We start from the raw sequence: 57,671 nt of genomic DNA on the forward strand, positions 1-57,671 counted from the left end.
AATTTTTTCTTTTCCGTATGAGAATACCCAGATCCCTAGGCAGACAAAAAAAAGAAAAAAAATTAGCAAGGAAAGTATCGGGAATATCTCTACTCCCGCAATAGTCTCTAAGTTGTGTTTTACTTGTTCAAACATAATTTCTCTATTTTGAAGTCTCTTTTACTTTGATATCTGTTCCTAATCTTTGCATGTAAGCAATAAGCGCTACAATTTCTCTTTCATTCATCGGAATGAATTTCTCTCCTTTAGCTTCTGCTTTTTTCTTACTATCAGCATAACTAGCAACATAATCAGGGTCGTTCTCTAAGTTCTTTTCAATTTTAAGTGCTTGTGCTCTCAATAATTTTTGAGCATTAGCCACTTCTTCAGGTGAATATGGAACTCCTAATTGAACCATTACTTCCATTTTCTTTTGAGTCAATGAAATATCCATTGGTTTATTATCAAATAACCATTTGTATCCTGGCATGATTGAACCTGCTGATATACTTTGTGGATTCCAGAAGTGATTAAAGTGCCAGTTATCATTGTACTTACCTCCTACTCTTAATAAATCTGGTCCTGTACGTTTTGATCCCCATAAGAATGGATGATCGTATACGAACTCTCCTGCTTTTGATTGTGGTCCATAACGCTCAACCTCACTTCTAAATGGTCTTACTGATTGAGAGTGACATCCAACACAACCTTCACGAATATATAAATCACGTCCTTCAAGTTCTAATGGTGTATATGGCTTAACACTTGTTATTGTAGGTATATTTGATTTTACCATAATTGTAGGAACAATTTGAATGATTCCTCCAATTAAAATAGCAATTGTCGCCAAAATAGTTAACTGAATAGGTTTTCTTTCTAACCATGAGTGGAATTTTTCTCCACGAACTCTACTGCTACTAATTTTTTCTAATGCTGGAGCTTCTGCCAATTCATCTTCAATTGGGCTACCAACTCGTAATGTTTGAATTATATTGTAAACCAAAACTAACATTCCTACAAGGTAAAAAGTACCACCAATAGCTCTCATCCAATACAATGGCATAATTGCTGTAACTGTTTCTAGGAAGTTTCCATAAGTTAAAGTTCCATCTGGATTAAATTGCTTCCACATCGAAGCTTGTTGAAAACCAGCAACATACATTGGTATTGTATATAATATAATTCCTAAAGTACCAATCCAGAAATGGAAATTCGCTAATTTTTTAGAGAATAAAGTAGTTTTCGTCATTCTTGGTATTAACCAATAAATCATACCAAAAGTCATAAACCCATTCCATGCTAGTGCACCTACGTGTACGTGAGCAACGATCCAGTCTGTATAATGCGCAATAGCATTTACGTTTTTAAAAGAAAGCATTGGTCCTTCAAAAGTTGCCATACCATAACCTGTAATTGCAACAACGAAGAATTTTAAAACTGGTTCTTCACGAACTTTATCCCATGCACCTCTTAGTGTTAAAAGTCCGTTTATCATACCTCCCCACGATGGAGCAAGCAACATAACTGAGAAAGCTACTCCTAAATTTTGTGCCCAGTTTGGTAATGCTGAATACAATAAGTGGTGAGGACCAGCCCAGATGTATATAAAAATTAATGACCAGAAATGTATAATCGATAAACGATAAGAATATACTGGACGGTTTGCAACTTTAGGAACAAAATAATACATCATTCCTAAAAATGGAGTAGTCAAGAAAAAAGCAACTGCATTGTGTCCGTACCACCATTGTACTAAAGCATCCTGAACTCCTGCGTAAACAGAATAACTTTTCATTGCTGAAACAGGTATTTCTATATTATTAAAAATATGTAATACTGCAACAGTAACAAATGTGGCCAAGTAGAACCAAATAGCCACATACAAGTGACGTTCTCTACGTTTTAAAATTGTACCAATCATATTGATACCCATTACAACCCAAATTAAAGCAATAGCGATATCAATAGGCCATTCTAATTCAGCATATTCTTTTGATGAAGTATAACCCAAAGGTAATGTAATAGCCGCAGCAACGATAATTAATTGCCATCCCCAAAAATGTAGACCACTTAAAAAGTCACTAAACATTCTTGCTTTTAAGAGTCGTTGCAAAGAATAGTACATCCCTGCAAAGAATGCGTTTCCTACAAAGGCAAAAATAACTGCATTGGTATGTAAAGGTCTTAATCGTCCGTAGCTTAACCATGAGATCCCGTCGGTAATATTAGGAAAGAGGTACATAACGGCCAATGTAAGGCCGACCAGCATTCCTACTACACCAAAAAGAATGGTCGCATAGATGAATTTCTTTACAATTTTGTTGTCGTAATAAAATTGTTGCATTTCCATAATCTAGATTTGTTTTTCTGTGGTTATTTTTATTTTATTGTTGGGAGTTTTTATTCTACCGCTGGGATTTTTTTTGATTTCGTCATCAAAAAGCATTCTAACTGAGGGGGTATAATCATCGTCGTATTGCCCTTTTTTGACTGCTACCACAAATGCTATAAAAAAGCCAATTGCAATGAAAATACTAACGGAGATTAATAAGTAAATTACACTCATATCCTTAAAATTAAGTTATACAAAATTACTTTTAAGCATTCTTTTAAAATATGACATTTATCATGCTCAGTCAGTATATGTTAAAATTATGAAAAAATAACAGTTGAATTATTTATAATCATTTTAAACTACTCCTGCTGAAATAGTTAGATGCTAAAGTCACAAAACTCACTATCGTAATTGTACTCAAAGGCATTATAATAGCCGCAACTAAAGGAAGTAAATTTCCAGTAACCGCAAAAGACAATCCTACAACATTGTATAGTAACGATAAAACAAAGCTCATTTTAATAATCTTAATCGAATTTTTAGATAGTTTCAAAAAATAACTCAAACGTTTAAACTCAGTTGCATCCAAAATAGCATCACAAGCAGGTGAAAAAACATTGACATTCTCTGAAATAGAAACTCCAACATTACTTTGCGCCAAGGCACCTGCATCATTTAATCCATCGCCAATCATCATAACATTATGTCCCTGATCTTGTAGATTTTTAATAAACGCCAACTTTTGTTCTGGTTTTTGATTAAAAACAAGTTCTGTCTCTTTTGGCAAAAGTTTTTCTAAGGTCTCTCGTTCTCCATCGTTATCACCAGAGAGAACTTTAATCTTATAGTTCAAACTCAATTCTTGAAACAAATCCTCTAATCCTTCTCGATATTGATTATTAAATATATATTTTCCATAATAAACCCCATCGATTTTAATATGAAGTGACGTTTGCTTAATTAAATTCTCTTGTTGACCACCTACAAAAGAGAAAGACCCTATTTGAAACTGGTGATTTTGGATTACTGCCATAATTCCTTTCCCTGTTATTTCTTCAAAATCATCTAATTTTATTCGGTCAGACTCTGGTAATGATTCATATAACATACGGCTCAAAGGATGATTTGAAGCTCGAAGTACATTTTTTAACATGATTCGATTTTCATCAGAAAGCGGTTCTCCCTCATATGCAATGTTCGATTTTTTATTGGTTGTAATGGTTCCTGTTTTATCAAAAACCAACGTATCAACTTTGGCGAGTTGCTCAATAACCAGGGCATTTTTTAAATAAAACTTTTGTTTCCCTAAAATTCTTAAAATATTTCCAAATGTGAATGGCGCTGTTAGTGCTAAAGCACACGGACATGCTACAATAAGTACTGCTGTAAAAATATTAAAAGCGGTATTGGCATCAATAAATATCCAATAACCAAAGCCCGCAAAAGCAATTAATAATAAAATTGGTGTAAAATAACGACTAATAGCGTCAGTTATCGTTTTATGTTTTTGTTGAACATCTTTCTGAAAAATATCATTTCCCCACAACTGCGTTAAATAACTCTGAGATACAGTATGAAGCACTTCCATCTCAATTACTTTTCCAATTTGTTTCCCTCCTGCAAAAACTTTATCTCCTGATTTTTTAGTAATAGGAACTGCCTCACCAGTTACAAAGCTATAATCAATTTCAGCTTGTTCACTTATCAAAATTCCATCAACAGGTATTAACTCTTGATTTCTAATCAATAACCGGTCTCCTTTATCAATATCATAAATAGGAATACTTTCTTCTGGAGTATTGGGATTTATTCTAGTTACTGCTATTGGAAAATAAGACTTAAAATCTCTTTCAAAACTTAAAAAACTATAGGTTTTAATCTGAAACATCTTCCCTAATAACATAAAGAAAATTAATCCTGTCAAGCTGTCAAAAAAGCCTGGACCATAATCCATGACAATATCAAAAGTACTTCGTATAAACATAACGATAATTCCTAAAGCAATAGGAATATCTATATTTAGCATTTTGCTTTTTATACTTTTATAAGCTGAAACATAGTAAATACTTGCTGAATACAAGAAACTCGGCATAGCCAAAATTAATATCAGCCAGCGAAAAAAAGGTTTATAGTTATCTAACCAAAATTCTTTTACTTCAAAATATTCAGGAAAAGAAAGTAACATAATATTTCCAAAACAAAAGAAAGCTACTCCTAATCTATAGGTTAAACTTCTATCAACATTATTCTTACCTGCCTCATAATTCTCCAAACTTATATAAGGTTCATACCCTATCGAACTTAATAAATAAGCAATTTCTTTAAGAGTAATCTTTTCTGAATTGTAGGTAATCCTAACTTTTTTTTCTGGAAAATTAACCTGTGAAGCACTAATTCCTGGTTTAAGACGACTTAAGTTTTCCAAAATCCAAATACAAGAGCTACAATGAATATGCGGAATATTCAACGAAACTATTGCTGTGGTATCTTCCTGAAATTCTAATAATTTAAGCTGAATACTCTCATTATCCAGAAAATCGTATTTACCTTGAATATCTTGAGGCGTTGCCCCTGGAGACTTCTCGAAATCATAATAACAAGTTAGGTCATTTAGACTAAAAATCTCATAAACTGTTTTACATCCACTGCAACAAAACTCTTTTTCATCAAAAACAATTAATTCATTTTTTGGGATAATTAAACCACAATGAAAACAATTTTGGACACTCATAATTTAACCACTTTTAAGCTTGTACAAAGGTCTTGAACCAACTAACCAAAAAATATGACATTTATCATAGCTCTTAAAATACATTTTTAAATTTAATAAAATAAATTGGGAATAAACCTATAGAAATTACATTTCTATCATTATTATAAAAATTTAGGCGTATAAAATCATAATAATACCTAATTTTGCAGGCAAATAACCTTCCTATGAATAAATGTGATCAATGTATCGTAAGACAACTTACCTCGTTAAAAGCTTTAAACAAAGATGAAGTTATTAAACTAGCAAATAGTAAAACCACATACACCATTAAAAAAGGCGATCCTATCTTTGAAGAAGGTGAAGTTACTAATGGAGTTTTTTGTGTAAAAGATGGCGTTGGTAAACTTTCTAAACTAAGTGCCAATGGTAAAGATCAAATTGTAAAGCTTGTAAAGTCTGGAGAACTTTTAGGGCAACGATCAATGATTAGCAATGAACCTGCCAATTTAAGTGCAAAAGCTTTAGATGATATGGAGGTATGTTTCATTCCAAAATCAGAGATTATTACTTTCTTTAATCAAAACAATCAGTTTTCTATGAATGTCATGAAAACTATTTGTGAAGACTTAAAAGACTCTGATAACCACACAGTTTCTTTAGCTCAAAAGACTGTTAAATCACGTTTGGCTGAAACCTTATTATACTTATATGATACTTTTGGCGAAAACAAAGATAAAACACTTAAAATACAACTCTCTAGGGATGAGCTGGCAAGTATGATTGGTACTGCTACTGAAAGTTGTATCCGATTATTATCTGATTTTAAAAAACTAGAAGTTATCGATTTAATTGGTAAAAAAATTGTTTTGAAAAATTTTAGTGCATTAAAAAAAATGGCTGAATAATTATAATTTTTTTGCTTCGTTCCAAAAAACATCCATTTCGGCCAAAGTCATATCCATTAACGGCTTTCCTAATTCACTTGCTTTGCTCTCAAGATATTGAAAGCGTTTTATAAATTTTTTATTAGTGCGCTCCAAAGCATCTTCAGCATTTACATTTAAAAATCGAGCGTAATTAATCATCGAGAATAAAACATCTCCAAACTCTGCTTCTATTTTATCCTGATCACCAGCTTCTACTTCTACCTGTAGTTCTTGTAGTTCTTCTTGTACTTTATCCCAAACCTGATGTGGTTCTTCCCAATCAAAACCTACTCCTTTTACCTTATCTTGTATTCTACTTGCTTTAACCAATGCTGGTAAACTTCTTGGAACTCCCTCTAAAACAGACTTCTTTCCCTCTTTTAATTTCAGTTTTTCCCAGTTTTGTTTTACTTCTTCTTCATCTTTTACAACTGTATCGCTGTAAATATGTGGATGACGATGAATCAATTTATCACAAATTTCATTGCATACATCTGCAATATCAAAATCATTTGTTTCACTACCTATTTTTGCATAAAAAACAATATGTAACAACACATCTCCTAATTCTTTTTTTACTTCATTAAGATCATTATCCAAAATTGCATCACCCAATTCATAGGTTTCTTCAATTGTCAGATGGCGCAAACTTTGTATGGTTTGTTTCATGTCCCAAGGGCACTTTTCACGCAAATCATCCATTATATTTAATAATCTTTCGAAAGCCTGTAATTGCAATTCTTTACTCATTTTGAAGTCTTTTTAAGTTGGGCAAGCAGTTAATGTAAATGTAAAAAATCCTGTTAAGAAATCATCTCAACAGGATTAAATATCGTTCATTAAAATGGAACTATTTTTTTTCAGCAGTAGCTTTAGCTTTTTTTGCTGGTGCTTTTTTTGTCTCTTCCAAAACCGGAGTTTCTTCTTTAGATTCTGCAGTTGCAGGCGCTAAATCTGTAACTAATCCTTTTGCTTGAAGCATGTTGTACCAGTTTAATACTTTTTTAATATCAGAAGGATATACTCTTTCTTCATCATATTGCGGTAAAACTTCTTTAAAATAAGCTGTTAAAGTAGCATTATCTTCTTTGTGAGAAATTGCTGGCCCTTTGTCTTCTTTTATTGCAATTAATTGCATTACTTCTGATAAAGGTTTTTCTCCTTCGTAAGTATAAATTGAAATTTCTGATAGCAAACTTACATTACTCTTTAAGCTAACAGTGATCTTTTTTCCATCAATTAATGATTCAGCTACAAATCCTGTACGCGTTTGTACTTTTAATGCGTATAAACCTGGTTTCCCAGAAATAGCTAATATTTTTTCTAAATTCATGTTTATTATAATTAGTATTAAGAATTCGGTTATTTTATTTTTTCACAAAAAGACAATCAAAAACTATCTCCCTTTTTTGGCGGCTGCAAATTTCATTCTGTATTCTTGAAATGTTTTGCCTTCGGTAATATTTTTTAATTTCTTTTGAATTAAACGTTTCTTTAATGATGAGATTTTATCTGTAAACAAAATTCCTTCGATGTGATCATATTCATGCTGAATTACTCTCGCAATTAAACCATCAAATACTTCCGTTTTCACAACAAAATCTTCTTCACAATATTCAATTGTAATTCTTTCATGTCTGTAAACATCTTCACGAACATCAGGAATACTCAAGCAACCTTCATTAAAACTCCACTCTTCACCATCTTCTTTTAGAATTTTGGCATTAATAAAAGTTCTTTTAAATCCTTTTAATTCTTTTTGCTCATCAGCTGGCAAATCCTCGTCATCACTAAAAGGAGTTGTGTCAATTACAAATAAACGCAAAGCCAAACCAACTTGTGGCGCAGCAAGACCTACTCCATAAGCATTGTACATTGTTTCGTACATGTTAGCTATTGTTTCTTTCAAGTTTGGGTATTCTGGCGTAACTGTCTCTCCAACTTTTCTTAAAACAGGATCACCATATCCTATAATTGGTAAAATCATTCTTGTTGTATTATGTATTAACGACTATTAATCTAGAATTTCATTATTCTGAATTAGGTTGGCAAAAATAGTAAAAAATAGTCAATGAATAATTCTATAAACTAGATTATATGCTTTTTGGTTTCTATTTAAATCTAAGCTACTATTAATTGGCAACTAATTCATACAATTCTTATCTTTGCTAGTAAACCTAATTATATGTTCGATCGCATCGTTAAATTCACAAACAGTACTTCCTTCATCAACGCTTCAAAAGTTACACTTGCATCTGTTGTTCCTGTCCTGTTTTTTAACTTTTTAGGTTATTTCGAAATTGGCTTCACTATTGCTCTTGGTGCTTTTTATACTTATCCGAGTGATATCCCTAGTAATCTTAAACACAAGATAAAAGGGATTGTAGTTACGGCTCTAATTGTTTCATGCGTTAACCTATTGGTTAATCTCGTTTATCCATTTCCTTGGTTGTTTTATCCATTTTTAGGAATATTACTCTTCCTATCGTCTATGATTTCTGTGTATGGACAAAGAGCAACTATGGCATCATTCTCAGCTTTACTTTCTATTTCACTATCGTTTGCTCACTTACACGAAGGCTGGGAAGCTGTATTGCATTCTAGCTATATATTTGCAGGAGGGTTATTTTATTTAATTGTTTCACTTATTTTTCATTACGTTAAACCGCATCGTTATGTCGAATTGCAAATTGCCGATGGAATTCGATTAACTGCAAAATACTTAAAACTTAGAGGAGATTTATGGAATCCCGACGCCGACAGAAAAAAGATCATTGAAAAACAATTACATCTCCAGGTTGAATTAAACCAAATTCATGAAAATTTAAGACAAGTACTTATTGGCAATAGAGCCACATCTGGAGACTCAAGTCAAAATCGAAAGATGCTTATTGTATTTATAACACTAGTCGAAATTCAGGAGCTAGCACTATCTACATCATTTGACCATAATAAATTACACAAAAAATTCAATGACCATCCTGAAGCGCTACGTTCTTATCAGAATCTAGCTTACAAACTCGCTTCGACTTTAAAAAAACTATCCAAAAGTGTCCATAAGGCTTCTAAATATATCTCTGTAAACGATCTAAAGAAAGAACTCAATGGATTAGAATCTGCAATTGATGCATATAAAAACAATCTAGGCAAAATTGAAGCTTCTGAAGGAGTTTGGATGCTTACCAATATGCTGAAATATGCTCAGAAGCAGGTCGAAAAAATAAAAATCGTGGAATTAGCTTTTTCATCGGCTATTCATTCTTTTGATTTTAAAGAAAAAAACAAGGAACTTGAAAAATTCTTAACTCCACAATATTATCCGATACGTACATTAATTGAAAATTTTAGCTTCTCATCTACTTTTTTCAGACATTCGCTACGACTTACCATAACTATTATGGTAGGTTTTATAATTGGAAAATTACTTCCATTTCAAAACGTATACTGGATTTTATTAACCATTGTAGTAATTATGCGTCCTGGTTATGGATTAACCAAAGAGCGTTCTTATAACCGTGTTTTCGGCACCATCTTAGGAGGATTAATTGCTTTTGGAATTGTATCTTTAGTACACAATCACATTGCGATAAGCATATTTGCTATTGTATGTATGTTAATTGGTATTTCTTTTACACAAAGCAATTACAAAGTCAGCACTACACTTGTTACTATGTATGTAGTTTTTGTTTACGGAATTTTAACTCCTAATATCCTTGAAGTAATTCAGTTTAGAATATTAGATTCTCTCGTTGGTGCTACATTGGCCTTTTTAGCAAATTATTATTTATGGCCAGCTTGGGAGTTTTTGAATGCTGCCTCGTTTTTAGAAAAAGCTATTGAAGCCAATAAAAATTATTTACGAGAAATAGCGGAATATTACAATAAGAAAGGAACATTACCAACATCTTATCGTTTGGCTAGAAAAAATGCTTTTATTGAAATTGGAAATCTTATGACCTCTTTCCAGAGAATGATACAAGAACCAAAATCAAAGCAAAAACAACTTCCGCAAATAAACAAGCTTGCAGTTCTTAATCACTCCCTGCTTTCGTCTTCAGCTTCTTTAGGAACCTATATTCAGTCTCATAAAACGACTTCGGCATCCGAATCTTTTAATTTTGTAATTGACATTGTCATTTCTAATTTAAATCACTCAATTGCCATTTTAAGACATGGAAAAACATCTTTATACAAGAATAAAGACATTAATAAAGAAAAATTGACTTTCCATTTTGAAGAATTAAAAAGAAAAAATTTCAGTAGATTAGAAAATGACAATGAGCTTGACGAAAACGCTAGAGAATCCAAAATGCAAGAAGCGCAACTAGTAATCGAACAATTAATATGGATGACTGATCTATCTGATAAAATACTAACAATTACAAAAGAGTTTATAGCAAAAAATCCAGATTAAAATTAATCTGGATTTTTTATTTAAATCATATTTTCAGCGCTAGTTAATTATTTAACTTTAAAGCAGCAGCAGTATTTTTTCTTATTTCAGCCAATAATTCTGGTTTATCATTTAAAGTCTGACCATAAGACGGAATCATTGCCTTGAACTTTTCATTCCATTCTGGCGTTTTAACTTTATCTTTAAAACACTTATTAATCAACCCGACCATGATTGAAACTGCTGTTGAAGCTCCTGGAGAAGCTCCTAATAAAACTGCTAATGTTCCATCTTCGGTATTAATAACCTCTGTTCCAAATTCTAGAATCCCGCCTTCTTTTTCATCTTTTTTAATAACCTGAACACGCTGTCCTGCTCTTTCTAATTTCCAATCTTTAGATTTTGCATTTGGCAAATATTCACGTAAAGCATTCATTCTATCTTTAGGAGATTGTCTTACTTGCTCAATTAGATATTTCGTAAGCGGAATATTATGATAACCTGCAGCCAACATTGGCATTATATTATCTGTTTTTATCGACATAGGTAAATCCATATAAGATCCATTCTTTAAAAATCGAGTAGAAAAACCTGCAAATGGACCAAAAAGCAAAGCTCTTTCACCATCAATCATTCTTGTATCGATATGAGGAACCGACATAGGTGGCGCACCAACACTTGCTTTCCCGTAAACTTTAGCTTGATGCTGAAGAATAACTTCTGGATTAGTACATTTTAACCATTGCCCGCTCACAGGAAACCCTCCAAAACCTTTTCCTTCAACAACATTTGCTTTTTCTAACAAAGGCAAAGAACCTCCACCGGCACCAATAAATACAAATTTAGTATATACTTTTCTAGTTTGACCTGTTGCTAAATCTGTGATTTTAATTCTCCATGATTTATCTTCACGTTGCTTAAGTTTTTTCACTTCGTGATTGAAATGAATTGTTACACCATCTAATTTTCCTAGATAGTTAAACATGCTTCTTGTTAATTCTCCAAAATTCACATCGGTCCCGATTGCCATAGAAGTTGCTGCGAATTTATCAGAAGCATCTCTTCCCTCCATTACCAAAGGCATCCATTCTTTTAATTGAGAAAAATCAGTACTAAAAACCATCTCTTTAAAAATTGGATTTTTTTGTAATGCCTCAAATCTTTTTTTAAGATAATCCACATTTTTTTCTCCCCAAACAAAACTCATATGAGGAACACTTTTTATAAAATTATCTGGAGATGTAATTTTGTTTTGCTGTACTAAATATGACCAAAACTGACGAGAAACTTCAAAAGATTCAGCAATACTAATTGCTTTCTTAGGATCAATACTTCCATTTTTTTCTGGAGTATAGTTTAATTCACAAAATGCTGAATGTCCTGTTCCAGCATTATTCCAAGCATCAGAGCTTTCGGCTGCGGCAACATCTAATCTTTCGTAAATTTCAATTTTTAAATCTGGCTGTAATTCTTTTAAGATTAACCCAAGAGTTGCACTCATAATTCCAGCACCAATAAGTACTACTTCGGTATTTGAACGTATGGTTTTGTCGGACATAACAAGAAAATTTTAAAATGCAAAGGTACTTCATAAAATTGCAAAAAAAAACTATAAATTTCACCTGAAAAGTTATAGTTTTCTAAAACGTTTTCGGAATAAAAATCTCTAGAACATTAGAACATTTTTCGAGACAAATAATCCTGAAGCATTATCGTTGCTGAGATCTCGTCAATCAATCCTTTGTTTTGACGTTGCTTTTTACTCAGTCCACTATCAATCATTGTTTGAAATGCCATCTTAGAAGTAAATCTTTCATCTACTCGAACCACTTTCATATCAGGAAAAATATTTGAAAAATGAGTTACAAAACCTTTTATAATTGAAGCACTCCCTGATGGTGCTCCATTCATTTGTTTTGGCTCACCAATTAAAACTGCTTCGACCTTCTCTTTGGCAAAATAGTCTTTTAAAAAATCAATTGTTGTATGTGACGGAATTGTTGTTAAACCTGAGGCAATAATTTGCAATTCATCAGTAACAGCTATTCCTGTTCTTTTTTGTCCGTAATCTATAGCGAGAATTCTTGGCATCTTAATTTATTATTATAAGACAAAGATACATAAAGTAAAAAACTCATGTCTAAAAAAAATCCGTTCTATGAAGTAGAACGGATTAATTAAAATTTTTTCTCCAAAAAAAATTAAAACAATATTAAAAAATTTATAATAGGAGCTTACTATCAACTCTATTTATACTAATTCATAGATCTAAACCAATCTTAAAATGGAATTTTGCTCTTAAAAATTCTTATATATAATTTCACTTCAAAAGTACTCTTCATTATACTCTTAATTCATGATAATTATCATCGAACAAAAGAAAGAATCAACTTGTATTAAACAAAACATAGAAACAAACTTTTTTAACAACAAAAAAAAATACAACTAACTATAAACAAAACAATTAAAACAAAAAAATCATTCAATAGCTTTTAAAATAAAATACCGTTCTTACAAAATTAGATCAATAAGTAATCAATAATTTAAAAAAAAATAGTTCTTTTGCTCAAAATTTTATTTTATACAAATAAATTAAAGCAAAAGCAGATACATAAAAATTACTAAACGCCAAATGAATAACTATAAAAACAGTATTGTTTTATTTCTAAAAAGATTCTTTTTAATTGCTGTAATCTACCAATTCTCAAGAATTCTATTTTACCTCATAAATCTAAAATTATTTGAAACTATTACATTTCAAAACGTTACAGGAGGTCTTCTATTTGATTTAGCAGCCATTGCCTATATTAATATTATATTTTTGATTGCTCACTTGATTCCAGGCGATTTTAAATACAAACCTAGATATCAAAACATTTTAAAAATTACTTTTTACTCCGTAAACCTTTTATTTATTGCTACAAACTTTATAGATATTATCTACTATCGTTTTACAGGCAGGAGAAGTACTTTTTCAATGATTACTGCCAAAGGAATGGAACAAGAAGCTCTAGGTTTAATCCCTTCGTTTCTAAAAGAATTTTGGTACATCTTTGTTTTATTTCTTATCGTAAGTATTTTGTTATGGAAATTAATACCTAATTTAAGAACACATTTAATACACGAAAAAACAACTAGAAAAGATTACTACAAACAATTTGCTTATTTTATACTCTCTTTAGTTATAATTTTGCTTTTGGGACGTGGAGGTATTCGAAAAAAACCTATTAAGATTGTAGATGCTGCTGAATATGGTGCTCTAAATAACTCTGGTTTGGTTTTAAATACTCCTTTTTGCATCCTTAAAACTGTTTTTAAGAAAGAAGATATAGATAAAGCAAATTATTACAATGAAAAAGAATTAATTTCTATTTACAATCCTGTTATTTCTTTAAACCCAAGTCAGCCAGCTATCAAAAAAAATGTTGTAATTTTAATTTTAGAAAGCTTTGGAAATGAAAACGTTGGACGCGGACAAACTCCTTTCCTAGATTCTTTGATTACAAAATCTTATTACTTTAAAAATGGGTTTGCAAACGGAAAAGTTTCAATTGATGCTGTTCCATCTATACTCTCTAGTATTCCAAGTTTAATGAATAATTCCTTTATATCATCAAGCTATTCTTTGAATAAAATAAATGGTCTCCCGAAAATTTTAAAAAAAGAAGGCTATAATACTTCTTTCTTTCATGGTGCCTTTAATGGTAGCCAGAACTTTGATCAATATGCTGAAGTAGCAGGATTTGATCAATATTATGGAAAAGATCAATATACAGGTAAAGATGCATTTGATGGCAAATGGGGTGTTTTTGATGAAGAGTTTCTACAATTTTACGCCTCTAAATTAACTTCTTTTAAGCAACCGTTTTTTAGTTCTTTATTTACTATTTCATCTCATAACCCATATACTATTCCCGAAAGATACAAAGGAAAATTCCCTAAAGGAACTACTGAAATTCAAGAAAGCATTGCGTATACAGATTTTGCTCTACGTAAGTTTTTTAATACTGCTAAAAAAGAAGGATGGTACAAAAACACCTTATTTGTAATTTCTTCTGATCATACTTCTTCTGGCGGAGATAAAGATATTGATAAAACAAATATTGGAAAATTCAACATTCCTATTTTATTTTTTGATCCCTCAAATTCTGAATTAACAGGTGTTAGCGATAAAAACTTTCAGCAAATTGACATCATGCCTAGTATTTTAGACTACTTAAATATAAAAACTGACATGGTTAGTTTTGGTAAAAGTTATAAGTCTAAAGAAAATTTTGTAGTTTATTATCTTCAAGGTACATATCATTACATAAAAGATGATTATTATCTGGCTTTTGCGAATAATAAAACCATTGGTTTATACAAATGGAAAGAAGATGTGCTATTAAAGAATAATTTAATGCTACAAAATAAACCTAAAGTCCAAGAATCTGAAAAATTCTTAAAAGCATACATTCAATCTTTTAATGAAAGAGTCATCAATAACAAATTGGCTTTTTAATCACTGATTAAGAATACAAAAGAAACATGAATTAAAAAACAATAGAAATCACACAAGATTTTTATTGTTTTTTTTTGTTTAACTACATTAGTAATTATCAAATAAATGATTCAAACTATTACAGAAATTTTTAAGAAGTCGCTCTACTAAATAAAACTACTTTTATTTGAAACCAGAACAAATTTAATTAAATAAGTTTCTGAGAAAGAACTACCTCATAATCTAAGGTAACACTAGCTAAACTTAATAATATCAAAACAGGGTTTGACTTAAATTAAAAAGTCAAACCCTGTTTTTTTATAGGTATTTTTTTTGGGGGCAAAAATCTCTATCTATTTATCTATTAAAGAAACGACTAAAAAAGCCTCTTTCCTCCTCTTCCTCTTCATGTTGAGTTTGAGTTTCTGATTGATGATGAGTCGATTGATTTTTTTCATTCTCATACATTAAATCTTTAATATACTCTATATAACTTCTATTTTTCTCTTCTAAAAATCCAATTAGATATTTCTCACTAAACTCCATTCCGCTAGCCGATTCTATTTGCAACAATTTTTTATATAAAGGCTCAATATGCATCGAGATTACTTCTTGTGGCACAGAGCGTCTTCTGGCAAAATAGTTTACGATCACTCCATTTTCATCCTTTGCAATTTCAAAATCTGTAACAACCCAATAAAATCTTCCAGATTTAGCTAGATTTTTTACAACAGCATGAAAATTATTCCCTTTTTTAAGGTTTTCCCATAATACTTTAAATATTACTCGTGGCATATCAGGATGTCTTATGATGCTGTGTGGCTGCCCCATTAACTCATAATCTTCGTATCCGCAAACATCTACAAAAGTTTCATTTGCATATTCGATAATTCCAATTGGATTTGTTTTACTCATAATCACTTGGGTTTTATCCCAAGAAACTTCTTTATCAATTGGCGTAGGTCTTTTAAACAACTGGTTTTCTTGATTCATAGTTATAATACTAATTAAATTTTGGATTCAGACAAAATAAAATACAGACGTGCTGTTATTAGATTGTTCCGCAAAACTACTTTTATAACAATTATCAAAAATTGATATTTATCAGGAAATAAATTATAAAACATTCTATATAAGTAGGTTTGTTTGAAATAAAAAGGCTATCGTTTTACTCCACAAAATAAATTGTTGTTTTTTGTTTAAAATTGTTAGTATCTGGAAATGGGGGTTGTTTTAAAAAAAAATCGAATTATATTTGCCTAAAATATTACTATTATGAATTCATTACAAACTATTATAGAACAAGCTTGGGATAACAGAGCTTTATTACAAGAAACAACAACTACAAATGCTATCAGAGAAGTAATTGAACTTTTAGATACTGGAAAATTGCGTGTTGCTGAACCAACTGGAGAAACTTGGCAAGTTAACGAATGGGTAAAAAAAGCAGTGGTTATGTATTTCCCTATTCAAAAAATGGAAACTCTAGAATCTGGTATTTTCGAGTATCACGATAAAATGCTACTAAAAAGAGGATATGCTGAAAAGGGTATTCGCGTAGTACCTAATGCTGTAGCACGTTATGGAGCATATATTTCTAGTGGTGTAATCTTAATGCCTAGCTATGTAAATATTGGAGCATATGTTGATGAAGGAACTATGGTAGATACATGGGCAACCGTAGGAAGCTGTGCTCAAATAGGTAAAAATGTACATTTAAGTGGTGGTGTAGGAATTGGAGGCGTATTAGAGCCATTACAAGCTGCTCCAGTGATTATCGAAGACGGTGCATTTATAGGTTCACGTTGTATCGTTGTAGAAGGCGTTCATGTTGGTAAAGAAGCTGTTTTAGGAGCAAATGTATGTTTAACAGCCTCAACTAAAATAATTGATGTAACTGGTGAGACTCCTGTTGAAATGAAAGGATATGTACCTGCTCGATCAGTAGTTATTCCTGGAAGTTATACCAAAAAATTTGCTGCAGGCGAATTTCAAGTTCCATGTGCTTTAATTATTGGTACTCGTAAGCCATCTACAGATTTAAAAACTTCATTAAACAATGCACTTCGTGAGTACGATGTTGCTGTATAATAATATATCATTAAATTCTCTTTTTATAAGTAAGAATGCTAATTAAAGAAATGAAAAAACTATCTGTTATCATACTTACTTATAATGAAGAGTTTTATATTGCCGATGCAATAAAATCTGTTTCATTTGCTGATGAGATTATCGTTTTAGACTCTCATAGCACTGATGCTACACAAGAAATTGCTTCTAATCTTGGGGTTAAGCTCATTTTTAGAAAATTCGACAATTACTGTAACCAAAGGAATTATGCAATAAGCTTTGCAACTGGAGATTGGATATTATTTTTAGATGCCGATGAAAGAGTTACAGAAAAGCTTCAAAAAGAAATACTTGAAAGCATCGAATCGGATAAATTTGATGCTTACAAAATTTGGTTTCCACATTATTTCATGAATCGTTTTCTATTTCATTACACAGACAAAGTCGTTCGTTTAATGAAAAATGAAAATCTAGCTTTTGAAAATGAAGTACATGAAAAATTAATACTAAAGTCAAAACCTGGTGTATTAAAAAACTACATGATACATTACACCTACAAAGGACTATTCCATTTCATAAGTAAAAAGGATAAATATGCCTGGTTCCAAGCAAAAATGTCTGCAGATAAAGGAAAAAAAGTAACGCTATTTTTACTTTTCTTTAAACCCTTTTATCGTTTTTTTCATACTTATATTGTAAAAAGAGTCTATCTTGATGGAGTACCAGGTCTTGCGGCAGCGGCAATCGATGCTTATGGTGTTTTCTCTAGATATGCAAAAATGATGTTAATAGAAAAAGATTTAGAATAGCTTTAATTTCCCAAATTTGATTTTTAACCTGAATGTCATTAAACTATCATGCCCTTTAATATCTATTCGCTTAATTTCATAATTATCTTTAAAAGGAAAACGATTAGGGCGATTGCCAATTTTTAAACCAAATTTTATTTTATTCTTAGCTATTACCTGCTTAAAAAGTTCTTTACCGCTACCCTTCTTAGGGTAATTACCATATGGATAGGCCAAAGCAGAATATATTTTTAAATCATTAACTTTTATCACCTCCTCGCACTTCATAAAATCTTTTTCTATTTCTAAATCAGATAATAAGCTATATTTTTTATGCTCATAGGAATGGTATCCTAATTCTATTCTGTCTCTATTCAGTTTTTTCAACTGCTCGATTGTCATTATTTTATTCCCCAAAACCTCAGAACTTTCATTCCATAAATCTGTTTTTCCTATATATGAAAAAGGAATAAAGAAACTGGCCTTTAAATTGAATTTATCCAATAAAGGCACTGCATAAGTAAGCTGATTTTCAGTAACATCATCAAAAGTAAGAACAATACTCCTTTTGGGGATAGACTTCATTTTTGATAATTCTTCAAAATGATAGGTTTGATAATTATTATCTTTTAAATATTGAAATTGTTCTTCTAATTTTTGCACTGAAATAGTCAAATTATTAGTTTCATTTTCAGATTCGCAAATGTTATGATACATTAAAATAGGGAGTCGAGACATTTTGTTTAATTTTACACAAAGTTATAAATCTAAAATTATTAATATTGCACAAAATTGATTTTATGCCCCAAAATGTAATAGTTCCAAAAATTAGTGTTTTGACATTTTGTTTTAATGAAGAGAACAATATAAAAAAGCACATTGAAAATGTTTCATTTGCTGATGAAATTATCTTCATGGATAGTGAAAGTACTGATCAAACAGTAGCTATTGCAAAGGAACTTGGTGCAACTGTTATTAAACAAAATAACACTGACAAAATACAACAACAAAAGATAGCTATCAATCAGGCCAAAAATGATTGGATATTATTATTAAATTTAGACGAATATCTTTCTCCTGAGCTTAAAAATGAAATTTTAACTAAAGTTTCTGATCATAAAAATAATGAACTTTATTACATTAAACAGACATTATTTTTCTTCAAAAAGAAAATAAAACACGGGGAATTCAACAACAAAAAAAGAATTTTTCTTTTTGATAAAAAAAGATACTCTTATTCAGGCGATGAAAAAAGGAAATCTAATATATCGTTCTTTAAATCAAATGTATTAAAAAACAGAATAGACTCTTATTCATACAAAAGTTTCGACGAATACAACTATAAGCTAAGTTTATTAAGTAAAAAGGAAGCTTTAGAATTATATGATAAAAATATGAAACCAAATTTTTATCATTTTTTACTAAAACCTTTTTTCAACTTTATAAATCAATATTTCATTAAATTTGGCTTCCTTGACGGTAAAGAAGGCTATATTCTTGCTTATATAAATTCATTTGCGGTTTTAAAACGTTATTTAATACTTTGGTTAACACATAACAAAATGGAGTAACTTTACTTTTATACCCCTACAATAAGAAACAAAATATAGTTTTTATTAAACTTACCCCTAATAATGAAAATATTAATCATACAGCAAAAAAGAATTGGCGATGTCCTGATAAGTACAATTCTTTGTAATAATCTTAAAAAAAAATATCCCAATTCTACTATAGACTATATGTGTTATTCTAATTGCACAGATGTTTTAATAGGTAATCCGAATATTGACTCGGTAATTGTATTAGAAAATAAAACAAGAAAATCATATCTATCATTATTTAATTTTATTTTCAAAATGAGATCTAATAAGTATGATATATTAATTGATGTTTATGGTAAATTAGAAACTAATTTAATAACCATTTTTTCTGGTGCTGATTATAAAATATCATACTACAAATGGTATTCGTCTTTGTTTTACAATCATAACATGAAGCGTTTTGAGGACACTACCGAAACTAAATATGGACTAGCTATAGATAACAGACTTTTGCTATTAAATCCTTTAAATTTGGACGCTGATTCAATAGATCCTTTTCCAAAATTATATGTAAGTAATGACGAAAACGATGAGGCAATTGCTCTTTTAGACAAACATAAAGTAAAAAAAGACCAGAAAATCGTAATGATAAGTCTTTTGGGAAGTGAAAAATCTAAAACTTACCCTCTAGAATATATGGCTAAAGTAGTAGAATATGTTGCAGAGAACAAAAACCTAACTATTCTTTTTAATTATTTTCCAAATCAAATTGAAGATGCTCAAAAAGTATTCAATTTATGCTCAAAAAGTACCCAAGAAAAAATCCATTTTGATTTATTAGGCAGTAATTTACGATCCTTTATAGGCATAATGAATCAGTGTGATATAATCATAGGAAACGATGGCGGAGCAATTAATATGGCTAAAGCATTAAACAAACCCTCTTTTACAATCTTTTCACCATATGTTAAGAAAAACGACTGGGCAACCTTTGAAGATGGATTACGCAATATTTCGGTACATTTAAATGATTTCAAACCCGAATTAATTGATTTAAGTTTACCACACAAGGAGATTAAAAATAATTTCGCTCAACTTTACCAACAATTTAATCCTGAATTATTCAAAGATCAGATTGAGTTCTTTATAACTAAGAATCTTTAAAAGATAAGTAAAGCCTGGAAGGGTATCAACAAAAAAAAAACATTATTTAAAATAATGTTTTTTTTTTGTTTTTTAAGATTTCCAAAACTTTAATCTCTTTTTTAACCTTTGCTTTTTCGCAAATTCTTCTTGAAATTTAACGGTATCTTTCCACATTTTTTCAAAAATTTGAGCCTCAGTCTTAGCTGAATATAATTTTGCATACTCATTACTCATAATTGCAATCATCTCTTTACGAGGAGTAAGTCTTCTAAAATTATTCATACGTTGTTCAAAACTCATTTCAGTATGAAAATTCATTCTATTTAAATCAACTAAGAAAAAATCATATTCATTATTACCTCTTTTTTTAATTAATGTATTCCCAGGAGAATGGTCTAAAAACTCAATTCCCTTTTCATGTAGTTTAAAAGTAAAACGGGTAAATTGCCTTAATATATTTTCGAAATCAGGATAATTATCAACCTCAATAAGTTCTCTATAAGTTAACTCAGTTACTAAATGTTCACTAACGTAGTAACTATCTCTTAAACCAAGCCAATTATAGTTCTCTAAAAAAGCGATTGGTTGCGGAGTTCCAATTTCTCTTTCTAATAAAATTGTAGCGTATTCAAAAGAACGTCTTGCTTTTGATTTTCTAAAATATTTATAAGCTATTTTATTAAATAAATTTGGAATTTTAAAGGATTTAATATTAATCGTCTTAGCCTTTATATCAAATAATTTAATAACATTACGTTGACCATTTCCAAAAACAATACCATCGGAAGAATTGAAATTATATATATATAAAAGAATTTCTTTTGTATCTTCTTGTGTATTAAAAAATTTATATTTGATAGTCATTAATCTTATGAAATTTTATGTTTAGTATTTATTTAATATTGGTTTCCAAAAATTAATTACTTTCGGTTTATTAATTCCATGACAACCAAATGGTAGCTGATTATTAATTAACTTAAATGCTATTTTAGGTTTTCGATCTATTGCAAAATACAAAGCTTCTTTATAATTAGGTATCTTAAAATTCTCATCAAATTCAGGTGCCTTTATTGACCAAAAGACATCTTCGATTGCATAAATCTCTTTATCTGCAGAATTTAGAAAATCAAAAATAAAGTCTTGTTTTGTCTTGCTGATTAAGTAATGGGATGCTGTTTTTCGTAATGAAAAGCCTCCATTACCAACTTTAAAGAAAATTTGTTCTCGGTCTTTTTTCTTTTTTGATCTAAATTTTCTAACTATTTTATTATAATATTTTAACAATATAGTACTTTCTGGTGTGGCAATCCATGGAGCTCCTATATAATCATACCCTTTTTGACACCATTCTTCTAAAGCATCTTTATAGACAAAAGCATCCAATTGATAAATCAATATATATTCACTATCTAAAAAAGCTTCATAAAAAAGAGACGACAACAATAACTCATTATAACCATCAATATTTTCAAAATATCTTTTAGGAAAACTTATTGCTTTAATTTGATTAAATTCGTTCGTAATATAAGAATTATCCAGTCCTTCAGGCTGAACTAAAACAATATCATAGTTTTTAAGCACTTTGACACACTGTAAAAAAGATTTTTCCTCTAGCTCCCCAAAATGCTCTTTATAGATCGGAATAATTATTTTTACAGTATTTTTCATTTTATTAATTTAATCTTAAGTCTATTCTAATTATAAAATAAGTTTATTTTGTAATTACATCAAATATTTAATTTCTTACTCCTCTACATTAATCAAAACACAAAAATAACCTTATAATTAATAAAAACTTATATTCTCATCAAATAAATTATTTTTATTATAATTGATTTTACATTAGTACAAAAAACAAGTCCAATGTTAATTAAAAAACATAGCCTCTCACCAAATTTTTAATTTAAGGATTAATATATAAAAACTTTTAAGTCTTTACAAAATTACTTCTATTTTAAACTTTTTTAATACAGAAAAAAAAGTACAGTAAAATGCACCATTTGTTTTCTTTGTGATCAATTTTATTTTTCAAATTAGTTGCGCTTTATTTTTTTAAAAAATTAAAAATTATCATATTTTTACAAATCCTCCCCTTTTATTATAATATTTTTAAAAACCTGATATCCTATATTTTAAAACCACCTTCAATATTATATTATAATTCTATTAATTAAACACAGTAATTATATAAATTTAGTAAGTGAAATTTTAACTAAATTTGCAACAGCAAAACAAAAAAAAATCATGCGTATTACATTAATAAGCCTTGATAATTGGGGATTCAACGAACATATTGCAATTACATTAAAACAAGATGGGCACGACGTACATCACATTGATTTTAATAAAATTCAATATAAGTACCCTAATCCCTTTCATAAAATATATAATTTTATATTAAAATCATTTTTTAGAAAAAATCTAAAAACAATGCATTTTGGAAAAAAAATAATTAAAAATCTTGAGGAAATTGGAGAACTCCAAGATGTAATATTAGTTATAAAAGGTGACTTTATTGATGTAGAAAGTGTTAAAAAATTAAAAAAATATGGAAAAAAAACAATTGCATATTTTAATGATAATACAAAACGCTGTCCTAAAATAATACAAGTAATACCTCATTTTGATGAAGTTTTTTCCTTTGAAAAAGAAGATTGTAAAAAATATAATTTAAATTTTGCGACCAATTGGATTTACAACTCTTCATCTGATAATAATAATAATAATAATGTAGATATCACATATCAGGTTTTTAATATTATTTCAAAAGATGGAAGATTACCAATTCTTTCGAAAATAGCAAATAATTTAAAATTAAACAATATCAATTATAAAATATTTGTTTATCACAAAAAAAATAAGAAAAAGACGAAAACTATTGAATATATAAATGAGTATATTTCATTATCAGAAGTCGAACAATATATAAACAAATCACAAGTTTTACTTGATGTTAATAGAAAAGGACAAAACGGATTAACTTTTAGAGTGTTTGAAAGCATAGGGTTACGTAAAAAACTTATTACAACTAACTCCGATATAATAAATTATGATTTTTACAACCCTAATAACATTCTCGTAATTGATGAGAAAAAACCAAATATCCCACCTTCTTTTTTTGAAACAGAATACGAAAATATTCCAGATAAAATCTTCAGAAAATATACTTTAGAAGGCTGGATTGAGAATGTTGTTTATAATTCTAAAACAAAATTTAACTAAAAAAATGCAACAAAACATATATATAATCTGCCCTCCTAGCAAAGCTACTGGAGGTCCAGAAGCATTACATCAATTAGGTTATATCTTAAATTCTCTAGGCTATAATGCTAAAATGTTATATTCAAAATACAAAAAAGATCCTATTCATCCTTTTTACAAAAACTATAATGTTCCTTATGTAATGAAGGTAAAAGATAGTATTGAAAATGTGATGATAATCCCAGAATCAATGACTAACTTAATAGCTAAATATCCTTTGGCTGAGAAAAAAGTATGGTGGTTGAGTCTTGATTTTTATGAAGTCTTAATGAATAGTAGGGAAAAGAAAAAAAACTGGATAAGAAAACTACTTGTTCCTTATAAACATACTGAATATAGATTTGAACCCAATAAAACTGTCACTCACTGGTATCAATCTCAAAGAACAAAAGAGTTTTTATTGACCAAAGATCATAAAAATGATATTGCTTATTTGTGCGATTATGTTACAGAACTTTTCTTTGATAATTTACCCGATATTGGTAATTTCCCAAAAGAAAACATAATAACCTATAATCCAAAAAAAGGATTAGATAAGATTGAAAAATACATGGCACTTCTTCCTCAATACAAATGGATACCTTTATCTGGTATGACAAGGGAAGAAATGAGAGATACTTTACGAAAAACTAAACTCCATGTTGACTTTGGTTACTTCCCAGGAAGAGATAAAATCCCTAGAGAGTCACTTATTTCGGGGGTTTGTTTGTTAACTGGACGTGATGGTACATCAGCTTTTAAAGAAGATCTAGGAATACCCGAAAAATATAAACTACATGCAGATGAAATGCAACCTGAAAAAGTAACAGAACTAATTAATCATACAATGAATAATTATGATGAAGTTTTTGCTGAGTTTTTAGACTTCAGAACATTTGTAATGAATGAAAAAAATAGTATGATTGAGAACACAAACAAACTTTTTAATAAACTATAAGGATATTATTATGAAAATTTGTTTAATTAGTTATGATTCCACTTACTATGACCACAACATTATAGATGAATTAAAAAGAAGAAACATCGATGCTAATCACATCGATGCTTCTAAATTTAAATATAAATACACTTCCATTTTTGATAAAATTCAAAATTCTATCAATAAAACTTTTTTTAATAAAAATAAAAAAACCACTGCATTAGAAAATTATTTAGTTGAACAAGTCAAAGAATTTGGGCATCACGATGCTATTTTGTTTATACGTCCAGATAAAATAAGTAGAGAAACTCATTTAGAGCTTAAAAAACTTACCCATAAATATCTTGCATATATTTATGATAGTTGCAGACGATTTCCTATAGATAATATAGTAGATGGAGTTTTCGACGAAATATTTTCATTCGATTTAATCGATGTTAAAAAACATCAATTAACATTCATCTCCAATTACATTTACATGGAAAAGAGAGCAATTACACTTGAAAATGCAAACGAAAATATTTTTATTGTAATTTCTATTGATGAACGTTTTACATTTTTAAACAATCTGGCTAACTATCTTTCATCTCATTCTATTCCGTTTAAATTTATGCTTGTAGGTAAAAAACCGCCTGAAAACATAAATCAAAACATTATTTACTCTAAAGGACTTATTTTTCCAGAAGACCTAAAAGCTGACTTTGAAAACTCAAAAATATTCTTGGATCTAATACGAAAAGATCATAATGGACTAAGTTTCCGAATATTTGAAGCTTTGGCAATGCAAAAAAAGATTATCACTACAAATAAATCAATTAGTGAATATGATTTCTATAATCCAAATAACATTTTAATTCTCGACGAAAATGATTCGAATATAAATATACCCGAAGATTTTCTCACAACACCGTATCAACCTTTAAGCCCAGAAACATTTCATAAATATACTATTGAAAATTGGGTAAAAACAGTCTTTCAACTGTAAGAAAAAATAGCTTCATGATATAATTATTGAATTAAACTCAATACTCTTGCTCTAATTGTATTTACTGAGAATGGTTCTATAACCTTTTGTGAAGCTAAACTAATTTCATTCCAGATTTCTTCATTTTGGTACATTCTAATTATATTATCTACTATTTCCTGACTTGTATTACCAATAATTATATTCTCACTTTCACCAAAATTAAATCCCTCAGCTCCAATATTTGTTGTTACTAATGGCAAGCCATATTCTAAGCTCTGTCCAATCTTTCCTTTTATCCCAGCTCCATAACGCAATGGCGCTACAAAAATCCGTGAGTTTAAAAAATATGGAGATACATCTTTAACATAGCCTACAATTTTAAATTTTTCTGAATTTAACTCCATTATAGATGCTGGTGGATTACTGCCAATAATTGTTATTGAAATCTCTGGTAATACTTTCCATAATAAAGGCATAATCTCTTCATACAAATAATTAACTGCATCAACATTTGGTGTATGATCAAAGCCTCCTATAAAAAGTAGTTCTTTTCTGTTTTCAAAACATACAGGAGTAACATTATTTATGTACTGGTGGATATTTCCTATTGCTATTGCTTTATCATTATTTTGATAATACTCCTTTAAACTTTCCTTTTCAGATTCTGAAATAACAATAATCCTATCCGCCTTTTCACAATTATCTAATTCAAGTTCTAAGTATTTGTTCGCAATCTCCATCATTTTTGGATCGCCCTTTAATTCAAACTCTCTTTTAAATCTTAAATAATGGAAATCAACCATGTCAAAAAATATTTTTGCCTCTGTTTTGTATTTTTTAACGAGTGGGTAATATTTATTAAAAATTTCTGGTCTATGCAACCATACAAAATCTACTTTTGGTAAAACCTCTTTCAGAAATCCTTCTTTTGTTATTAATTTATTAAACCTATCGATAGTTGGTTCATAAACAACAACTCCCATTTCTTTAAATATTTCTATATATTCTGATTGATATTTATATTCTTTAAAATCGGCTAATAAAAAAACACCTACATTATTATGCAAAAGCATCTTAATTATCTCTGTTAGTCTTCTGGATCCTGAATCTTTATTAAATTCTGGTATTTTAGTATCAACAATTAAAACATAAGAGTTATATTTTAATTCACTTAAAAAGTCAATTCTAACTTTGTTTTTTTTTAGTTTTTGAGCTAATTTTTTTAATCTGAAATATAATTTGATCGATTTATACATTTAATTTGTAGTTAGTTTAAAAAAAAATGAATGTTTTAGTAATAATAATCTAGAGTGAATGACTCTTCTTATCAGCAAAAAAAATATCATCTAATACTTTGTGTGTGCTATTTATATCAAAATTTTCTATAAAAAATTTTGATGCCTCTAAACTTTTTGCCTCATAAAACTCTTCTTCTTGCAAGAGTTTATTAATATAATTTGCAAATTCTAATGGGCAATTAGTTACTAAACAACCATTATTTGTTTTATTTAGCAAACCATCTATTCCTCTTTCATTACAGACAACTGGTAATCCATACGATAATGACTCTACAACTTTTATTTTTAAACCAGTTCCTGACAACATTGGGCAAATAGCAATTTTGGCTTTTTTGTAGACTCCGTCTAAATCTTCAATAAATTTTATTTTCTCTACATTTTCAAACTCTGGTATATATTTGGCTATTTTTCCTATAACGGTAATTTTTATATCCCTTTTTATATTGGGGTACACATTTTCAAAAAACCATCTAGCAGATTTTACATTATGCTCATTTTCACTAGCAACATATACAACATCTATGTTTTTAGCATTAACATGCCTGTCTTGTGCATTATTTGGCAAACTATGAGTTATTAAATCTAGTTGATTATCTAAAAACTGTGAAAAAACATACTTTTCTTCATTAGAAATTACCCAAACTCTATCAAATTTTTTAAGCACAGAAATTTCTGTCTGAAAATAATCACTTAAACTAAATTTTTTATTAGTTTGAAATTGAGAAGTCAAAAAATCATGAGTGTCAATAATCCATTTTTCATTATCTCCTTTTTTTGTATTATCTAAAAGTGATGCCCAATAAGCATAGGAAATAATTTTATAGTCATAATTTCTTGATTCAATTATTTCAGCAAATTGTTCTTTATGTTCGAATTTAGTCCGATCAAAATCTTTAACAGATCTATTCATCTTTCTTGGCAAAGAATATGTCAAAAGATATTTAATCCTTTTACTTTTTCTATTTCCTCTTTTTAAAAGAAAACCTTCTGCAATTAAACCTATAGATTTCATTTCCAGAATAGAATCTTCTTTAAAATCATCGGATTCTTCTCCCACAAAATCTACTTTAATATTACGACTTTTAAAATATCGCAACAAAGACAAAGCTCTAGCATTATTTCCTTGAGTAAACATCAATGGGTTTTCAGGATAGAAATATAAAATACGCATAATTTAAAATTTAATTTTGGAGTGCTATTTATTATACTAAAAACTGATTTATTTGGCTAATCCATTCATCTAAAACATCTTTTTCGTTATGTTTTTTTGCCATTTCATGTGCATTTGCTCCCATTTTTTTTCTCAAGTCTGAATTCGTCATTAAAGTAACCAAGGCGTCTTTCATTTCTTCTTCATTTTTAACCAAAAAACCATTCGTATTATGTTCTATTAATTCATTTACACCCGAACAAGTTTCAAAACCTATGCAAGGAAGCCCTACAGTCATAGCTTCGACCAAAGCAAGTCCAAATCCTTCATACTTACTAGGAAAGATAAATAGATCCGATTCTTTCAGCTTATCAATAGGATTACTTGTAAACCCATTAAAAAACACTCTATCTTCAATATTTAACTGTCTCACCAGATTTTGTAACATTTCTAAATCACTACCTATTCCCCAAAAATGTAAATCCCAGTTTAAATATTTATTTGCCAAACGAGAAAATACCAAAATAGCAACATCTTGTTGCTTACAATTTGTAGCTAATGTGGCTATGTTTACTATTTTAAATCTTTCTTTAACATTACTATGATTTACTATTTCTGAATCATCAATTTGAAAAACTGGATTTGTTATAGTAAAAGCCTTCCCTTTGAATGTATCTGGCAAATATTCCTTATAACTTTCAAATAAAACCTGAATACCACTTAAGCTTTTATACGAATCTTTAAGTAACTGCATCTCATTCTCAGAACGATACCATAACAGATCTGAATAATCATAATCTGGTCGTCCGTTTACAGAATTAATAATTGGGATATCGTAATCGTTTTTATACGAAATTTCCAACAACGAACTAATGCTCATTGTAATAATTAAATCAGGTTTAGATGCTATCACATATTTTCCCCAAGCCTGTGATCGATTAGATAGGTTGAATTTATTTAATTCATCAATACCACCCCATTTTTTCAACAAAATTTTATTGTAGATCTTGCTGTACTTTTTTAGAATCTTATAATAAACCCACAAAAAAAGTTTTTTTCCTTTGTAGTTATGTAATTCTAATGTACTTTTTTGAATAACTTGATCATCAAAAATATTAGTTATTTTTATTTTTTCATCCAAAGAAAAAAATGGATTTCCATGACTATTTTGATTTGTAGCTATTTCTACTTCAAAATTATTATTTACTAAATTATTAGCTAAATAGCAACATATTTTTTCTGTTCCTCCAGATCCGTTTAAAAAACCATGGTGTTGAACTAATAATATTTTCATTTAATAAATTTTTGACCTTATCTCTTTTCGCATTCTTTTTCTAACTTTTGAAATCGGTATAACCTTAACAAAAAACAATTTTACTTTACATTTTAATTTTAATCTTTTATAATAATTCTCAAAATCAACATGACTAGGGGAATTTATAAAAAATAAAAAATAAGCATTTAATTTCCTCTTATCTTCCTCTTTCAAAAAAGGTAAAACATTTTTTTGTGTAAATTCCTTTATCAACTTATGCAAATATTTTTTTTGATCTGCATCCAATGGCATAGAAAGATATCTCAATTGAAATGGTTCATGTTCCATAAAAAGTGCTAAATGCAAAGAATGAGAATTATATAAATTATTTTTTTTATAAAAATCGTCTAGAATTTCAAACCATCTTGGAATTTGTGCCAGTACCTTACCTACAGCATTATTAATAGATTTATGATTTTGATTTTCATGATGTCTATAATGATATTGCCCACTAGGATTTCCCGCAACTCTTGTGGTTAAAGCAAGTAATTGATGCGAAAACAATCCATCTTCACAGGGTTGTATATTCTCTGGAAATCTTATATCAGAATGCTTTAATAAAAAATCATGCTTGAGTAATTGTGCCATTGTAGGCAGCGCATAAACGTTTGGCAAACGCTTACAGCAATCTTCTCCAATTACGACAATATCTAAATCTTGCTTTTTAGCTAATTCATAAGAAGTACTAAGAAATTCTGAATCAATTGTATCGTCAGAATCCATAAAAAAAATATACTCCCCATTAGCCAACTTCAAACCATTGTTTCTAGCATTTGAAACTCCCGAGTTTTTCTGCTCTAACAATCTTACTCTTTCGTTCATTTGTGAAAATTGCTCACAAATCATCAATGATTTATCGGTAGAACCGTCATCGACAAGGATTAGTTCAATTTCCTTTAAACTTTGATTTAAAACACTTTCGATAGCTTCAGAAATGAATCTCTCTGAATTATAAACTGGTATAACGACAGAAACTAAAATTTTTGAATTGGTTATTTTCATTTAAAATTTGAAATTAGAGTTCAAATATACACAAAGTAAAGTGATATTTATTCCAAAGAACAGACTCAATCTAACTGAATATTTTTAAACTAGATCTATTTAATTCTATTAATTAAATACATTTGTATTTCGAAAATATTATATACTAATTATTTTTCAAGAAGATTAAACAAATAAAAAATGAACGAAGAAATACACAACGCATACGAAGTCATTAAAGATGGCGGAATAATACTTTACCCAACTGATACTGTTTGGGGAATAGGTTGCGATGCAACAAACCCAGAAGCTGTTGCAAAAATATATAAACTGAAGCAAAGAGCCGAAACACAAAGTATGATTTGCCTAATGAATGGTGAAAAAATGATGTATAATGTATTCAAGGATATCCCTGAGGTAGCTTGGCAAATTTTAGATTTATCCGAAAAACCGACAACTATTATTTTAGATAAACCTCGAAATGTGGCACCAAATATCATTGCATCAGATAACTCTTTAGCAATTAGAATAGTAAAAGAGCCTTTTTGTTTTAAACTTTTAGAGCGAATGAAAAAGCCTTTAGTTTCTACTTCAGCTAATATTTCTGGACAACCAACTCCAATTGCTTTTAAGGATATTAATCCAGAAATTATTAAAGGAGTGGATTACGTAGTAAATTTACATCGCGATAGAATAGCAGGAAAACCATCTACAATTATTAAATTAACAAGTGACTCACAAGTAAAAATAATTCGCAAATAATTTTAGAACTAATTGATAATTAACAGTTGTTAATTATCAATTAGCTTCAAGCTTTCAATTAACCAATCAATATCCTCTTTGGTATTATAATGACTTAAAGAAATTCGCAAATTCGGAAGTTTCAAATCAGCTTCCGATAGCATTTCTTTTAATACATGTGATGGGCGTACACTTCCTGATTGACAAGCACTTCCTCTAGAAACTGCTATTCCCTTCATATCTAAGCTAAATAGTAACATTGCCGTTTTATCTGAGGAAAAGGGTAATATTACATTCAGAATTGTATAGAAATCATCTTTATTTCCATTAACTCTGAAGTCTGGAAATTCAATTTCTAGCTGATTAACCAAATACATTTTTAATCCTGTAATATATTCTCTTTCGCTATCTAAATTTTCATACGAAAGCGTCAAAGCTTTTGCCATACCTGCAATTTGATGTACCGCTTCAGTTCCTGCACGCAATCCTTTTTCTTGCTCACCGCCAAAAAGCAATGGTTGCAATCCTGAGTTTTTTCGAACAAAAGCAAAACCAATTCCTTTTGGGCCATGAAACTTATGCGCACTTGCAACAATAAAATCCAAAGGACAACTTTGTAAATCTATTTTTGTTTTACCCACAGATTGTACCGTATCCGAATGAAACAACACATCATATTGCTTACATATGACACTAACTCTGTTTAAATCTAAAACAACCCCTGTTTCATTATTAACATGCATCAAACTTACAATAGTCTTCTTCTCTTCTGATAACAAATTTGACAAATGAGTTAAGTCAATCGATCCATCAGGGTTAATATTTACATAATCAATTGTAATATTATATTCCGATTCTAATACCAAAGCGGTATGTAAAATAGCATGATGCTCAATTTTAGTAGTTATTATTCGCTCGATTTTCAAATCTTTTACAGCCGAACGAAGTATCCAATTATTAGCTTCGGTACCACCAGAAGTAAAAATAATTTCTTGTGCCGAGCAATTTAATTGCTTAGCTATACTTTTTCTTGAAAGTTCTAAAATTGTCTTGGCATTTCGTCCAAAACTATGTGGAGAGGATGCATTACCATAATCTTCAATCATTACTTTGGTCATCTCCTGAATGACTTCTGGTCGTATGGCAGTTGTGGAGGCGTTATCGAGATATACTTTTTTCATTGTGGCAAAGTTAAGAAATATCAATTGTCTATTCTTAAATATCAATTATCATTTTTTTCACTATTTTTGCTCCAAATAAAAACGTAATGAAAAAAATTGTAAGCATAGCATTATTTGCCTTTCTTCTAAACGGTTGTGACGATGGAAATATTTCTGTAGAAAAAATTGATTTTGAAAACATACAGCCATCAAACTGCCCTGATGAAAAATCCACAAGCAGTCTTATTTTTAAACTAAAAGACACGGAATCATTATTACTTTATGTACCTAAAACTGTTTTTGCAGGCGAGCCTACTACTGATGGTGACACCCTTAAATACAGTATCGACACTAAATTATACCGAGTTATTTATCGTGCCTATAACGGTAAAGTTAGTACAAACAATATTTGCGACGTTATCCCACCAGCAACCCCTAATGTAATTGAAGAATGGGTAGCAACATCCGGAATAATACAAGTAGCAACAATAGTAAAAAAAGATACAGACCTAGATAACAATAGTTCTAGAATAAAAGGATATACCTATAGTATCGTTTTTAAAGATATTACATTCAACAAACCTGGTGGTCCTCAAACAGAAAAAAAATTCCCATTTGGAGATTTTACAACCACAATAGATGCCTTGCCACTAACTTTTAATCCATCAAACGCAAATCAATGTTCTGTTACAAAACAGATATATAATTTCAATGATAAAGCATCACTTACTATTGACAACATAGACCCTTCTTTAATAGTAAACAAAGTCACACCACCAAATGAGCCAAGAACAGGTTTGATTAACGATATAACAAATAAATTATTTTATCGCGTATTTTCTGGTGCTCCTGTAGATGCTGATTATTTCTGTAAAACCATTCCTCCAGCTAACCCCTCGATTACTCAAATTTGGGCAGGTGTAAATGGAAAAATTGATGATGACAGTGGAATTATAGAAGTTACAACAACAACCAATGCAAATAACTTTTCACACACAATAACGCTTAGAAATACGACATTAAAAAAAGATAAAAATGATTTCAAATTAGGAAAGAGTTTTGTCCTAGGAACCATAATAACTAAGAAAGATTAAAACAAATATCAACACTCAAAAAGAATAATTAAACATTTCTTTTTGAGTTTTTTTTTGACACTCTCTCAAAAAAAAAAAACTTACAAAAAACGTCTATTTTTAAAATGAGTTTCTCAATGAAATTCTCTTTTAAAAATAGACGTTTTTTTTATGCTTAGCTCTAATTTATTTCACAGCATAAAACCTGTTTTATTTGGTATTTTGTTTAAAATAAACCTCGGTTGCGCCTAAACCATATTTTTGATAATTGGCATCTTGAAAATCAATTCCATCATAACGCCCCAATAAAAAATCAAGCTCAGCTTTCAAAATTCCTTCACCAACACCATGAATAAAAACAATTTTAGGAATGCGATTTCTAATCGCAAATTCGATATGTCGCTTTGCAGTTTCTGTCTGTAAAGTCAAAATATCATAATTAGACATCCCGCGTTTATTTGGTACTAATTTCTCGATATGCAAATCAAATTCTGGTGCTGGAATTTCACGTTTATCCTTGCGTTCTTTTACAAAACTCCTTGCTTTTGGCTCTTCTTTCTCTTTTGAAACCTCACTTAAATTAATTCTTTTAATAGAGTTCATTAAATTACTGGAATCATGTATTTTAATCAACTCATTGACAAAAAATGTCATCACAAATCCATCTTCTGTTTCTATAGTTACCTCGTTATTTTTAACCGATAACACTACTCCATTTATAGCTTCATCCAGAACCGAAACCTTATCTCCTTTATTCAACATCTTGCTCCTCTTTATCTTGATTTTTACTTGGCGTTTTTGCACTCAACTGCATCATCCCTATCATAAAAATTACAATCGCTACAATTGTAATGTATACATTTTTATCAGTAGATGACTGCTCATATAATGCAATCAAAATTGCAATTATCATTATCGGGATTCTTAACTTTTTCATTTTTATAAATTATCAGATTTCAAAAGTAATCAACTTTAAAATAGCATTTAATTATTCTTGAAACAGATTGAACTATTTTTCGTAAAATTGTAAAAAGACAAATCTCTTGAACCTAGAAAAATATATGCTGCCTTGCCTAAGTAAAACCCTCTTCGGAATAGAGTGTTTAGGATGTGGATTTCAACGTGCTTTATTCTTACTTTTTCAAGGTGATTTTAAAGCTGCTTTTGAAATGTATCCAGCGCTATATACTACCCTTTTATTTTTAGGAATTGTAGCTTTATTTTTTTTTGATAAAAGCCGGAATTACAAAAAACCACTTTGGTTTTTCGGTATCCTTAATAGTCTAATTATGGTATTGAGCTATGCATACAAACACTATTACTAATGCTCCATAAATCAAAAAATCTATTTCTTAATCCGACTCAAAATATCATTTATCATTTCGATTTGAACTTTCTGAATTTCGATTAATTCTTGTTGCTGATGCATAATTAAATGATCTAACTTTTCATGCATCATTCTTATTTCTAATTCTGATTTTAGATTAATCATATAATCTTTTTTTGCTCTATCTCTATCTTTTTCTTCCTGACGATTTTGACTCATCATAATTACTGGAGCTTGCAAAGCTGCAACACATGACAAAATCAAATTAAGCAAAATAAACGGATAGGGATCAAAACCTTTATTTACCAAAATGTAAATATTGATAGAAATCCAAAGTATTATAAAAACGATAAATAGTATTATAAAAGTCCAGCTTCCACCGAAATCAGCTACTTTATCAGCTACTTTTTGACCAAAGCTTCTAACCTCTACTTCATCTTCAACAGCACTTACTAATAATTTCTGATCCGCTAGAGATCCCATTACATTTTTTTCAAGATTAGAAAGCACTCCTAACTCTGCGGATAAATAATTTGAAATGTATTTTTCACGAAACACATTTAATTCCTTTACAGAAATATATCCTTCTCTTGTAAATGAAGGATGATCGGCAATAATTAATGCCAAAATAGGACTTTGAATAGCCTTTCCTGAAACTTTTTCACTTTCTGGATAATAAATATGAGAAAGAGCACTTTTAAACATTCCGTTTGTTTTCATTTTGATACATTTATACAAGCTAATTTACTCTTTTAAATCATTTTATACTAGATACTTTCAAGCTGATTAATTATTTTTAATTATTGCAAACAGAATGTTAATGATTAAATTTCTTTAACTAATTACTACTTCTATTTACAAAAAACACATTACTTTTAGCATTTCAAACTAACAATTCAATTTAATAATTGTGACAAAAAATATGATTATTCAGAACATAAATGCTCTAAAGAGCCACTCTTCTATTAACTATGGAATCAAAACCAAAACAGAAGATTTTACAGAAAAGCTCTTTTACACTTTATTCGATTCTAATGCTCCATTAGATAAAAGTATCAATGAACTCGAAAAATGTTTTAAAGAAATAGCTATAATCGCCTGTAAAAAGTCAGAAAAATCATGTGAATCAATTTGGGAGCAATTTCTAGAAAAATTACCAATTGTTTTAGAAAAGTTAATTCAAGATGCTACCTATATTTTAGAAAACGACCCTGCATCAAATAGCCTAGAAGAAGTATACCTAGCTTATCCTGGCTTTTACGCTATCTCCATATACCGATTAAGCCATGAATTATACAAATTGGACCTATTGCTCTTCTCAAGATTAATGAGTGAATATGCGCATCGTATTACAGGAACTGATATTCATGCAGGAGCAACTATTGCTTCTCCATTTTTTATAGATCACGCAACAGGAATTGTAATTGGAGAAACTACTGTTATAAAAAAACATGTAAAAATATATCAAGGAGTAACATTAGGCGCTTTAAGCATTACCAAAGAAATGAAAAATGCAAAAAGACATCCTACAGTTGAAGAGAATGTTTGCATCTATGCCAATGCTACAATTTTAGGAGGCGAAACTACAATTGGCAAAGACAGTATTATTGGAGGAAATGCATGGATTACTAAATCAATTCCAGAAAAATCGATTGTTACCAATACTACCACAACCGAAGTTAAAGTAAAAGAAAAGAAATAACATGAACACTCATACATTAGTAAACCTGATAGGAAACACTCCTTTGATGGAAACAGTGAACTTAGTAAAAAACAAAAACGTAAAACTTTTATTAAAACTTGAAGGAAACAATCCTGGTGGTAGCGTAAAAGATAGAGCTGCATACAATATGATTTTTTCAGCTCTAGAAAGAGGCGATATCAAAAAAGGCGATAAGCTTATTGAGCCTACAAGTGGTAATACAGGAATCGCTTTAGCTATGATTGCACAATTAATGGGCATCAACATCGAATTAATACTTCCTGAAGACTCTACAAAAGAACGTGTACAAACCATGCGTGCCTATGGCGCTACCGTTATTTTGACACCTGCTAGCGAAGGAATAATTGGCTCAAGAGATTATGCAGAAAGAAAAGTTGCCGAAGGTGGTTACATCATGCTTAATCAATTTGCAAACGAAGACAATTGGAAAGCACATTACAAAACTACCGGTCCTGAAATATGGAAAGATACTGATGGACAAATAACTCATTTTGTTTCTGCAATGGGAACCACAGGAACTATTATTGGTACATCGACTTATCTTAAAGAAAAAAACAATACTATTCAAATAATAGGAGCGCAACCTAGCGATGGTTCACAAATTCCTGGAATCAGAAAATGGCCTAAAGAATATTTACCAAAAATATTTGATGCAAAAAAAGTAGATACAGTTATTGATATAAGCGAACAAGAAGCACGCGAAATGACCAAACGATTAGCCTTAGAAGAAGGCATTTTTGCAGGAATGAGTAGCGGAGGCTCAGTAGCTGTAGCTTTAAAAATTGCGAATCAACTAGAATCTGGCGTAATTGTAGCTATAATTTGTGATCGAGGAGACCGATATTTATCTTCTGATTTATTTGATTAAAAAAACAAAGTTGCAAAGGCTTTTAAAAACGTAGCGTATTAAAATCCTTTGCAACTTTAAATTTTATTTCCTTTACCTCATACAAAAAGAAACATATCTATTAAAAAGAAGCTGCGTTAAAAATTGTCTCTTTTTCAAAAACGATAGTAAAAGTAGCTCCTCTATTTCTACCAAGACTTATTGCGCTCAATTTCCCTCCGTTTTTATCAATTATCTTTTTACACAAATACAATCCAATACCTGTAGAGGTTTCATTGGCAGTTCCTAATTTACCCATTTTAGTAAATTTTTTAAACATTTCTTCAATTTGAGTTTGATCAAATCCAATTCCATTATCGGAAACAATAAAAACGATCCTTTCCTCTTCTTTAAAAATACATAATGAGATTTCACTTCCTGCATAAGAAAATTTAATTGCATTACTAATCAAGTTAACTAAAACCTGAATTAACAATTCAGCGTCAATTTTAAGCACAGCTTCATCAACGGTAATATCAGAAACTAGTTTAATATTTTTATGAGCTAAAAGCTGAGATACTTGTTCCTTTACAGCAGGAAGAATTAGAGCTATCTGAATTAATTTATCTACCGAACTCGATTTAGCAATTTCATCTTGTTGTTTTAATAATTTAATGAAATTTTCTATATATCGAAACTGTAAATCTGTTGATTCACAAATTAATTCTGCCATGTTCTTAACCGAATCTGATGGATTTTCCTCTATAATTAACTTTGCTAATCCTTGAGGGTTTCCAGCAAAATTTCGTAAATCATGAGAAATCATATAAATCAAATCTTGTTTTTCGTTGATAAAACTCTCCGACTCTTCGATAGACTCCTGAATATTACGCATTAACAACCCCGCTTCATCCTCGTATTGAGAAGGCAAAATAGACACCTTGCGATTCATCCTATACTCATTCAAGGCTTTTGATGCTACAACAATCGGCCTTATTAATTGATTAATGATCAACAACGTAACTGCAGTAGCAAATAAAGTCATCACTAAAGAAAAAATCAAAATAGAATTAGCCGAAATTGAATGATTACTGTAAAGCACAAAAAATAAAATCCCGATTAATGGAATATGAATACCTATAAAAGCGACAAATAGAAATTTAAACGCATAGCTTTTCTTCAAAAAACTAACATTTGACAATACGTGATACAACTTCATAAAAATAGCATAAGTTCCTGATTAAGCCGTAGAATTTGGGATTCTAGATTAAAACAAAGTTAACTTTTAAACACAAAAGAAATGTTAAATAAAAGAATTTGATAAAATATTTTCAAATTTAAATTTATAAAAGTTTACAAACCCTTATTTTTGCGCTATGGGAAGAAAAAATACAGACAAAGTTGTCTTTCATCAAATACAAGTCCTTGATGCTGGAGCAAAAGGCGTATCGGTAGCAAAAGCTCCCGACGGAAAAGTAATATTTATCCCGAACGTAGTCCCGGGAGATGTGGTAGATGTGCAAACTTTCAAGAAACGCAAAGCGTATTATGAAGGAAAAGCAGTTAAATTTCATGAATTATCAGAACATCGCATAGAACCAATTTGTGATCATTTTGGTGTTTGTGGAGGATGCAAATGGCAAAACATGAAATACAGCCAACAGTTGTATTACAAACAAAATGAAGTTAAAAACCATTTACAACGTATTGGCAAAATAGAACTTCCTGAATTTGAGGCTATTTTAGGCTCAGAAAAACAATTTTTCTATAGAAACAAAATGGAATTTTCATTTTCAAATAGCCGTTGGTTAACTGAAAAAGAAATAGAAAGTACTGAAGATTTAGGAAATCGTAATGCATTAGGTTTTCACATTCCAAAAATGTGGGATAAAATTCTAGACATCACTAAATGTCATCTGCAAGAAGACCCTTCAAATGCAATTAGAAACGAAATCAGAGCTTTTGCTAACGAACATAACCTAGCCTTCTTTAATCCAAGAGAACATTCTGGTTTATTAAGAACATTTATGATTCGTACTGCTTCAACTGGAGAAATCATGGTATTGATTCAATTCTTTGAAGAAGACAAAGCCAACAGAGAATTACTTTTGGATCATCTATACGAGAAATTTCCACAAATAACATCACTACAATATGTTGTAAACGGAAAAGCAAACGATACAATCTACGATCAAGATGTAAAGCTATATAAAGGCAGAGATTACATTTTGGAAGAAATGGAAGGTTTAAAGTTTAGCATAAATGCAAAATCATTCTACCAAACCAATTCTGATCAAGCATATGAGCTATACAAAATAACTAGAGATTTTGCAGGACTTTCTGGTCATGAAACTGTTTATGATCTTTACACAGGAACTGGAACAATTGCACAATTTGTTTCTAAAAAAGCAAAAAAAGTAATTGGTGTAGAAAGTGTTCCTGAGGCAATTATAGATGCTAAAGCAAATGCCGAACGCAATAACATTACCAATTGTGAGTTTTTTGTTGGAGACATGAAAGTTGTATTCAACGAAAGTTTTATTGCTACCCATGGTAAACCAGATGTTATTATAACCGATCCACCTCGTGATGGGATGCACAAAGACGTAATTGAACAAATTATGAAAATTGCACCTCAAAAAGTAGTTTATGTAAGTTGTAACTCGGCTACACAGGCTCGTGATTTAGCTTTAATGGATGAAAAATACAAAGTAACACGTGTACGTCCGGTAGATATGTTCCCACAAACACATCACGTAGAAAATGTTGTACTTTTGGAACTACGCTAGTTTTATTGAATAAAAAAGTGTGACAAATAAATCACAAATAATAAATGAAAAAAATACTTTTTACAATAATCGTAATTGCCTTCACTTTTTCAAGCTGTGAAAAGGATGATATTTGTGATCCCAATACCCCAACTACACCTCGATTGGTGATTTCATTTTTAGATCGTACTAATTCGACCCCTAAAAATGTAACAAACCTAAAGGTAATTGGGGAAAAAATGACCCAAGGTATTATCTTTAATGAGAATGCAGTTGTTGAGTCAGATAAGTACCTCACTAATGCAAATACCATTTCTATTCCGCTTAAAACGAATGAAGATATTACCTCTTTTCGTTTTATATTAAACGCTAATAGTACGAATCTAGATTTTGTAAACGAGGATGTAATACAATTTAATTATACACGTCAGAACATTTTTGTTTCAAGGGCATGTGGCTATAAAACCATATTTACTTTAAATAGAAATAATCCATTTATCCTAACCGATTCTAATAATCCAGAAGGGTTTTGGATACAAAATGTTTTTGTAGAAGAACCTAACATTGAATTTGAAAATGAAACACACATCAAAATATATTTTTAGTTTTTGCCTAATGTTGTCTTTGTTTACGGTTCAAGCTCAAGAAACAACTACAAACAAAACTGCAATAACAAATAAAACAGAGGTAAAAGCTGAAAAAACAGCTCCCAAAAAAGTCGCCACAGAAGTAAAACAAGATAGCATACCTGCAAAGACAGATCGTTATGGAGTTCGTTTTGGAGTTGATTTATATAAACTAACTCGTGGACTCTATGATTCTGATTATAAAGGAGTCGAATTCACAGGAGATTATCGATTAACAAAAAAATACTATCTAGCCGCCGAAATTGGGACTGAAAACAAAACTACAGATGACGATAGACTAAACTCGACAGCAAAAGGTAGCTATCTAAAAGTAGGATTTGATTACAATATGTATGAAAACTGGCTTGATATGGAAAACATCATATCAGTTGGACTCCGCTATGGTTTTAGTACATTTAGCCAAGAACTAAATAATTACAAAATATACAATTCAGATCCGTACTGGGGAGAACTTCCTCCTACTGCTTCTGGTGAAAAATTTAGTGGTTTATCTGCTAGCTGGTTAGAAGTAAATGCAGGAGTAAAAGCCAAAGTTTTTAATAATATATTCGTAGGCTTCAGTGTACAGTTAAAAACATTAGTTTCAAATAAAAAACCAGACAACTTCGACAATCTTTATATTCCAGGGTTTAACCGAACTTATAATGGTAATTTCGGAATTGGTTTTAACTATACCGTTTCTTATTTCATTCCTATTTACAAAAAGAAAGTTGTAATTCCAGGAACAGAAACGAAAAAATAATATAATATTACAATTTGGTTATTTATATAACAATAACCAAATTGTAAAATATAAGTTAGGACTATCCTATTTCTTTAATACCTTTCATGAAAATCCATTTCATAAAAAGCTTCTCTCCATCCTTTGTTTTAGCTGCCTGAAATTTTGGAGATAAAAGTGTTCCCACAACAAATGCAGTCATCGGAACCCAGAAACCAGTTAATTCTGTATATTTTTCAACCAAAAATCTCGCTAATATAAATAGTATAGCAAAACAGCCTAGCTGATATAAAAATGCTCTTACTTGTAATTTTGTCATTTTTTTTTAGAGTTGCTAAGGTTCTGAGAGACTAAGAATCCAAGGTTTTACCTTTAGAACTTGAATTCTCGAACCAAAAATTATTTTTAAAAGTTACTAAGCAAAAAACTTAGAAACTTAGCGTTTTAGGACCTTATTCAGAAACCTGAAACTTCGTTCTCTTACTTCCTTCGTACATTTCGTACTTTACTAATCTAGCTTCTAAACTTGCGTTAAAAAGTTTAATTTTTCTAGACGGTTTAAGTCCTACAAACTTCAAAGCTTCAAGATTAGCCGTAATAAACCAAGCATTCGTTCCAGGATAGTTTTTCTTTAGTGTGTCACCAATATTTTTATAGAACTCTTCCATGTGAATATCCAGACGCTCATCATACGGAGGATTAAATACCATATGCAAAGTTCCTTGAGTAGTTTTCTCAGTATCAAAAAAGTTATTTTCTTCGATAGTAATATAATCTTCTAAGTTTGCATTTCTAATATTGTCTTTTGCTTTGCTTACTGCACTTGGCGCTTTATCAAACCCTTTTATAGTATAATGAAACTCTTTCGTTTTTTTCATCAAACTACTTACAATCTGATCGAATAAATCATTATCCCAATCGTTCCATTTTTCAAAGGCGAACTCTTTTCTGTTTATATTCGCTGGAATATTACAAGCAATCATAGCTGCTTCAGCAAGAAAGGTTCCAGAACCACACATAGGATCAAGAAAATGACCTTGACCTTCCCAACCTGATAATAACAGTACTCCTGCAGCTAATACTTCATTTATAGGAGCGATATTTGTAGCTGTTCTATATCCACGTTGATGCAATGAATTACCAGAAGTATCTAAAGCAACAGAAACTTGGTCCTTATCAATATGCACATTTATTCTTAAGTCTGGGTGTGCTTTGTCAATACTAGGGCGTTGTCCTGTACGTTCTCTAAACTGATCCACAATAGCATCTTTACATTTTTGAGAAACGAACTCAGAGTGATTAAAATATTCTGAATGCACTGTTGCATCAATCACAAAAGTCTGATTGGCATTTATAAGCTTAGACCAATTTACACCCGAAATACCTTTATATAGACCTTGTTCATTATTAGCCCTAAAAAAGTAAATTGGTTTTAACACTTTCAATGCTGTACGCAACGATAAGTTGGCTTTGTACATAAACCCCTTGTCCCCTTTAAAACTCACCATTCTCACCCCTTGCTCAACATCTTGTGCTCCTAGCAATTGCAATTCTTTTGCTAAAATTTCTTCAAAGCCAAAAAAGGTTTTGGCCACCATTTTAAAATTATTTTCCATCTTTATATTTAAATTAAAACAGACTTATTTAAACAAAAATCAATCTGTAATAAAAAATTTCAAATCTACATAGCGACATTATATGTGTATCGCTTGCTAAAAAGTTATTTTTCAGCAAAAATACACTAAATTTGCGGGACTTGAATTAATTGAAAAAGAATAAATGTCTGAAGCACATCACCCATCTGTAACAAATCCAAATCAACCATCCGAAAACTGGTTCACTTCTTGGTTTGATACACCATATTATCATATATTATACAAAGACAGAAATTATAGAGAAGCGCAAATCTTCATGGATAATCTTACGCACTATCTTAATCTTCCAGAAAAAGCCAAAGTACTTGATTTGGCATGTGGAAAAGGCCGTCATTCTATCTATTTAAACCAATTAGGATTTAATGTTCTTGGAGCAGACTTATCCGAAAATAGTATCGCCGAAGCGAGCAAAAACAGCAATGAAACTTTGCATTTTAAAGTGCATGACATGCGCGAGCCTTTTGATGAAAAATTCGATGCTATATTTAATTTATTTACCAGCTTTGGTTATTTTGAAAATGACGAAGATAATCTCACTACACTAAAAGCGATAAAAGCCAGTTTAAGTGAATATGGTTTTGCTGTAATCGATTTTATGAATGTAACACAAGTAATAGAAACACTCGTTCCTGAAGAAATAAAAACGGTCGATGGCATCGATTTTCACATCAAAAGATATATAGAAGACGGACATATTTTTAAAGAAATAGATTTTGAAGACCAAGGCAAGAAATTTCATTTTACCGAAAAAGTAAAAGCCTTGACTTTAAAAGATTTTGAAGATCTAATGGAACAAGCAGGTATTTTTCTTTTAGATTTATTTGGGGATTATAAATTAAAGAAGTTTCATAAAACCGAAAGCGAACGATTAATCATGATTTTTAAGTAATTGAAACATCCTTTATTTACTTGATAAATAATAAAAGGAGGAAACTAAAAAACGATTAAACTAAATGAATTATCTATTACCCTTACTTTCTGTATTATTAGGATATATGGTTGCGTTGGTGCTAAAACCAAAAGACAAGACCAATCTTAAACTATTATTGGCATTTAGCGGATCATTTCTGCTATCGCTTACAGTGATGCATTTACTGCCAGAAGTATACGAATCACACAACCATAATATTGGATTATTTATAATGCTTGGGATTTTATTCCAAATTATACTTGAATTTTTCTCTAAAGGAGCCGAGCACGGACATGTTCATGGTCACGCCAAAATGTCACAAATTCCGTGGTTACTCTTTATTAGTTTATGCATACACGCTTTCCTTGAAGGATTCCCTGTAAGTCACCACCATGATATTGCCATTGGTATTGCTATACATCACCTACCAATTGCAATCATACTTACGACCTTTTTTATTAATGCACATCTTAACAAAAAAGCCATTTTTGCATTTATGATAACATTTGCAATCATGACACCACTAGGAACAATCGCATCTGTGTATTTACCATTTTTAAATGATTACTACACCGAAATTACAGCAGTTGTGATCGGAATATTATTCCATATTTCATCAACAATAATTTTTGAAAGCAGCGAAGGACACAAATTTAATATCGCCAAAATTTCAATGATTATTTTTGGGATTGCACTCGCCTATTTTATATAATATGGGCGTGCCCCTCTGGGTCGGGCTTTTGGCTATATCTTTTTTTTCGTTCCTCACAAAAAAGGATGCCTCCTCAATCCCTCACGCGACTTAAAAATTAAAAAAACTCATTTTTCAAACAATAAATATTCAGTTTTTTTTATTTCTATTTTTTTAACTAATTCGCTCTATTTCATATGAATTGTTTAACACTTAGTAGGAAAAACTTTGTAACTTTGATGCTTTGTAACTTAGAAACTCAAAAAACAAAATGACATTTACAAAAATAACAGAGCAGTCCTCAAAATACGAACATCTGGAAAAAATGTCTGTACATGACTTACTGACTAACATTAATCAGGAAGACAAAACAGTTCCCTTTGCAGTAGAAAAAGCAATTCCTCAAGTAGAAGCTTTAGTAGCTCAAATCGTAACCAAACTAAAACTTGGCGGACGATTATTTTATATAGGAGCAGGAACATCTGGTCGTTTAGCAATTGTAGATGCTTCAGAATGTCCTCCTACGTTTGGTGTTCCATTCGATTTAGTAAACGGAATCATTGCAGGTGGAGACAAAGCTATTCGCCAAGCTGTAGAAAATGCCGAAGATAATCCAAAACAAGCATGGATCGACCTACAAGCACATAACATTACCGAAAACGATGTTGTAATAGGTATTGCAGCTTCAGGAACTACTCCTTACGTAATTGGAGGATTAGAGCGTTGCAATGAAAATAATATTATTACGGGATGTATAACATGCAATGCCGAAAGTCCACTTTCGCAAACAGCACAATTCCCAATAGAAGTAGTTGTAGGACCTGAATTCATTACTGGAAGCTCCAGAATGAAAGCTGGAACCGCACAAAAATTGGTTCTTAATATGATTTCGACAACGGCTATGATTCAACTCGGAAAAGTAAAAGGGAACAAAATGGTTGATATGCAATTAAGCAACAGCAAATTAGTTGACCGTGGTGTAAAAATGATTATGAGCGAAATTCCCGTCTCATACGAACAAGCAACTGAACTATTGCATACTTATGGAAGTGTACGAAAAGCAATAGAGAATCATAATATATAAAAGTGACATGTATTTTATAAAACATGAAACTGAAAATTAAAAAAATATGGGAACAAACAAAGAGTTAATAGGAAAAGGAATTAAATATTTATCTGGGTCTTTACCCCTATTATTTATTGGTCCATCGGTAATATACAATGCGTTTATGAACAAGCAAAACGTTTGGCATTACTTGGTTCTTGCTATTGGTATCATTGCCTGTTTAGCCGGAATGTATTTAATCTTTTATGGTTTAAAAACAATTATGCGAGGTCTATTTAATGACTAATTTCTTTAATTCAAATAAACACTAAAAGACTACAATGGATAGCTTAATTCATATTCAAAAAACATTCGATAAGGTTGTCTATATTGATAAGAAAATAAACAATCGCGAATTTGAAGATTGTGTATTTAGAAACTGTGATTTCTCAAACAGTAATTTTGCCTACAATACTTTTTTAGATTGTGAATTTATCGATTGTAATTTATCGATGACAAGTTTAAAAGGAACAAGTTTAAAAAATGTAACCTTTAAGAACTGCAAACTCCTCGGAATTGCATTTAATGAATGTGAAGATTTTCTATTTCAGGTATATTTTGAAGAATCTGCTTTAGACTACGCTTCATTTTCGAATAAAAAAATGCCAAAAACAAAATTTATAAATTGTTCGATGAAAGAAACTACTTTTATTGGTACCAACTTAACAAGTTCTGTTTTTGACAATTGTAATTTGGAAGGAGCCATTTTTAACGAAACACAATTGGCTAGTGTTAATTTTAAAACTGCTTATAATTTTAAAATTGACCCAGAATTTAATCCCATGAAAAAAGCACAATTCTCAACCGAAGGTGTTTTGGGACTTTTGGACAAATATGACATTAAAATTGTATAATTATGAATGCATCCGAATCGTATTTAGAAAGTATAAAAAAACAGTTTTTATATTATAAAACCCTAGGTGAAAAAGCAATCGCACAACTCGAACCCGAACAGCTTTTTGTTACCGTAAATGAAGATACAAATAGTATTGCTACTATAGTAAAACACCTCTCAGGTAACATGCTTTCGCGTTGGACCGATTTCCTTACAACAGATGGTGAAAAAGAATGGCGTAATCGGGATGACGAATTTGAAAATGACATACAATCAAAGGATGAAGTAATGGTTACTTGGGAAAAAGGCTGGAAATGTCTTTTTGATGCTTTAAACAATTTAAAACCCGACCAGCTCTCAGATATTATATATATCAGAAACGAAGGCCATACCATAATCGAAGCCATCAACAGACAATTAGCACATTATCCTTATCATGTGGGACAAATTGTATTTTATGCCAAACAATTAAAAAACAGTAGCTGGCAAAGCCTATCAATTCCAAGAAAAGAATCTAATCGTTATAATGCAATAAAATTTGCACAAGAAAAAGAAATTAAGAACTTTACAGATGAAGAGCTTAAGAAATTAAAAAAATAACACACTATTTCTTTGTGTCTGATCTGAGTAGCCCTGATTGAAACGAAAATCCTTTTTCTTTTTTTCTTTAAAAAACAAAAAGATTGTAGCGAAAAGCAGGAAAAAGCTCCAAAAAAAACACATAAATCATTTATCATGAAAAAATTACTATTACTCCCTTTATTACTTATTGTTATCTCTTGTTACAATACCGAACACAATTGCAAAGATTTTAAAACAGGAAAATTCAAGTTTGAATTTGAAGTTGATGGAGTAAAGAAAACAACTCTTTTTGAACGAAAAGATGATATTGAAATCGAAACTTTTGAAGGCAAAACCGATACTGCAACTATTCGTTGGGTAAGCGATTGCGAATATGTTCTACAAAAGAAACATCCAAAAAATAAAGCCGAAGAGAAAGCTATCGGAATGAAAATTTTAAGCACTACCAAAGATTCGTATACTTTTGAGTTCGGAATGGTTGGTTCTAACCAAAAACAACGTGGAACCGTTGTTCGAATAGATTAATTTTATCCCAATTACCCTTAATTAACACCTTTTTTAAATGGAAGTATTTTTAAATCCAGATGCATGGATTGCCTTATTGACACTGACTTTTCTTGAAATTATTTTAGGAATTGACAATATCATTTTTATATCGATAGTAACAGGCAAACTACCACCCGAAGAGCGTAAAAAAGCGACTCGAATTGGTTTGTTTTTAGCCATGTTCATGCGTATTGCTCTATTAATGGGTATCTCTTACTTAATAGCAATGAAAGCAACTGTTTTTAGCATTAATTGGGGTTGGTTAAATGCCGATTTTACTGGACAAGCTTTGATTTTATTAGGTGGTGGATTATTCTTGATCTATAAAAGCACCAAAGAAATAAGTGAAAAAGTAGATCATAAAGGCGAAGAAGAACAAACACTTAAAGGTGTTGCCAAAAAGTCTTTTTCAAATGTAATTGTACAAATTTTACTAATCGATTTAATATTTTCTGTAGATTCTATCCTGACTGCTGTAGGAATGACAAATGGTGTTACAGGTGCTTTAACGATTATGATTACAGCCGTTATTATTTCGGTAATGGTAATGATGTTGTTTGCTGTTCCTGTTGGAAATTTTGTAAATGCAAACCCTTCTATACAAATTTTAGGATTAGCCTTTTTAATCTTAATTGGATTTATGCTAATCACCGAAAGTATGCACCTATCTAATGCATCTCTAGTTGGAGAACATATTGGCGCAGTACCAAAAGGATACTTGTATTTTGCCATATCATTCTCATTGGCTGTAGAGTTTATTAATATGAAAATGAGAAAACGATCAAAATCATAACATCAAATTTTTATAATCAAAAAGCGCTAAGATAATCTTAGCGCTTTTTTTAGTTTTAAAAAAGACTTTTAAAAGTGTAAAAAATTATCTATAATAAATACAACTAATTTTCTGCCCCTCTTAAAACAGTCAATTTTAATATTAAAATTATCATAGTGATTATAATAAGAACTATTCCAAAAATCATATTCGAATTAGTCCTGTTTTGCATTGATTTTCCATAAAAATAAACAATCAATGTAATGAAGAAAACAACAGCACTAAAAACCAAATAATAAAGATCACCTAATCCGTTTCCAAAACTTAAGTAACCATTTAAACAACTAAAAATCATTAATACACTTAAGACTAAATAACAATAAAACAATATATTAAACCACTTTTTTAGATTTATCATTTGATTAAATAAGTTTAATTATTCTATTTTACTAACCCATAAATATTCTTAATTATAATACAATCTTAAAAAAGAGCACTAAATTATTATAATAAAAAAGGACTATTTCACGCTCGTGAAATAGTCTCTTTTTCTAGTTTTATTTATACTTATATTGGAAATATAAATCTCAAAATTTAATTTTAAAAAACTTACGGATTTTGAAACTATTTTGTAATTATTCTAAAACCAATCCAATTTGTCCATCATCATCAAGTTCTGTTCCAACCGAATCTTCTTCGGATAGTTCTGGTTTTGCTGGAATTTCTTCTACTGGTTCTTCAAACGGTAGCGGATCTAATAAATTAACTTGTTTTAACTTATCGGCTGTTAGCTGATTACCTAATGCTTTAAATCCTTTTACAGCAATAAAATCCTCTACATCGATATGTAAGTCCTCTTTTTGAACTCCTTTCACTTTAGTAAAAACCAATTGTGCCACAGGACGGTAATCTGTAGAAACAATTTCTAATTGAGAATTTGGGTGATCTGTAATAAAGCTTTCTTCTTTATTTTCAGTTTCAACTAGAAAACGTTTCAAAAAGTAACGTTCTTTTTCTCCATCAAAATAAATTGCCGAAATAGGCTTTTTAGGCTTCCATTTTTCCAAAACAATCATATCTTCATCAAAATGAGTTGATAATTCTGGAATAATAACTTTCAATTTACCTGTCTGACTAATAATTAATATCTTATCACTTGGCTTAAATTCTCCTAACAATTCTCCACGAGCATCTACATTCAGACGTTTTACTGTATCATCAAACCAAACTTTTCTTGGCAATAAAGTCGAAATCCCTTTTTCTTTAAGTTCGATTTTCTTAATTGGATATTTCGTCACTAAATTCCCTTTTGATCCACGGCCTTTTATAGCTAAAGCAGCAAAATCAATATCGAATTTCAGTTTCTTGATACTTCCAACCTGACGCAACAAAATAGTAATTACCTCAGCCTCTCCATTTGGGTTATGTGAAAAATAAACGACTTGTGAACCTGCAGTTTCATTGGTTAAATCATACGCTTTGTCACGCGTTACCCCCGAAACGTTAAAACGTTTTATGTATGAAGGCCCTGACTTTCCATCACGATACATCATATTATAAATCGTACGCTTATCGCTTTTATCGAAAATCGCAACGTGAATGATATCTTTACCTACAAAGGTCTTAGAATCAACTTTTGTAATTATCATTTTACCATCTCGTAAAAACACAATTACATCATCTATATCCGAACAATCCGTTAAATATTCGTCTTTTTTCAAGCTGGTTCCTACGAAACCTTCTTCGCGATTTACATACAGTTTTGTATTACGTAAAACTACTTTTGTAGCCTCAACATTGTCAAAAACACGAAGTTCAGTCTGACGCTCACGTCCCTTTCCATATTTCTCCTTTAATTTAGCAAAATAAGCAATCGCAAAATCTGTTAAATTTTCCAGATTGTATTCTACTTCCTTCATTTCATCTTCTAACTTAGCGATAAAATCATCGGCTTTATCAGAATCAAAACGGGTAATACGAATCATCGGAATTTGAGTCAAACGCTGTAAATCATCATCGTTGATATCTCTGACAAATGATTTTTTGAAAGGTTCAAATCGGTCATATAAATATTTATATAACGTTTCTCTATCAGAATATAATTTGAAATCAATGTACATTTCCTCACGAATGAAGATTTTCTCTAAAGTAGAGAAATGCCATTTATTTTTTAATTCCTCTAATTGAATTTCTAATTCTTGTCGGAGCAAATCAACTGTTCTGTTTGTTGAAATCTTCAACATTGCAGAAACTCCAATAAACAACGGCTTATTATCTTCAATAACGCAACCTAAAGGTGCGACAGAGGTTTCGCAAGCTGTAAATGCAAATAATGCATCAATTGTTTTATCTGGTGAAACTCCTGGAAAAAGGTGAATCAAAATTTCTACATCAGCTGCAGTATTATCTTCAATTTTCTTGATTTTGATTTTGCCTTTTTCATTGGCTTTCAAAATACTATCAATTAAAGTAGTCGTATTGGTCGAAAACGGAATTTGTGTAATTACAAGTGTATTCTTGTCTAATTGTGCAATTTTGGCACGTACACGTACACGTCCGCCACGCAATCCATCATTATAATTAGAAATATCAGCAATACCCTGAGTCATAAAATCAGGATACAATGTAAACGGTTTTCCTTTAAGAATTTTTATCGAAGCATCGATTAATTCATTAAAGTTATGTGGCAATACTTTAGTCGAAAGCCCTACTGCAATACCTTCGGCTCCTTGTGCCAAAAGCAAAGGAAATTTTACTGGAAGATTATTTGGTTCTGCACGACGACCATCATATGAAACACCCCAATCGGTAATTTTTGGTGAGTATAAAACCTCTAAAGCGAATTTAGATAAACGTGCCTCAATATAACGCGAAGCTGCAGCTCCATCTCCTGTTAAGATATTACCCCAGTTTCCTTGACAATCTATCAATAAATCTTTTTGACCAATTTGTACCATTGCATCACCAATACTCGCATCTCCGTGTGGATGATACTGCATGGTGTGCCCCACTACATTTGCAACTTTATTATAACGACCATCATCCAACTCTTTAAGAGAATGCATAATACGACGTTGTACAGGCTTAAATCCGTCTTCGATAGCAGGAACAGCACGTTCCAGAATTACGTACGAGGCATAATCCAAGAACCAGTCTTTATACATTCCGGTAACTTTGGTAATGGTATCACCACTCTCATCGTTATTATCGTAAAAATGTCCTCCTTCAAAAGATTTAGCATCTACTTCGATAATTTCATCAGATTCATCTTCTTCTTGATTGTCATCATAAGAATTAGTATCCTCCGAATTATTTTCTTCGTTATCTGGAATTATGTTATCGTCTTCTTCGTCTTTCATTTAATTATATTCGAAATTATAAATTTAATGCTATTTGTTTTTGATGAGTTCTTTTAAAACCTCAACACTTGGTAACACTGTTTTATATTTACTGGCAAAAATTTGCTCATTATTCTCTGGTAAAGTATATCTTACTACTGCCTCACTTTTGTTTTGGCAAAGTATAATTCCAATCGTTTTATTTTCATCTTCCAAACGCATTTCTCTATCATAATAGTTAACATACATTTGCATCTGACCTAAATCTTGATGTTTTAATTCTCCTATTTTAAGATCAATAAGTACAAAACATTTTAAAATTCTGTTATAAAAAACTAAATCAATTCGGAAGTGTTTATCATCAAATGTAATTCTTTTTTGTCTTGCGACGAAAGTAAAACCATGACCCAACTCTAGTAAAAAATGCTCTAGTTTATTAATAATTCTATCTTCAAGTTCACTTTCTGAGTATTGATGTAACTCAGGCAATCCTAAAAATTCGAGGATATATGGATCTTTAATTAAATCTTTCGGCTTTTCGATAATCTGACCTTTCTCAGAAAGTTTTAATATTCCTTCTTTATCTCTGCTTAATACTAATCTTGTATAAAGTGCCGTATCATATTGACGTTTTAACTCCCGAACACTCCAATTATGTTTTTCTGATTCTATTTTATAAAATTGTCTTTCATTTTCATCATCAATTCGCATTAAAAAAACATAATGTGTAAAAGTCAATTTAAAAAATGAAGATAAAGTTTGATAATCTAGTTTCTGGAATTCCGCAGTCAGTGACTGCGCTTTTTGAGTTTGTAAAATCCTAGTCAGTGACTCGGATTTTGAGTAAGTCATATAGAACTGTCTTATTTGCTCTAGATTTCTAAGAGAAAAGCCTTTCCCAAACTCTTTTGTCAATTGTTCAGAAAGCCCTTTTAATAATTGTTTCCCGTATTGTGCTCTTTCTTTTCCATTTTGCTCTTCTTCAACAATCATTCTTCCAATTTCAAAATACGTACAAACCATCGTTGAATTTACGGTACGTAAAACCTGTTGTCGGGCACTTTGCAATAACTCGACTACTTGTTGAAATATGACTTTATTTTGAAGATCGGTTGACAATATATTTTTATTTTAAATCTCTATACTTCCTCTTCTATCGCATCCAACTCAACCTTCAAGTTTTTAATAATAAACTCTTGTCTGTCTGGTGTGTTTTTCCCCATATAGAAAGATAGTAATTGTTCTATCGATGTATTTTTATCCATCATAATAGGATCAAGTCGAATTGTTTCTCCAATGAAATTCTTAAACTCATCTGGCGAAATCTCCCCCAAACCTTTAAATCGCGTGATTTCTGGCTTTGGCTTTAATTTTTCGATAGCAGCTTTTCGTTCGTCTTCAGAGTAGCAATAAATCGTTTCTTTCTTGTTTCGAACTCTAAAAAGCGGTGTCTGTAAGATATATAAATGACCTTCTTTTATTAATTCTGGAAAAAATTGCAAGAAAAAAGTAATCAACAACAAACGAATGTGCATACCATCGACATCGGCATCGGTTGCGATTACTATATTATTATATCGCAGTTTTTCTAATCCGTCTTCAATATCTAAAGCTGCTTGCAGTAAATTAAATTCTTCGTTTTCATACACAATTTTCTTGGTCATTCCGTATGAGTTCAAAGGCTTACCACGCAAACTAAAAACCGCTTGTGTATTTACATCACGGGATTTGGTAATAGATCCCGAAGCCGAATCTCCCTCGGTAATAAAAAGGGTGCTTTCTAAGTTTCTAGGATTCTTTGTATCTGGAAGATGCGCACGGCAATCTCTTAATTTTTTATTATGCAGATTGGCTTTTTTAGCACGATCTGTTGCCAATTTTCGGATTCCAGATAATTCTTTACGTTCTCTTTCTGCTTGTAGAATTTTACGCAATAAGGCTTCTGCAGTTGTTGGATTTTTATGTAAATAATTATCTAATTTATTCTTTACAAAATCATTTACAAAGGTACGAACTGATACTGGTGGCGTTCCATCATCAGATCCCATATCCATCGAACCTAATTTGGTTTTGGTCTGAGATTCAAATACAGGCTCCATAACCTTGATGCTAATCGCACTCACAATCGATTTACGGACATCTGATGCTTCAAAACTTTTGTTGTAAAACTCTCGTATCGTTTTCACAATTGCTTCTCTGTAAGCTGCTAAGTGCGTTCCTCCTTGCGTTGTGTTCTGACCATTCACAAAAGAGTGATATTCCTCACTATATTGTGTTTTACTATGCGTTAGAGCAATCTCAATATCCGTATCTTTTAAATGAATAATTGGATATTCTAAATCTTCAGCATTAATTGTTTCTTCTAATAAGTCTCTAAGACCATTTTCTGAATAGTATTTTTCGCCATTGAAAATGATTGTCAAACCATTGTTTAGGTAACAATAGTTTTTAACCATTTTTATTACATATTCTAATCTGAATTTATAATTTTTAAAAATGGCTTCATCTGGAATAAAAGTTACTTTTGTTCCTTTTCGTTTTGTTGTATCAATTACATCTTCTTCATGAACCAGATTTCCTGCTGAAAATTCGGCTGCTTTTTGTTTGTCGTCACGTACAGATTCTACACGAAAATAATTAGAAAGTGCATTTACTGCCTTGGTTCCTACTCCATTTAATCCTACTGATTTTTGAAAAGCTTTGGAGTCATATTTTCCTCCTGTATTCATTTTTGAAACTACATCAACTACTTTTCCTAGAGGAATTCCACGACCGTAATCACGAACCGATACGGTTTTATCTCTGATAGTTACTTCAATAGTTTTTCCTGCACCCATAACGAATTCATCGATACAGTTGTCTAAAACCTCTTTTAACAGAATATAAATACCATCATCAGGTGATGATCCATCTCCCAATTTTCCGATATACATTCCGGGACGCATACGAATATGTTCTTTCCAGTCGAGTGATCGAATATTATCTTCGTTATATTGATTTTGCTCTAGCATAAATGAGTTTTGGATTTTTTGCTAATGTACTATATCTCCTTAAAAAATGAAAGTCAATCTTTTGAAAGTTATCAATAAAAGCGTCTTTTAAACCCATTTATTTAAATCAAAAAGAGAAACTCATTAAAATCATAAAAAAAATGCTTTTTAAGCAAAAATTTAAGAGCCTATTAATAATTTAAGTATTCAGATTTTATAAATTATTCTTCTACAAACAAGATAAATATTAAAAGAAAAACAAACCTAATTTTTGAATAAATTCAAATAAATTCTAAGACTTGATCCCTAAAACTTGTTTTGCCAATGCAATCATTTCGGGAGTTCCCGTATTTTTATTTTTTTCATCCGAAAGTTTAACCACCCCTTCCCAATGGGTAAAATCTGGCTTTGTCTCAGTTAATTTAATAACCATGTTCATTGCTGGCAAACCTACATCGTTAGTGAAATTAGTACCAATTCCAAATGACATTTTTATTTTGTCTTTACAAAAATCGGATATAACTTTTACTTTTTCTAAGTTTAATGAATCTGAAAAGACTATTATTTTTGACTTCGGATCTATTCCTAACTTGATATAATGTGCGATTGTTTTTTTGGCAAATTCAATTGGATCTCCACTATCATGACGAACTCCATCAAAAAGTTTTGAGTATTTTTTATCAAATTGCTCAAAAAACACATCAGTTGTATAAGTATCCGTTAAAGCAATCCCTAAATCTCCTCCATACACCTGTGTCCAATTCTCTAAACCAACTATATTAGCCACTTTAAACCCGTATTGCGCGGCATGAAACATAAACCATTCATGCGCATGCGTACCCAAAGGTCGCTTACCATTAAGCATTGCCAAATGTACATTGCTTGTACCCAGAAAACTTTCATTACCAAAAGTCGCTAGTGTCTCATTGACCAAGGTATGTACTTTGTATGAATGACGTCGTCTTGTACCAAACTCCAAAACTGAAGCTCCCAATGCATTGTAATTTTCTATCTTACTCTTGGTAATATCCTGAACCGCTTTATCATCTATCCTATCTAAATTCTGAGATGCATAAAAAAGCTCCGAAATTAAAGCCATCAATGGAACTTCCCATAAAATAGTACGATACCAGAACCCTTCGATTGTAATATTCAAATCAGAACCAACTTGTTCAATTTCAACCTCTGAAGCATCAAAAGTATAGCCTTGTAAAAAATCTAAATAGGTTGGATCTAAATACGGACAATGTTTCTTTAAATATATTTTTTCTTCTTGAGTCAACTGCAACTTTACCATTGCTTCAACTGAATGACGCAATAAAACAGCAAACCCTGGAGGAAAAACATGTTTCCCTCTATTTATAAATTTATAGCGGACTTTTGCTTTAGGAAATAACTTAATTACAGCGTGCTGCATCGTAAATTTATAGAAATCGTTATCTAATATTGATTTCAGGAAGATTGTTCCCATATACAAATTGCTTTATTAATTTTAAAAAACTTTGATTGCTAAGATACGGCAATTCAACAAAAAAATAAAATCACCTAAACACTCATCCTCAAATTATCTCTACTTTGAAATTATTTTAAAAGAAGCGACACTATTCTGATAGAGAAAAAAAGTAATAAACGAACCCATTTTTTTATCATAAGTAATCTGAAATTCTAAACTTCCTCCTACTTCTTTTGAATTTTCTACTTTGCTTGGTTGCCCTTTTTTTAAATAATAAAATGTATCAGATTTTGAAATGTTATGTATTTTAAAAGTTATTTTATCACCATCATTAGCTTTAATTATTCCTGAATCAGGCTTTAAAATTTCGAGATTTTCTTCAATAGATTTATCATAAATCAAAGGCCCATTTAAAAATTTTTCTTGATTTAATTTACTTCCCAAATACATCCCTGAATCTGGAAAATGCTTCGCGAAAAAATATTTGGGATTCGTATCAAAGTAAGCGGAGTTAAAATAATTTACCATTTTATTTTTATTACTGTCATAATATCCTTGTCCCCAAGTTACGTCGACCAAAATCCATTTTCCGTCAACCTGAACAATATTCCAAGCATGATTAGACAACAGTTTTTTTCGACCAATATCTGTCAATAATCGCTTAGAGTCACCTCGAATTACTTGAGATTCCAAACCTACCAAAGAAGCTAAACGTTGGTATAAAAGCGTAAACCCTTCGCAAACTGCTTTTTGAGAATCAAATGCTTTTTGCCACGTTTTTGCTTTTATTAACTCTATTTGTTTTTGCTTTTCAGCTTCATTTCTATAGCTAAATTGTACTGGTTTCTGTGGATTTAGATAAACTTTATAATCATATTTAATATTTAAAGCAATCCAACTATAAATAGCTCTTGCCTTATCATATTCTGAAGTAAAATCTTTTTGAATTCTCATCGCTAGATCTTCTGTAGAACTAAAATGTTTCGGATATCTCAGCACTATAGCATCAATTGCATTGTATTTTTGTGAATACGTTGCATCCAAAAAAACAGAATTAAGTATAAATAATATAAAGGCAATCTTTTTTATTGTCATCGATTAAAAACTAGACTTAATAATGTCTTTTAATTCTTTATCTAACTCTGTATTTGATATTTTATTTTCTTCTAAATCAAAATTAGCATTAAAACTCGGCAATGAAAAACTTGCTTTTATCTCGGTACCATAACGCGGAAATAATTTTGTTGCAATTTCTAAAACTGAAGCTCCTCCTCTCGCTCCTGGCGATGTAGCTAATAACAACATTGGCTTATGCTGAAAAACATCTTTCTCGATACGCGAACACCAATCGAAAACATTCTTGAAAGCAACTGAATAATTTCCGTTGTTTTCTGCCATAGAAACTACCAAAACATCTGCCTCCGCCAATTTTCCAAGAAAAGCTTTTGCTACTGGGTGCTGCCCTATCTCTTTTTCAACATCAACACTAAATAACGGCATTGCAAAATCATTTAAATCCAACACTTCTACGCTGGCATTACTAAAT

At 30.5% G+C, this 57,671-nt stretch carries 56 protein-coding genes (2 of these 56 cut by a window edge); 26 read left to right on the forward strand and 30 right to left on the reverse strand.

Going from position 1 to position 57,671, the window contains the following annotated elements; all coding sequences use genetic code 11:
• The 4 genes from LPB87_RS10425 to LPB87_RS10440 all read right to left on the reverse strand — a co-directional run.
• Positions 1-135 carry the 5' portion of a CcoQ/FixQ family Cbb3-type cytochrome c oxidase assembly chaperone gene (locus LPB87_RS10425; protein ID WP_129537857.1) on the reverse strand. The gene continues 36 nt to the left of window position 1, outside the view, so the window shows 135 of its 171 coding nt (coding positions 1-135); it begins with the start codon at positions 133-135; the stop codon falls past the left edge of the window.
• Positions 136-142: 7 nt separating this feature from the next.
• Complete coding sequence (gene ccoN / locus LPB87_RS10430) at positions 143-2,329, reverse strand: cytochrome-c oxidase, cbb3-type subunit I (RefSeq protein ID WP_129537856.1); 2,187 nt, start codon at positions 2,327-2,329, stop codon at positions 143-145.
• A 3-nt stretch (positions 2,330-2,332) separates the two neighbouring features.
• Positions 2,333-2,545, reverse strand: a complete 213-nt coding sequence (ccoS, locus tag LPB87_RS10435) for a cbb3-type cytochrome oxidase assembly protein CcoS (protein ID WP_129537855.1) — start codon at positions 2,543-2,545, stop codon at positions 2,333-2,335.
• 118 nt (positions 2,546-2,663) lie between these two features.
• Positions 2,664-5,045, reverse strand: coding sequence for a heavy metal translocating P-type ATPase metal-binding domain-containing protein (locus tag LPB87_RS10440; protein ID WP_230727859.1), 2,382 nt, complete (start codon positions 5,043-5,045; stop codon positions 2,664-2,666).
• A 206-nt stretch (positions 5,046-5,251) separates the two neighbouring features.
• Between LPB87_RS10440 and LPB87_RS10445 the strand changes: the two genes are divergently transcribed.
• Positions 5,252-5,932 carry a Crp/Fnr family transcriptional regulator gene (locus LPB87_RS10445; protein ID WP_129537853.1) on the forward strand — a complete coding sequence of 227 codons (681 nt, stop codon included), beginning with the start codon at positions 5,252-5,254 and terminating at the stop codon, positions 5,930-5,932.
• Here the strand turns inward: LPB87_RS10445 and mazG are convergent, their stop codons facing one another.
• The 3 genes from mazG to def form a co-directional block, all read right to left on the reverse strand.
• Entirely contained in the window at positions 5,933-6,703 is a 771-nt protein-coding gene (mazG, locus tag LPB87_RS10450; RefSeq protein WP_230727860.1) for a nucleoside triphosphate pyrophosphohydrolase, read from the reverse strand.
• 100 nt (positions 6,704-6,803) lie between these two features.
• Entirely contained in the window at positions 6,804-7,286 is a 483-nt protein-coding gene (locus tag LPB87_RS10455) for a DUF5606 domain-containing protein (RefSeq protein ID WP_230727861.1), read from the reverse strand.
• A gap of 63 nt (positions 7,287-7,349) precedes the next feature.
• Complete coding sequence (gene def / locus LPB87_RS10460) at positions 7,350-7,940, reverse strand: peptide deformylase (RefSeq protein ID WP_129537850.1); 591 nt, start codon at positions 7,938-7,940, stop codon at positions 7,350-7,352.
• A 198-nt stretch (positions 7,941-8,138) separates the two neighbouring features.
• On the opposite strand from def, the gene LPB87_RS10465 reads away from it, so the two are divergent.
• On the forward strand, positions 8,139-10,367 hold the full coding sequence (locus tag LPB87_RS10465; protein ID WP_230727862.1) for an FUSC family membrane protein: 2,229 nt from the start codon (positions 8,139-8,141) through the stop codon (positions 10,365-10,367).
• 43 nt (positions 10,368-10,410) lie between these two features.
• Here LPB87_RS10465 and LPB87_RS10470 read toward each other — a convergent pair whose 3' ends face one another.
• Both LPB87_RS10470 and ruvX read right to left on the reverse strand, forming a co-directional pair.
• Complete coding sequence (locus tag LPB87_RS10470) at positions 10,411-11,904, reverse strand: malate:quinone oxidoreductase (RefSeq protein WP_129537848.1); 1,494 nt, start codon at positions 11,902-11,904, stop codon at positions 10,411-10,413.
• A gap of 116 nt (positions 11,905-12,020) precedes the next feature.
• The gene (gene ruvX, locus LPB87_RS10475; protein WP_230727863.1) at positions 12,021-12,437 is read right to left on the reverse strand and encodes a Holliday junction resolvase RuvX; all 417 of its coding nucleotides are present in this window, start codon (positions 12,435-12,437) and stop codon (positions 12,021-12,023) included.
• A gap of 541 nt (positions 12,438-12,978) precedes the next feature.
• Between ruvX and LPB87_RS10480 the strand changes: the two genes are divergently transcribed.
• Positions 12,979-14,847 carry an alkaline phosphatase family protein gene (locus LPB87_RS10480; RefSeq protein ID WP_230727864.1) on the forward strand — a complete coding sequence of 623 codons (1,869 nt, stop codon included), beginning with the start codon at positions 12,979-12,981 and terminating at the stop codon, positions 14,845-14,847.
• Between the two features lie 336 nt (positions 14,848-15,183).
• Here the strand turns inward: LPB87_RS10480 and LPB87_RS10485 are convergent, their stop codons facing one another.
• Positions 15,184-15,819, reverse strand: a complete 636-nt coding sequence (locus LPB87_RS10485) for a PAS domain-containing protein (protein WP_129537846.1) — start codon at positions 15,817-15,819, stop codon at positions 15,184-15,186.
• A 282-nt stretch (positions 15,820-16,101) separates the two neighbouring features.
• Between LPB87_RS10485 and LPB87_RS10490 the strand changes: the two genes are divergently transcribed.
• Positions 16,102-16,917 carry a 2,3,4,5-tetrahydropyridine-2,6-dicarboxylate N-succinyltransferase gene (locus tag LPB87_RS10490; protein ID WP_129537845.1) on the forward strand — a complete coding sequence of 272 codons (816 nt, stop codon included), beginning with the start codon at positions 16,102-16,104 and terminating at the stop codon, positions 16,915-16,917.
• A gap of 50 nt (positions 16,918-16,967) precedes the next feature.
• Complete coding sequence (locus LPB87_RS10495) at positions 16,968-17,705, forward strand: glycosyltransferase family 2 protein (RefSeq protein ID WP_230727865.1); 738 nt, start codon at positions 16,968-16,970, stop codon at positions 17,703-17,705.
• Here the strand turns inward: LPB87_RS10495 and LPB87_RS10500 are convergent.
• On the reverse strand, positions 17,697-18,422 hold the full coding sequence (locus LPB87_RS10500) for a polysaccharide deacetylase family protein (protein WP_129537843.1): 726 nt from the start codon (positions 18,420-18,422) through the stop codon (positions 17,697-17,699). The genes LPB87_RS10495 and LPB87_RS10500 overlap by 9 nt on opposite strands.
• Before the next feature lie 62 nt (positions 18,423-18,484).
• Here LPB87_RS10500 and LPB87_RS10505 point away from each other — a divergent pair, with 62 nt between their 5' ends.
• Entirely contained in the window at positions 18,485-19,255 is a 771-nt protein-coding gene (locus LPB87_RS10505) for a glycosyltransferase family 2 protein (RefSeq protein ID WP_230727866.1), read from the forward strand.
• 63 nt (positions 19,256-19,318) lie between these two features.
• Positions 19,319-20,389 (forward strand): glycosyltransferase family 9 protein, encoded by a 1,071-nt coding sequence (locus tag LPB87_RS10510; RefSeq protein WP_230727867.1) that lies wholly within the window; start codon positions 19,319-19,321, stop codon positions 20,387-20,389.
• 72 nt (positions 20,390-20,461) lie between these two features.
• On the opposite strand, the gene LPB87_RS10515 is transcribed toward LPB87_RS10510, so the two are convergent.
• Together LPB87_RS10515 and LPB87_RS10520 are read right to left on the reverse strand one after the other, a co-directional pair.
• Entirely contained in the window at positions 20,462-21,235 is a 774-nt protein-coding gene (locus LPB87_RS10515; protein WP_230727868.1) for a lipopolysaccharide kinase InaA family protein, read from the reverse strand.
• A gap of 21 nt (positions 21,236-21,256) precedes the next feature.
• Complete coding sequence (locus tag LPB87_RS10520) at positions 21,257-22,039, reverse strand: DUF5672 family protein (protein WP_230727869.1); 783 nt, start codon at positions 22,037-22,039, stop codon at positions 21,257-21,259.
• A gap of 576 nt (positions 22,040-22,615) precedes the next feature.
• On the opposite strand from LPB87_RS10520, the gene LPB87_RS10525 reads away from it, so the two are divergent.
• The 3 genes from LPB87_RS10525 to LPB87_RS10535 are packed head-to-tail and all read left to right on the forward strand — an operon-like array spanning position 22,616 to position 25,536.
• Positions 22,616-23,593: a hypothetical protein gene (locus tag LPB87_RS10525; protein WP_230727870.1), complete on the forward strand. Its 978-nt coding sequence runs from the start codon at positions 22,616-22,618 to the stop codon at positions 23,591-23,593.
• A gap of 4 nt (positions 23,594-23,597) precedes the next feature.
• Positions 23,598-24,569 (forward strand): hypothetical protein, encoded by a 972-nt coding sequence (locus LPB87_RS10530; RefSeq protein WP_129537838.1) that lies wholly within the window; start codon positions 23,598-23,600, stop codon positions 24,567-24,569.
• Positions 24,570-24,579: 10 nt separating this feature from the next.
• Positions 24,580-25,536: a hypothetical protein gene (locus LPB87_RS10535; protein ID WP_129537837.1), complete on the forward strand. Its 957-nt coding sequence runs from the start codon at positions 24,580-24,582 to the stop codon at positions 25,534-25,536.
• A gap of 23 nt (positions 25,537-25,559) precedes the next feature.
• On the opposite strand, the gene LPB87_RS10540 is transcribed toward LPB87_RS10535, so the two are convergent.
• The 4 genes from LPB87_RS10540 to LPB87_RS10555 are packed head-to-tail and all read right to left on the reverse strand — an operon-like array spanning position 25,560 to position 30,283.
• A complete protein-coding gene (locus LPB87_RS10540; RefSeq protein WP_230727871.1) occupies positions 25,560-26,774 on the reverse strand; it encodes a glycosyltransferase family 4 protein in 1,215 nt (404 codons plus the stop codon).
• A gap of 49 nt (positions 26,775-26,823) precedes the next feature.
• Complete coding sequence (locus LPB87_RS10545; protein ID WP_230727872.1) at positions 26,824-27,987, reverse strand: glycosyltransferase; 1,164 nt, start codon at positions 27,985-27,987, stop codon at positions 26,824-26,826.
• 31 nt (positions 27,988-28,018) lie between these two features.
• The gene (locus LPB87_RS10550; RefSeq protein ID WP_230727873.1) at positions 28,019-29,260 is read right to left on the reverse strand and encodes a glycosyltransferase; all 1,242 of its coding nucleotides are present in this window, start codon (positions 29,258-29,260) and stop codon (positions 28,019-28,021) included.
• Positions 29,261-30,283, reverse strand: a complete 1,023-nt coding sequence (locus tag LPB87_RS10555; protein WP_230727874.1) for a glycosyltransferase family 2 protein — start codon at positions 30,281-30,283, stop codon at positions 29,261-29,263.
• A gap of 180 nt (positions 30,284-30,463) precedes the next feature.
• Here LPB87_RS10555 and LPB87_RS10560 point away from each other — a divergent pair, with 180 nt between their 5' ends.
• A complete protein-coding gene (locus LPB87_RS10560) occupies positions 30,464-31,024 on the forward strand; it encodes an L-threonylcarbamoyladenylate synthase (protein ID WP_230727875.1) in 561 nt (186 codons plus the stop codon).
• 29 nt (positions 31,025-31,053) lie between these two features.
• On the opposite strand, the gene LPB87_RS10565 is transcribed toward LPB87_RS10560, so the two are convergent.
• Entirely contained in the window at positions 31,054-32,184 is a 1,131-nt protein-coding gene (locus tag LPB87_RS10565; RefSeq protein ID WP_230727876.1) for a cysteine desulfurase family protein, read from the reverse strand.
• Between the two features lie 86 nt (positions 32,185-32,270).
• Between LPB87_RS10565 and LPB87_RS10570 the strand changes: the two genes are divergently transcribed.
• Positions 32,271-33,257, forward strand: a complete 987-nt coding sequence (locus LPB87_RS10570) for a hypothetical protein (protein WP_129537831.1) — start codon at positions 32,271-32,273, stop codon at positions 33,255-33,257.
• A 189-nt stretch (positions 33,258-33,446) separates the two neighbouring features.
• Here the strand turns inward: LPB87_RS10570 and LPB87_RS10575 are convergent, their stop codons facing one another.
• The gene (locus LPB87_RS10575; RefSeq protein ID WP_230727877.1) at positions 33,447-33,998 is read right to left on the reverse strand and encodes a Smr/MutS family protein; all 552 of its coding nucleotides are present in this window, start codon (positions 33,996-33,998) and stop codon (positions 33,447-33,449) included.
• The gene (locus tag LPB87_RS10580; protein ID WP_129537829.1) at positions 33,988-34,173 is read right to left on the reverse strand and encodes a hypothetical protein; all 186 of its coding nucleotides are present in this window, start codon (positions 34,171-34,173) and stop codon (positions 33,988-33,990) included. The genes LPB87_RS10575 and LPB87_RS10580 overlap by 11 nt, the downstream gene beginning before the upstream one ends.
• 106 nt (positions 34,174-34,279) lie before the next feature.
• Here LPB87_RS10580 and LPB87_RS10585 point away from each other — a divergent pair, with 106 nt between their 5' ends.
• Positions 34,280-34,561 (forward strand): DUF2752 domain-containing protein, encoded by a 282-nt coding sequence (locus LPB87_RS10585; protein ID WP_230727878.1) that lies wholly within the window; start codon positions 34,280-34,282, stop codon positions 34,559-34,561.
• A gap of 20 nt (positions 34,562-34,581) precedes the next feature.
• On the opposite strand, the gene LPB87_RS10590 is transcribed toward LPB87_RS10585, so the two are convergent.
• Positions 34,582-35,283: a DUF1003 domain-containing protein gene (locus LPB87_RS10590; protein ID WP_129537827.1), complete on the reverse strand. Its 702-nt coding sequence runs from the start codon at positions 35,281-35,283 to the stop codon at positions 34,582-34,584.
• 190 nt (positions 35,284-35,473) lie between these two features.
• Between LPB87_RS10590 and epsC the strand changes: the two genes are divergently transcribed.
• Complete coding sequence (gene epsC / locus LPB87_RS10595; RefSeq protein ID WP_129537826.1) at positions 35,474-36,265, forward strand: serine O-acetyltransferase EpsC; 792 nt, start codon at positions 35,474-35,476, stop codon at positions 36,263-36,265.
• 1 nt (position 36,266) lies between these two features.
• Complete coding sequence (cysM, locus tag LPB87_RS10600; protein ID WP_129537825.1) at positions 36,267-37,154, forward strand: cysteine synthase CysM; 888 nt, start codon at positions 36,267-36,269, stop codon at positions 37,152-37,154.
• A 100-nt stretch (positions 37,155-37,254) separates the two neighbouring features.
• Here cysM and LPB87_RS10605 read toward each other — a convergent pair whose 3' ends face one another.
• A complete protein-coding gene (locus LPB87_RS10605) occupies positions 37,255-38,295 on the reverse strand; it encodes a HAMP domain-containing sensor histidine kinase (RefSeq protein ID WP_230727879.1) in 1,041 nt (346 codons plus the stop codon).
• Between the two features lie 193 nt (positions 38,296-38,488).
• On the opposite strand from LPB87_RS10605, the gene rlmD reads away from it, so the two are divergent.
• Genes rlmD through LPB87_RS10620 form a run of 3 tightly spaced genes read left to right on the forward strand, consistent with a single transcriptional unit; the run spans position 38,489 to position 41,269 of the window.
• Positions 38,489-39,901, forward strand: coding sequence for a 23S rRNA (uracil(1939)-C(5))-methyltransferase RlmD (rlmD, locus tag LPB87_RS10610; RefSeq protein ID WP_129537823.1), 1,413 nt, complete (start codon positions 38,489-38,491; stop codon positions 39,899-39,901).
• 44 nt (positions 39,902-39,945) lie between these two features.
• Complete coding sequence (locus LPB87_RS10615) at positions 39,946-40,485, forward strand: DUF6452 family protein (protein WP_230727880.1); 540 nt, start codon at positions 39,946-39,948, stop codon at positions 40,483-40,485.
• The gene (locus LPB87_RS10620) at positions 40,457-41,269 is read left to right on the forward strand and encodes a DUF6048 family protein (protein ID WP_230727881.1); all 813 of its coding nucleotides are present in this window, start codon (positions 40,457-40,459) and stop codon (positions 41,267-41,269) included. The genes LPB87_RS10615 and LPB87_RS10620 overlap by 29 nt, the downstream gene beginning before the upstream one ends.
• A 61-nt stretch (positions 41,270-41,330) precedes the next feature.
• Here LPB87_RS10620 and LPB87_RS10625 read toward each other — a convergent pair whose 3' ends face one another.
• Both LPB87_RS10625 and LPB87_RS10630 read right to left on the reverse strand, forming a co-directional pair.
• Complete coding sequence (locus tag LPB87_RS10625) at positions 41,331-41,567, reverse strand: hypothetical protein (protein WP_129537821.1); 237 nt, start codon at positions 41,565-41,567, stop codon at positions 41,331-41,333.
• Positions 41,568-41,700: 133 nt separating this feature from the next.
• Entirely contained in the window at positions 41,701-42,864 is a 1,164-nt protein-coding gene (locus LPB87_RS10630; RefSeq protein ID WP_129537820.1) for a THUMP domain-containing protein, read from the reverse strand.
• A 163-nt stretch (positions 42,865-43,027) separates the two neighbouring features.
• Between LPB87_RS10630 and LPB87_RS10635 the strand changes: the two genes are divergently transcribed.
• The 8 genes from LPB87_RS10635 to LPB87_RS10670 all read left to right on the forward strand — a co-directional run bounded on the left by LPB87_RS10635 (position 43,028) and on the right by LPB87_RS10670 (position 48,365).
• Complete coding sequence (locus LPB87_RS10635; protein WP_129537819.1) at positions 43,028-43,792, forward strand: class I SAM-dependent methyltransferase; 765 nt, start codon at positions 43,028-43,030, stop codon at positions 43,790-43,792.
• A gap of 64 nt (positions 43,793-43,856) precedes the next feature.
• A complete protein-coding gene (locus LPB87_RS10640) occupies positions 43,857-44,525 on the forward strand; it encodes a ZIP family metal transporter (RefSeq protein ID WP_129537818.1) in 669 nt (222 codons plus the stop codon).
• A 250-nt stretch (positions 44,526-44,775) separates the two neighbouring features.
• Complete coding sequence (murQ, locus tag LPB87_RS10645) at positions 44,776-45,588, forward strand: N-acetylmuramic acid 6-phosphate etherase (protein ID WP_230727882.1); 813 nt, start codon at positions 44,776-44,778, stop codon at positions 45,586-45,588.
• Positions 45,589-45,634: 46 nt separating this feature from the next.
• Complete coding sequence (locus tag LPB87_RS10650) at positions 45,635-45,856, forward strand: DUF6095 family protein (RefSeq protein ID WP_129537816.1); 222 nt, start codon at positions 45,635-45,637, stop codon at positions 45,854-45,856.
• A 34-nt stretch (positions 45,857-45,890) separates the two neighbouring features.
• Positions 45,891-46,463: a pentapeptide repeat-containing protein gene (locus LPB87_RS10655; RefSeq protein ID WP_129537815.1), complete on the forward strand. Its 573-nt coding sequence runs from the start codon at positions 45,891-45,893 to the stop codon at positions 46,461-46,463.
• 2 nt (positions 46,464-46,465) lie between these two features.
• Positions 46,466-47,044 (forward strand): DUF1572 family protein, encoded by a 579-nt coding sequence (locus tag LPB87_RS10660; protein WP_230727883.1) that lies wholly within the window; start codon positions 46,466-46,468, stop codon positions 47,042-47,044.
• Positions 47,045-47,179: 135 nt separating this feature from the next.
• Positions 47,180-47,551, forward strand: a complete 372-nt coding sequence (locus LPB87_RS10665) for a DNA topoisomerase IV (RefSeq protein ID WP_230727884.1) — start codon at positions 47,180-47,182, stop codon at positions 47,549-47,551.
• A gap of 37 nt (positions 47,552-47,588) precedes the next feature.
• Complete coding sequence (locus LPB87_RS10670) at positions 47,589-48,365, forward strand: TerC family protein (RefSeq protein WP_129537812.1); 777 nt, start codon at positions 47,589-47,591, stop codon at positions 48,363-48,365.
• A 614-nt stretch (positions 48,366-48,979) separates the two neighbouring features.
• On the opposite strand, the gene LPB87_RS10675 is transcribed toward LPB87_RS10670, so the two are convergent.
• From LPB87_RS10675 to LPB87_RS10700, 6 genes are all read right to left on the reverse strand, one after another.
• Positions 48,980-51,703, reverse strand: coding sequence for a DNA gyrase/topoisomerase IV subunit A (locus tag LPB87_RS10675; protein ID WP_129537811.1), 2,724 nt, complete (start codon positions 51,701-51,703; stop codon positions 48,980-48,982).
• A 30-nt stretch (positions 51,704-51,733) separates the two neighbouring features.
• The gene (locus LPB87_RS10680) at positions 51,734-52,801 is read right to left on the reverse strand and encodes a PDDEXK nuclease domain-containing protein (protein WP_230727885.1); all 1,068 of its coding nucleotides are present in this window, start codon (positions 52,799-52,801) and stop codon (positions 51,734-51,736) included.
• Positions 52,802-52,821: 20 nt separating this feature from the next.
• Positions 52,822-54,693: a DNA topoisomerase IV subunit B gene (locus tag LPB87_RS10685; RefSeq protein WP_129537809.1), complete on the reverse strand. Its 1,872-nt coding sequence runs from the start codon at positions 54,691-54,693 to the stop codon at positions 52,822-52,824.
• A 271-nt stretch (positions 54,694-54,964) separates the two neighbouring features.
• Positions 54,965-56,143 (reverse strand): nicotinate phosphoribosyltransferase, encoded by a 1,179-nt coding sequence (gene pncB, locus LPB87_RS10690; protein ID WP_129537808.1) that lies wholly within the window; start codon positions 56,141-56,143, stop codon positions 54,965-54,967.
• 99 nt (positions 56,144-56,242) lie between these two features.
• Entirely contained in the window at positions 56,243-57,220 is a 978-nt protein-coding gene (locus tag LPB87_RS10695; protein WP_230727886.1) for a transglutaminase domain-containing protein, read from the reverse strand.
• A gap of 3 nt (positions 57,221-57,223) precedes the next feature.
• Positions 57,224-57,671, reverse strand: the 3' portion of a protein-coding gene (locus LPB87_RS10700; RefSeq protein WP_129537806.1) for an NAD(P)H-dependent oxidoreductase. The gene runs 77 nt beyond the window's last position; the window shows 448 of its 525 coding nt (coding positions 78-525); the start codon falls outside the window, past its right edge; the stop codon is at positions 57,224-57,226.

Origin of the sequence: Flavobacterium sp. EDS (assembly GCF_020991525.1) — a bacterium.
Classification (GTDB): domain Bacteria; phylum Bacteroidota; class Bacteroidia; order Flavobacteriales; family Flavobacteriaceae; genus Flavobacterium.

Excerpts from the sequence above, each read along its gene's own strand:
- LPB87_RS10455 (WP_230727861.1), bottom strand. The coding sequence starts at position 7,286 with ATGAATTTAGAAAAAATATTAGCTATTTCTGGGAAACCAGGTTTATAC.
- rlmD (WP_129537823.1), top strand. The coding sequence starts at position 38,489 with ATGGGAAGAAAAAATACAGACAAAGTTGTCTTTCATCAAATACAAGTC.
- LPB87_RS10615 (WP_230727880.1), top strand. The coding sequence starts at position 39,946 with ATGAAAAAAATACTTTTTACAATAATCGTAATTGCCTTCACTTTTTCA.
- LPB87_RS10445 (WP_129537853.1), top strand. The coding sequence starts at position 5,252 with ATGAATAAATGTGATCAATGTATCGTAAGACAACTTACCTCGTTAAAA.
- LPB87_RS10555 (WP_230727874.1), bottom strand. The coding sequence starts at position 30,283 with ATGAAAATAACCAATTCAAAAATTTTAGTTTCTGTCGTTATACCAGTT.
- LPB87_RS10650 (WP_129537816.1), top strand. The coding sequence starts at position 45,635 with ATGGGAACAAACAAAGAGTTAATAGGAAAAGGAATTAAATATTTATCT.
- LPB87_RS10560 (WP_230727875.1), top strand. The coding sequence starts at position 30,464 with ATGAACGAAGAAATACACAACGCATACGAAGTCATTAAAGATGGCGGA.
- LPB87_RS10480 (WP_230727864.1), top strand. The coding sequence starts at position 12,979 with ATGAATAACTATAAAAACAGTATTGTTTTATTTCTAAAAAGATTCTTT.
- cysM (WP_129537825.1), top strand. The coding sequence starts at position 36,267 with ATGAACACTCATACATTAGTAAACCTGATAGGAAACACTCCTTTGATG.
- LPB87_RS10530 (WP_129537838.1), top strand. The coding sequence starts at position 23,598 with ATGCAACAAAACATATATATAATCTGCCCTCCTAGCAAAGCTACTGGA.
- LPB87_RS10695 (WP_230727886.1), bottom strand. The coding sequence starts at position 57,220 with ATGACAATAAAAAAGATTGCCTTTATATTATTTATACTTAATTCTGTT.
- LPB87_RS10675 (WP_129537811.1), bottom strand. The coding sequence starts at position 51,703 with ATGAAAGACGAAGAAGACGATAACATAATTCCAGATAACGAAGAAAAT.
- LPB87_RS10470 (WP_129537848.1), bottom strand. The coding sequence starts at position 11,904 with ATGTCCGACAAAACCATACGTTCAAATACCGAAGTAGTACTTATTGGT.
- LPB87_RS10670 (WP_129537812.1), top strand. The coding sequence starts at position 47,589 with ATGGAAGTATTTTTAAATCCAGATGCATGGATTGCCTTATTGACACTG.
- LPB87_RS10625 (WP_129537821.1), bottom strand. The coding sequence starts at position 41,567 with ATGACAAAATTACAAGTAAGAGCATTTTTATATCAGCTAGGCTGTTTT.
- LPB87_RS10490 (WP_129537845.1), top strand. The coding sequence starts at position 16,102 with ATGAATTCATTACAAACTATTATAGAACAAGCTTGGGATAACAGAGCT.
- def (WP_129537850.1), bottom strand. The coding sequence starts at position 7,940 with ATGATTTTACCAATTATAGGATATGGTGATCCTGTTTTAAGAAAAGTT.
- mazG (WP_230727860.1), bottom strand. The coding sequence starts at position 6,703 with ATGAGTAAAGAATTGCAATTACAGGCTTTCGAAAGATTATTAAATATA.
- LPB87_RS10575 (WP_230727877.1), bottom strand. The coding sequence starts at position 33,998 with ATGTTGAATAAAGGAGATAAGGTTTCGGTTCTGGATGAAGCTATAAAT.
- LPB87_RS10590 (WP_129537827.1), bottom strand. The coding sequence starts at position 35,283 with ATGAAAACAAACGGAATGTTTAAAAGTGCTCTTTCTCATATTTATTAT.
- LPB87_RS10565 (WP_230727876.1), bottom strand. The coding sequence starts at position 32,184 with ATGAAAAAAGTATATCTCGATAACGCCTCCACAACTGCCATACGACCA.
- LPB87_RS10440 (WP_230727859.1), bottom strand. The coding sequence starts at position 5,045 with ATGAGTGTCCAAAATTGTTTTCATTGTGGTTTAATTATCCCAAAAAAT.
- LPB87_RS10660 (WP_230727883.1), top strand. The coding sequence starts at position 46,466 with ATGAATGCATCCGAATCGTATTTAGAAAGTATAAAAAAACAGTTTTTA.
- LPB87_RS10485 (WP_129537846.1), bottom strand. The coding sequence starts at position 15,819 with ATGAATCAAGAAAACCAGTTGTTTAAAAGACCTACGCCAATTGATAAA.
- LPB87_RS10540 (WP_230727871.1), bottom strand. The coding sequence starts at position 26,774 with ATGTATAAATCGATCAAATTATATTTCAGATTAAAAAAATTAGCTCAA.
- LPB87_RS10665 (WP_230727884.1), top strand. The coding sequence starts at position 47,180 with ATGAAAAAATTACTATTACTCCCTTTATTACTTATTGTTATCTCTTGT.
- LPB87_RS10570 (WP_129537831.1), top strand. The coding sequence starts at position 32,271 with ATGAAAAAAATTGTAAGCATAGCATTATTTGCCTTTCTTCTAAACGGT.
- LPB87_RS10545 (WP_230727872.1), bottom strand. The coding sequence starts at position 27,987 with ATGCGTATTTTATATTTCTATCCTGAAAACCCATTGATGTTTACTCAA.
- murQ (WP_230727882.1), top strand. The coding sequence starts at position 44,776 with ATGACATTTACAAAAATAACAGAGCAGTCCTCAAAATACGAACATCTG.
- LPB87_RS10620 (WP_230727881.1), top strand. The coding sequence starts at position 40,457 with ATGAAACACACATCAAAATATATTTTTAGTTTTTGCCTAATGTTGTCT.
- LPB87_RS10495 (WP_230727865.1), top strand. The coding sequence starts at position 16,968 with ATGAAAAAACTATCTGTTATCATACTTACTTATAATGAAGAGTTTTAT.
- LPB87_RS10635 (WP_129537819.1), top strand. The coding sequence starts at position 43,028 with ATGTCTGAAGCACATCACCCATCTGTAACAAATCCAAATCAACCATCC.
- pncB (WP_129537808.1), bottom strand. The coding sequence starts at position 56,143 with ATGGGAACAATCTTCCTGAAATCAATATTAGATAACGATTTCTATAAA.
- LPB87_RS10525 (WP_230727870.1), top strand. The coding sequence starts at position 22,616 with ATGCGTATTACATTAATAAGCCTTGATAATTGGGGATTCAACGAACAT.
- LPB87_RS10640 (WP_129537818.1), top strand. The coding sequence starts at position 43,857 with ATGAATTATCTATTACCCTTACTTTCTGTATTATTAGGATATATGGTT.
- LPB87_RS10500 (WP_129537843.1), bottom strand. The coding sequence starts at position 18,422 with ATGTCTCGACTCCCTATTTTAATGTATCATAACATTTGCGAATCTGAA.
- LPB87_RS10630 (WP_129537820.1), bottom strand. The coding sequence starts at position 42,864 with ATGGAAAATAATTTTAAAATGGTGGCCAAAACCTTTTTTGGCTTTGAA.
- LPB87_RS10535 (WP_129537837.1), top strand. The coding sequence starts at position 24,580 with ATGAAAATTTGTTTAATTAGTTATGATTCCACTTACTATGACCACAAC.
- LPB87_RS10505 (WP_230727866.1), top strand. The coding sequence starts at position 18,485 with ATGCCCCAAAATGTAATAGTTCCAAAAATTAGTGTTTTGACATTTTGT.
- LPB87_RS10510 (WP_230727867.1), top strand. The coding sequence starts at position 19,319 with ATGAAAATATTAATCATACAGCAAAAAAGAATTGGCGATGTCCTGATA.
- LPB87_RS10655 (WP_129537815.1), top strand. The coding sequence starts at position 45,891 with ATGGATAGCTTAATTCATATTCAAAAAACATTCGATAAGGTTGTCTAT.
- LPB87_RS10465 (WP_230727862.1), top strand. The coding sequence starts at position 8,139 with ATGTTCGATCGCATCGTTAAATTCACAAACAGTACTTCCTTCATCAAC.
- ccoS (WP_129537855.1), bottom strand. The coding sequence starts at position 2,545 with ATGAGTGTAATTTACTTATTAATCTCCGTTAGTATTTTCATTGCAATT.
- LPB87_RS10580 (WP_129537829.1), bottom strand. The coding sequence starts at position 34,173 with ATGAAAAAGTTAAGAATCCCGATAATGATAATTGCAATTTTGATTGCA.
- LPB87_RS10685 (WP_129537809.1), bottom strand. The coding sequence starts at position 54,693 with ATGCTAGAGCAAAATCAATATAACGAAGATAATATTCGATCACTCGAC.
- LPB87_RS10550 (WP_230727873.1), bottom strand. The coding sequence starts at position 29,260 with ATGAAAATATTATTAGTTCAACACCATGGTTTTTTAAACGGATCTGGA.
- ccoN (WP_129537856.1), bottom strand. The coding sequence starts at position 2,329 with ATGGAAATGCAACAATTTTATTACGACAACAAAATTGTAAAGAAATTC.
- LPB87_RS10520 (WP_230727869.1), bottom strand. The coding sequence starts at position 22,039 with ATGAAAAATACTGTAAAAATAATTATTCCGATCTATAAAGAGCATTTT.
- LPB87_RS10515 (WP_230727868.1), bottom strand. The coding sequence starts at position 21,235 with ATGACTATCAAATATAAATTTTTTAATACACAAGAAGATACAAAAGAA.
- ruvX (WP_230727863.1), bottom strand. The coding sequence starts at position 12,437 with ATGCCAAGAATTCTCGCTATAGATTACGGACAAAAAAGAACAGGAATA.